General features: G+C 53.5%; 55 protein-coding genes and 1 rRNA gene (1 of these 56 only partly in view). 44 read left to right on the top strand and 12 right to left on the bottom strand.

What is annotated here, in order from left to right; all coding sequences use genetic code 11:
* The 5 genes from HMPREF1141_RS05545 to rrf all read left to right on the top strand — a co-directional run.
* Positions 1 to 99, top strand: the end of a protein-coding gene (locus HMPREF1141_RS05545) for a DUF6442 family protein (RefSeq protein ID WP_009061839.1). The gene continues 213 nt to the left of window position 1, outside the view; only the last 99 of its 312 coding nucleotides appear in the window; its start codon lies beyond the left edge, outside the window; it ends in the stop codon at positions 97 to 99.
* 5 nt (positions 100 to 104) lie between these two features.
* The gene (locus HMPREF1141_RS05540) at positions 105 to 374 is read left to right on the top strand and encodes a helix-turn-helix transcriptional regulator (protein ID WP_009061921.1); all 270 of its coding nucleotides are present in this window, start codon (positions 105 to 107) and stop codon (positions 372 to 374) included.
* A 156-nt stretch (positions 375 to 530) separates the two neighbouring features.
* Complete coding sequence (locus HMPREF1141_RS05535; RefSeq protein ID WP_009061888.1) at positions 531 to 1,247, top strand: ABC transporter ATP-binding protein; 717 nt, start codon at positions 531 to 533, stop codon at positions 1,245 to 1,247.
* Positions 1,244 to 2,845: a putative ABC exporter domain-containing protein gene (locus tag HMPREF1141_RS05530; protein WP_009061926.1), complete on the top strand. Its 1,602-nt coding sequence runs from the start codon at positions 1,244 to 1,246 to the stop codon at positions 2,843 to 2,845. Before HMPREF1141_RS05535 ends, HMPREF1141_RS05530 begins: the two co-directional genes overlap by 4 nt.
* A gap of 423 nt (positions 2,846 to 3,268) precedes the next feature.
* Positions 3,269 to 3,385: ribosomal RNA gene (gene rrf / locus HMPREF1141_RS05525) — 5S ribosomal RNA — on the top strand.
* Between the two features lie 136 nt (positions 3,386 to 3,521).
* Here the strand turns inward: rrf and HMPREF1141_RS05520 are convergent.
* Positions 3,522 to 4,070, bottom strand: a complete 549-nt coding sequence (locus tag HMPREF1141_RS05520) for a biotin transporter BioY (protein ID WP_009061934.1) — start codon at positions 4,068 to 4,070, stop codon at positions 3,522 to 3,524.
* A gap of 180 nt (positions 4,071 to 4,250) precedes the next feature.
* On the opposite strand from HMPREF1141_RS05520, the gene HMPREF1141_RS05515 reads away from it, so the two are divergent.
* The 3 genes from HMPREF1141_RS05515 (at position 4,251) to rpsI (ending at position 6,103) form a co-directional block, all read left to right on the top strand.
* A complete protein-coding gene (locus HMPREF1141_RS05515; RefSeq protein ID WP_009061952.1) occupies positions 4,251 to 4,973 on the top strand; it encodes a lipoprotein in 723 nt (240 codons plus the stop codon).
* 284 nt (positions 4,974 to 5,257) lie between these two features.
* Positions 5,258 to 5,686 (top strand): 50S ribosomal protein L13, encoded by a 429-nt coding sequence (gene rplM / locus HMPREF1141_RS05510; RefSeq protein ID WP_009061844.1) that lies wholly within the window; start codon positions 5,258 to 5,260, stop codon positions 5,684 to 5,686.
* Between the two features lie 15 nt (positions 5,687 to 5,701).
* Positions 5,702 to 6,103, top strand: a complete 402-nt coding sequence (gene rpsI / locus HMPREF1141_RS05505; RefSeq protein ID WP_009061842.1) for a 30S ribosomal protein S9 — start codon at positions 5,702 to 5,704, stop codon at positions 6,101 to 6,103.
* 78 nt (positions 6,104 to 6,181) lie between these two features.
* Here rpsI and HMPREF1141_RS05500 read toward each other — a convergent pair whose 3' ends face one another.
* From HMPREF1141_RS05500 to HMPREF1141_RS05485, 4 genes are all read right to left on the bottom strand, one after another.
* Positions 6,182 to 6,757, bottom strand: a complete 576-nt coding sequence (locus tag HMPREF1141_RS05500) for a DUF1062 domain-containing protein (RefSeq protein WP_009061900.1) — start codon at positions 6,755 to 6,757, stop codon at positions 6,182 to 6,184.
* Between the two features lie 53 nt (positions 6,758 to 6,810).
* Positions 6,811 to 7,359: a DUF6144 family protein gene (locus HMPREF1141_RS05495; protein ID WP_009061890.1), complete on the bottom strand. Its 549-nt coding sequence runs from the start codon at positions 7,357 to 7,359 to the stop codon at positions 6,811 to 6,813.
* 116 nt (positions 7,360 to 7,475) lie between these two features.
* The gene (locus HMPREF1141_RS05490; RefSeq protein WP_009061915.1) at positions 7,476 to 8,306 is read right to left on the bottom strand and encodes an AraC family transcriptional regulator; all 831 of its coding nucleotides are present in this window, start codon (positions 8,304 to 8,306) and stop codon (positions 7,476 to 7,478) included.
* A gap of 129 nt (positions 8,307 to 8,435) precedes the next feature.
* A complete protein-coding gene (locus HMPREF1141_RS05485; RefSeq protein WP_009061938.1) occupies positions 8,436 to 9,290 on the bottom strand; it encodes a LysR family transcriptional regulator in 855 nt (284 codons plus the stop codon).
* 234 nt (positions 9,291 to 9,524) lie between these two features.
* On the opposite strand from HMPREF1141_RS05485, the gene HMPREF1141_RS05480 reads away from it, so the two are divergent.
* The 8 genes from HMPREF1141_RS05480 (at position 9,525) to rpe (ending at position 19,554) form a co-directional block, all read left to right on the top strand.
* On the top strand, positions 9,525 to 10,754 hold the full coding sequence (locus HMPREF1141_RS05480) for an LL-diaminopimelate aminotransferase (RefSeq protein ID WP_009061836.1): 1,230 nt from the start codon (positions 9,525 to 9,527) through the stop codon (positions 10,752 to 10,754).
* 191 nt (positions 10,755 to 10,945) lie between these two features.
* Entirely contained in the window at positions 10,946 to 11,830 is an 885-nt protein-coding gene (locus HMPREF1141_RS05475) for an NYN domain-containing protein (protein WP_009061940.1), read from the top strand.
* A 1,211-nt stretch (positions 11,831 to 13,041) separates the two neighbouring features.
* Positions 13,042 to 14,229, top strand: a complete 1,188-nt coding sequence (locus HMPREF1141_RS05455; RefSeq protein ID WP_009061907.1) for a 3D domain-containing protein — start codon at positions 13,042 to 13,044, stop codon at positions 14,227 to 14,229.
* Between the two features lie 353 nt (positions 14,230 to 14,582).
* On the top strand, positions 14,583 to 16,562 hold the full coding sequence (locus HMPREF1141_RS05450; protein ID WP_009061942.1) for a sodium-translocating pyrophosphatase: 1,980 nt from the start codon (positions 14,583 to 14,585) through the stop codon (positions 16,560 to 16,562).
* A gap of 280 nt (positions 16,563 to 16,842) precedes the next feature.
* Entirely contained in the window at positions 16,843 to 17,175 is a 333-nt protein-coding gene (locus HMPREF1141_RS05445; protein WP_009061853.1) for a hypothetical protein, read from the top strand.
* A gap of 119 nt (positions 17,176 to 17,294) precedes the next feature.
* The gene (locus HMPREF1141_RS05440; protein ID WP_009061902.1) at positions 17,295 to 17,687 is read left to right on the top strand and encodes a hypothetical protein; all 393 of its coding nucleotides are present in this window, start codon (positions 17,295 to 17,297) and stop codon (positions 17,685 to 17,687) included.
* A 2-nt stretch (positions 17,688 to 17,689) separates the two neighbouring features.
* Positions 17,690 to 18,631, top strand: a complete 942-nt coding sequence (locus tag HMPREF1141_RS05435) for an AEC family transporter (protein WP_009061922.1) — start codon at positions 17,690 to 17,692, stop codon at positions 18,629 to 18,631.
* Between the two features lie 284 nt (positions 18,632 to 18,915).
* The gene (rpe, locus tag HMPREF1141_RS05430; RefSeq protein ID WP_009061855.1) at positions 18,916 to 19,554 is read left to right on the top strand and encodes a ribulose-phosphate 3-epimerase; all 639 of its coding nucleotides are present in this window, start codon (positions 18,916 to 18,918) and stop codon (positions 19,552 to 19,554) included.
* Here rpe and HMPREF1141_RS05425 read toward each other — a convergent pair.
* Entirely contained in the window at positions 19,551 to 20,123 is a 573-nt protein-coding gene (locus tag HMPREF1141_RS05425) for a hypothetical protein (RefSeq protein ID WP_009061847.1), read from the bottom strand. The genes rpe and HMPREF1141_RS05425 overlap by 4 nt on opposite strands.
* Positions 20,124 to 20,201: 78 nt before the next feature.
* Between HMPREF1141_RS05425 and HMPREF1141_RS05420 the strand changes: the two genes are divergently transcribed.
* From HMPREF1141_RS05420 to HMPREF1141_RS05405, 4 genes are read left to right on the top strand one after another with little or no spacing between them, the layout of a single operon-like run.
* Positions 20,202 to 21,440 carry a 4Fe-4S dicluster domain-containing protein gene (locus HMPREF1141_RS05420; RefSeq protein ID WP_009061955.1) on the top strand — a complete coding sequence of 413 codons (1,239 nt, stop codon included), beginning with the start codon at positions 20,202 to 20,204 and terminating at the stop codon, positions 21,438 to 21,440.
* A 7-nt stretch (positions 21,441 to 21,447) separates the two neighbouring features.
* Positions 21,448 to 22,380 carry an RnfABCDGE type electron transport complex subunit D gene (locus HMPREF1141_RS05415; protein ID WP_009061837.1) on the top strand — a complete coding sequence of 311 codons (933 nt, stop codon included), beginning with the start codon at positions 21,448 to 21,450 and terminating at the stop codon, positions 22,378 to 22,380.
* Positions 22,367 to 23,062, top strand: coding sequence for an Rnf-Nqr domain containing protein (locus HMPREF1141_RS05410; protein ID WP_009061857.1), 696 nt, complete (start codon positions 22,367 to 22,369; stop codon positions 23,060 to 23,062). The genes HMPREF1141_RS05415 and HMPREF1141_RS05410 overlap by 14 nt, the downstream gene beginning before the upstream one ends.
* A gap of 2 nt (positions 23,063 to 23,064) precedes the next feature.
* The gene (locus HMPREF1141_RS05405; protein ID WP_009061848.1) at positions 23,065 to 23,655 is read left to right on the top strand and encodes an Rnf-Nqr domain containing protein; all 591 of its coding nucleotides are present in this window, start codon (positions 23,065 to 23,067) and stop codon (positions 23,653 to 23,655) included.
* A 643-nt stretch (positions 23,656 to 24,298) separates the two neighbouring features.
* Here the strand turns inward: HMPREF1141_RS05405 and HMPREF1141_RS05400 are convergent.
* Entirely contained in the window at positions 24,299 to 25,216 is a 918-nt protein-coding gene (locus HMPREF1141_RS05400; protein ID WP_009061882.1) for a D-2-hydroxyacid dehydrogenase, read from the bottom strand.
* A gap of 28 nt (positions 25,217 to 25,244) precedes the next feature.
* A complete protein-coding gene (locus HMPREF1141_RS05395) occupies positions 25,245 to 25,694 on the bottom strand; it encodes a hypothetical protein (RefSeq protein ID WP_009061843.1) in 450 nt (149 codons plus the stop codon).
* 278 nt (positions 25,695 to 25,972) lie between these two features.
* Between HMPREF1141_RS05395 and HMPREF1141_RS05390 the strand changes: the two genes are divergently transcribed.
* From HMPREF1141_RS05390 to HMPREF1141_RS05310, 17 genes are all read left to right on the top strand, one after another.
* A complete protein-coding gene (locus HMPREF1141_RS05390; protein WP_009061913.1) occupies positions 25,973 to 26,512 on the top strand; it encodes a stage V sporulation T C-terminal domain-containing protein in 540 nt (179 codons plus the stop codon).
* Between the two features lie 86 nt (positions 26,513 to 26,598).
* Complete coding sequence (rimP, locus tag HMPREF1141_RS05385) at positions 26,599 to 27,114, top strand: ribosome maturation factor RimP (RefSeq protein ID WP_155863518.1); 516 nt, start codon at positions 26,599 to 26,601, stop codon at positions 27,112 to 27,114.
* A 6-nt stretch (positions 27,115 to 27,120) separates the two neighbouring features.
* On the top strand, positions 27,121 to 28,206 hold the full coding sequence (gene nusA, locus HMPREF1141_RS05380) for a transcription termination factor NusA (protein WP_009061846.1): 1,086 nt from the start codon (positions 27,121 to 27,123) through the stop codon (positions 28,204 to 28,206).
* An 88-nt stretch (positions 28,207 to 28,294) separates the two neighbouring features.
* Entirely contained in the window at positions 28,295 to 28,591 is a 297-nt protein-coding gene (locus tag HMPREF1141_RS05375) for a YlxR family protein (protein ID WP_009061946.1), read from the top strand.
* Positions 28,588 to 28,911, top strand: coding sequence for a ribosomal L7Ae/L30e/S12e/Gadd45 family protein (locus tag HMPREF1141_RS05370; protein ID WP_009061950.1), 324 nt, complete (start codon positions 28,588 to 28,590; stop codon positions 28,909 to 28,911). The genes HMPREF1141_RS05375 and HMPREF1141_RS05370 overlap by 4 nt, the downstream gene beginning before the upstream one ends.
* Positions 28,912 to 28,915: 4 nt before the next feature.
* The gene (infB, locus tag HMPREF1141_RS05365; RefSeq protein WP_009061905.1) at positions 28,916 to 31,447 is read left to right on the top strand and encodes a translation initiation factor IF-2; all 2,532 of its coding nucleotides are present in this window, start codon (positions 28,916 to 28,918) and stop codon (positions 31,445 to 31,447) included.
* Positions 31,448 to 31,450: 3 nt separating this feature from the next.
* Positions 31,451 to 31,825, top strand: a complete 375-nt coding sequence (rbfA, locus tag HMPREF1141_RS05360; protein WP_009061868.1) for a 30S ribosome-binding factor RbfA — start codon at positions 31,451 to 31,453, stop codon at positions 31,823 to 31,825.
* Complete coding sequence (locus tag HMPREF1141_RS05355; RefSeq protein ID WP_009061884.1) at positions 31,818 to 32,771, top strand: DHH family phosphoesterase; 954 nt, start codon at positions 31,818 to 31,820, stop codon at positions 32,769 to 32,771. The genes rbfA and HMPREF1141_RS05355 overlap by 8 nt, the downstream gene beginning before the upstream one ends.
* Before the next feature lie 10 nt (positions 32,772 to 32,781).
* The gene (gene truB, locus HMPREF1141_RS05350) at positions 32,782 to 33,705 is read left to right on the top strand and encodes a tRNA pseudouridine(55) synthase TruB (protein ID WP_009061944.1); all 924 of its coding nucleotides are present in this window, start codon (positions 32,782 to 32,784) and stop codon (positions 33,703 to 33,705) included.
* 60 nt (positions 33,706 to 33,765) lie between these two features.
* The gene (gene ribF / locus HMPREF1141_RS05345) at positions 33,766 to 34,707 is read left to right on the top strand and encodes a riboflavin biosynthesis protein RibF (RefSeq protein WP_009061867.1); all 942 of its coding nucleotides are present in this window, start codon (positions 33,766 to 33,768) and stop codon (positions 34,705 to 34,707) included.
* Between the two features lie 124 nt (positions 34,708 to 34,831).
* Complete coding sequence (rpsO, locus tag HMPREF1141_RS05340) at positions 34,832 to 35,095, top strand: 30S ribosomal protein S15 (protein WP_009061953.1); 264 nt, start codon at positions 34,832 to 34,834, stop codon at positions 35,093 to 35,095.
* 199 nt (positions 35,096 to 35,294) lie between these two features.
* Positions 35,295 to 37,514 (top strand): polyribonucleotide nucleotidyltransferase, encoded by a 2,220-nt coding sequence (locus HMPREF1141_RS05335; RefSeq protein ID WP_009061849.1) that lies wholly within the window; start codon positions 35,295 to 35,297, stop codon positions 37,512 to 37,514.
* Positions 37,515 to 38,195: 681 nt separating this feature from the next.
* Complete coding sequence (locus tag HMPREF1141_RS05330) at positions 38,196 to 38,648, top strand: hypothetical protein (protein WP_009061909.1); 453 nt, start codon at positions 38,196 to 38,198, stop codon at positions 38,646 to 38,648.
* A gap of 484 nt (positions 38,649 to 39,132) precedes the next feature.
* Complete coding sequence (locus tag HMPREF1141_RS05325) at positions 39,133 to 39,744, top strand: phosphatase PAP2 family protein (RefSeq protein WP_009061895.1); 612 nt, start codon at positions 39,133 to 39,135, stop codon at positions 39,742 to 39,744.
* A gap of 74 nt (positions 39,745 to 39,818) precedes the next feature.
* Positions 39,819 to 40,613, top strand: coding sequence for a glutamate 5-kinase (proB, locus tag HMPREF1141_RS05320; protein WP_009061845.1), 795 nt, complete (start codon positions 39,819 to 39,821; stop codon positions 40,611 to 40,613).
* A gap of 217 nt (positions 40,614 to 40,830) precedes the next feature.
* The gene (locus HMPREF1141_RS05315) at positions 40,831 to 42,084 is read left to right on the top strand and encodes a glutamate-5-semialdehyde dehydrogenase (protein WP_009061880.1); all 1,254 of its coding nucleotides are present in this window, start codon (positions 40,831 to 40,833) and stop codon (positions 42,082 to 42,084) included.
* A 104-nt stretch (positions 42,085 to 42,188) separates the two neighbouring features.
* Entirely contained in the window at positions 42,189 to 43,325 is a 1,137-nt protein-coding gene (locus tag HMPREF1141_RS05310; protein ID WP_009061850.1) for a hypothetical protein, read from the top strand.
* Positions 43,326 to 43,502: 177 nt separating this feature from the next.
* On the opposite strand, the gene HMPREF1141_RS05305 is transcribed toward HMPREF1141_RS05310, so the two are convergent.
* Genes HMPREF1141_RS05305 through HMPREF1141_RS05295 form a run of 3 tightly spaced genes read right to left on the bottom strand, consistent with a single transcriptional unit; the run spans position 43,503 to position 44,803 of the window.
* Positions 43,503 to 43,853 (bottom strand): hypothetical protein, encoded by a 351-nt coding sequence (locus tag HMPREF1141_RS05305; RefSeq protein ID WP_009061932.1) that lies wholly within the window; start codon positions 43,851 to 43,853, stop codon positions 43,503 to 43,505.
* Positions 43,854 to 43,871: 18 nt separating this feature from the next.
* Complete coding sequence (locus tag HMPREF1141_RS05300; protein ID WP_009061898.1) at positions 43,872 to 44,528, bottom strand: hypothetical protein; 657 nt, start codon at positions 44,526 to 44,528, stop codon at positions 43,872 to 43,874.
* A gap of 17 nt (positions 44,529 to 44,545) precedes the next feature.
* Positions 44,546 to 44,803 carry a hypothetical protein gene (locus HMPREF1141_RS05295; protein ID WP_009061936.1) on the bottom strand — a complete coding sequence of 86 codons (258 nt, stop codon included), beginning with the start codon at positions 44,801 to 44,803 and terminating at the stop codon, positions 44,546 to 44,548.
* A gap of 235 nt (positions 44,804 to 45,038) precedes the next feature.
* Here HMPREF1141_RS05295 and HMPREF1141_RS05290 point away from each other — a divergent pair, with 235 nt between their 5' ends.
* The 4 genes from HMPREF1141_RS05290 (at position 45,039) to HMPREF1141_RS05275 (ending at position 50,177) form a co-directional block, all read left to right on the top strand.
* The gene (locus tag HMPREF1141_RS05290; protein WP_009061872.1) at positions 45,039 to 45,506 is read left to right on the top strand and encodes a metallophosphoesterase; all 468 of its coding nucleotides are present in this window, start codon (positions 45,039 to 45,041) and stop codon (positions 45,504 to 45,506) included.
* Positions 45,507 to 45,773: 267 nt separating this feature from the next.
* Positions 45,774 to 47,468, top strand: a complete 1,695-nt coding sequence (locus tag HMPREF1141_RS05285; protein WP_035316594.1) for a phospho-sugar mutase — start codon at positions 45,774 to 45,776, stop codon at positions 47,466 to 47,468.
* Between the two features lie 935 nt (positions 47,469 to 48,403).
* Positions 48,404 to 48,889 (top strand): hypothetical protein, encoded by a 486-nt coding sequence (locus tag HMPREF1141_RS05280; protein ID WP_155863516.1) that lies wholly within the window; start codon positions 48,404 to 48,406, stop codon positions 48,887 to 48,889.
* Between the two features lie 79 nt (positions 48,890 to 48,968).
* Positions 48,969 to 50,177 (top strand): cofactor-independent phosphoglycerate mutase, encoded by a 1,209-nt coding sequence (locus HMPREF1141_RS05275; RefSeq protein ID WP_009061871.1) that lies wholly within the window; start codon positions 48,969 to 48,971, stop codon positions 50,175 to 50,177.
* An 82-nt stretch (positions 50,178 to 50,259) separates the two neighbouring features.
* Here HMPREF1141_RS05275 and HMPREF1141_RS05270 read toward each other — a convergent pair whose 3' ends face one another.
* Positions 50,260 to 51,009, bottom strand: a complete 750-nt coding sequence (locus tag HMPREF1141_RS05270) for an MBL fold metallo-hydrolase (protein ID WP_009061912.1) — start codon at positions 51,007 to 51,009, stop codon at positions 50,260 to 50,262.
* Positions 51,010 to 51,422: 413 nt separating this feature from the next.
* On the opposite strand from HMPREF1141_RS05270, the gene HMPREF1141_RS05265 reads away from it, so the two are divergent.
* The 3 genes from HMPREF1141_RS05265 to HMPREF1141_RS05255 are packed head-to-tail and all read left to right on the top strand — an operon-like array spanning position 51,423 to position 55,140.
* Entirely contained in the window at positions 51,423 to 53,165 is a 1,743-nt protein-coding gene (locus HMPREF1141_RS05265) for an HlyD family efflux transporter periplasmic adaptor subunit (protein ID WP_009061910.1), read from the top strand.
* Positions 53,162 to 53,896 carry an ABC transporter ATP-binding protein gene (locus HMPREF1141_RS05260; RefSeq protein ID WP_009061892.1) on the top strand — a complete coding sequence of 245 codons (735 nt, stop codon included), beginning with the start codon at positions 53,162 to 53,164 and terminating at the stop codon, positions 53,894 to 53,896. The genes HMPREF1141_RS05265 and HMPREF1141_RS05260 overlap by 4 nt, the downstream gene beginning before the upstream one ends.
* On the top strand, positions 53,893 to 55,140 hold the full coding sequence (locus tag HMPREF1141_RS05255) for an ABC transporter permease (protein ID WP_009061877.1): 1,248 nt from the start codon (positions 53,893 to 53,895) through the stop codon (positions 55,138 to 55,140). The genes HMPREF1141_RS05260 and HMPREF1141_RS05255 overlap by 4 nt, the downstream gene beginning before the upstream one ends.
* Positions 55,141 to 56,754: the final 1,614 nt, after the last annotated feature.

Here is a 56,754-nt window from a genome sequence, read left to right as displayed (position 1 = left end):
TACAAAATATACCGCCAAAAGACTGATCTGGTTGCAACGGTGGCCGCCATGGTGGCAGCGTTTGCGAATTTGCTGTTGTATTTTTTGCATACGTGGTGAGGAATATGGAGCAGGAACTGATTTTTAAAAACCGTATCCGCATGTGGCGGGCAGAAAAACGGATTTCACAGGGCGAGCTTGCGGAGCTGGTGGGCGTATCTCGCCAGACGATCAGCTCGATTGAAAACCTGCAGTTTTGTCCCAGCGCGCGTCTGGCGCTGCTGATTTGTGTAGCTTTGGAAAAGAGCTTTGAGGAAGTTTTTTATTTTGATTTAGAACAATCCCTATCCAACAAACGAAAAACGAAGTTATTGTTGGAAGAGCAGAAAGAATGATAATTTTACTCATTGTAATGATTTAATGATGATTTACAAATAGTTGTCTGTTCACCTGGGAATCCTTGCCGTTCCTTGACATTCCGGGGTGCTTCCTGTATCTTTAAAACGGATGAAAAATGAGAGTTACCTGAAAATAGGGTGAAAGGAAACAATATGCTGACAGTTTCAAATCTGACAAAACGATATGACAGCCTTCTGGCAAACGACGACGTGAGTTTTGAAGTGCAGCCCGGCGAAATTGCCGTGCTGATGGGCCCGAACGGTGCGGGTAAATCGACTGCGATTAAATGTATTGCGGGGCTCCTGCGATTTCACGGATCGATTCTCGTCTGTGGAGTACCGAACAAAAAGGCGGAAGCCCGACGCGTGTTTGGATATGTGCCGGAACTGCCCGCGCTGTTCCCGCTTTTGACCGTGTGGGAGCACGTTGAATTTATTTCCCGGGCGTATCAGCTGCAGGATTGGCGGGAGCGTGCCGAGGCCCTGCTGGACAGAATGGAGCTGACGGATAAAAAGGAAAAGCTGGGCCAGGAGCTTTCGAAGGGAATGCAGCAGAAGCTGAGCCTATGCTGTGCGCTTTTGCCGCAGCCGAAGGTGATTATGCTGGATGAGCCACTGGTCGGTCTGGATCCGCACGCGATCAAGGAGCTGAAAACGATGCTGACCGAGCTGCGCGATCAGGGTTGTGCCGTGCTGGTCAGTACGCACATGCTCGACAGTGTCGCTGAGTTCTGGGACAAGGCTTTGATTATGAAATCCGGTAAGATCATGGCGATCCGTACCCGCGCGGAGATTGAGGAAAGCGGAGAAAATCTGGAACAGCTCTTCTTCTCCATTACGGAAAATGGGGATGGAGGTACCACGGAATGAAATCCATTTGCTACCTGACCTATTGCCAGGCCAAGAACTCCCTGCTGGAGATGCTCCGCCATCCGGGTAAGCTGATTGCTTATCTGTTTGTCATTGCAATGATCGTATTCTCTGTGCTGACAAGACAGAGCAATACGGCTGTAACGGGTGTTCCCGATACGCGGTTGATCGGGGGAATTTATTTCTTTGTGCTTTTGGGGCTGCTGGTGATGATCCTGCTGTCAGGGGTCAAATCCGGCTCTACGTTTTTCAGTATGCCGGATGTGAATCTTCTGTTTGTTTCACCGCTTCGGCCGAATCTGATTCTGGCCTATGGCCTGGTGAAGCAGATGACGTCGATGATCCTGGTGGTTGTGTTCCTGATGCTGTATTCCCCGATGCTGATGCAAATGTTTGATCTGACGTCGGGTCAGGTTTTTATGATGATGGTCGGTCTGGCATTCCTGCTGATTCTGGCGCAGATTCTTTCCATGCTGCTGTATAACCTGAGCAATGGCAGCCCTGCACGGCGCAGGACGATCAGCTCTGTGATTTACGGTGTGGCGGCTTTGCCGGTTTTGTATGTGGCCGCGGGCGCGCTTCGTTCCGAAAATGTATATCAGGGAGCGCTGCAAGGAGCGTCATCGCCGCTGCTCGATGCATTCCCGGTGGCAGGCTGGCTTCGCGGTGCGGTTTTCGGCGCAGTTTCCGGCAATGGCGGCCAGATGTCACTGTATACCGTACTGATCCTCGTGCTGACAGTCGCCAGCGTGATTCTGCTCGTTAAGGGGAATCCTGATTATTATGAGGATGTACTGCAGAGCACAGAGGTCACCTATGAGGCGATGCAGGAGAAGAAGGCGAATGAAAACGGCGCGGGCCTGGCGCGATTCCGCAACCGTCATGCCGTAAAAAAAGGCGGCTTTCACGGCGGATGGGGAGCAAATACGTTCTTTTATAAGCAGCTGTGTGAAATGCGCCGTAAAAATCGCTTTGGATTCCTGACGACCTCGACAATCCTGATTGTGCTGATCGCGGTTGGAATGGCAGTCTTTCTGGAGCGTGTCTCACGCGGCGATAGCGACCCAATGGATGCGGAGGCAATGTACGCCTCTGTATTGTCTACAGAAATTTATTTGCTGTTCTTCTTTCAGGCGGCCGCAGATTGGGTGGCGGAGCTGAAGAAGCCGTATATTTATCTGGTGCCGTCCTCTTCGCTGTCCCGTTTGATCTGGGCCAGTGCCACCACGTTGGCCAAACCCCTTGTCGACGGCGCTGTGGCGTTCACGGTGCTGTGGTTGTACCTGCGGGTCAACCCGATCATCTGGATCTGCTCGATTCTGATGTATGCGAGCTTCGGATGCCTGTTTACTTCAACAAGCATTCTGTTCTTCCGTCTGTTTGGGCAGCCGGCGCCGAAAGGGCTGCTGGCGTTCCTTCAGCTGCTGATTCTGCTTGTTCTGGCGATTCCGGGCGGAGTCCTTGCGCTGATTGCCATTGTAGCTCTGCAGCTGCCCTGGTATTTGGCGGGAATCGCGTTCTCTGCAGGGTGCATTCTTGTCACGCTGGGGATATACGCCGCCTGCCACAATATTTTAGAAGCGCCGGAAATGCGGTGAGTGTATTCTGAACTTTGGTTTTAGGCCTGGCAGGTGAAACCTGCGTATGAATCGCGGGGCAGGGGCCAGAAAAGGTCATTTCTTCCGTCGCGAAGGGCAATTTTCTTCTAAAATCTATTATTTTGCTTTTAGCGAGTTTCCTCGCATAGAAAATCCGCTGACGCAGGCTTTCCTCGGCCTGAGGGGCATGCCTGCGTCAGCATACAGGCTGAATCTTGTACATAGCGGGAAATCCCGCAGAGACATCTCCAGAGTAGAATATATTTGAGTGTAAAACCGTTTTCTGCGACAGTCTCCGTCGCAGAAAAGAGGGAGAAAACGCTGTATTAAGGTTTTTTAAAAATTTTTTAAAAAAATGCTTGCATTTTGTCCGACACTGTGATATTATAATCAAGTCGCCAAGAGCGACAGCAAAAATGAATAGTTGGTGTCGATGACGGTGAGGGTCCACCTGTTCCCATTCCGAACACAGAAGTTAAGCTCATCAGTGCCGAAGATACTTGGCTGGTAACGGCCCGGGACAATAGGATGATGCCAACATCATAAAAGCAGCCACCCAATAGGGTGGTTGTTTTTTTATTCAAAGAGCAATTTTAGAAGAATCTGAATGAATAAAAAAATCGCTCCGAACACCGGAGCGATTTTTTTATGTTGTGTATGTTGTGATAGGTTTTATTCAGGTAAGAGGCAACAGTTTTGCGTGATACAACGCTTTTTTCAAAGCAAGAGTAGCCGCGGCGGCAAATACGATTTTTGCCAAGTCCAGCGGAACAAAGGGAATTACCGTGAGGGAAAGCGCCTTTGCCAGATCTGCATGGGCCACGGCCATAAACATCAGGCAGCCGGCTGTGTAGCAGATCACAAGAGCAACCGAAAAGGCAATCACCACAGAATAAAAGCGGTTCTGCGGCAGCTTTTCCAATAGAAGTGCAATCACAAACGCCATGATCGGGTAGGCCAGCAAAAATCCACCGGTTGGTCCAACCAGAATACCCAGTCCGCCGCGGAACTGACTGAAAACCGGCAGGCCGGCAGCTCCCAGCATCAAATATACAACCAGCGCGCTGAATGCATTTCTTTTCGGCAGCAGCGCTCCGCACAGATAAATCGGAATCATCGCCAGTGAAATCGGGATCGGCGTAAACGGCAGTACGATCACCAGCGGCCCTAAAACCATGGTAAGCGCTGTAAACATAGCGGTCAGCGCTAAATTTTTTGTCTTCATCCTTACGACCTCCTCATAAACTGTATTATACAGAAAGGGATTTGGATTGTCAACATATTTATTTTTACTTGGTTGACAATAGCGGTTACAAAAACGTTTCTTGTACTTCTTAAATTTTTAGTGTAAAATGCTAATACTGCAAATTATATCCATTTAGGATTTTTAGGAGAGGATGAGCACATGCACAGATTATCTGGAATTGCGCTCTGTTTTACGGCTTTCTTCCTGCTGTGGGGATGCGCTCAATCGCTGGAAAAGGAAGAATCCGTAGCGCTGGCCCCAAAGGCCGAGATGCTTGAGGTTCAAAGCTTTGTCCAAAAGCAGCCGCTGTCTTCGGAAGAAGTGAAAGGGATTGTACAAGGCCTTCTCGACCAGGCGAAGGATGTACAGTCGCAGATTATGATAGAGGATTTGTCTGGATCGGCCGGGAAGCGCGTGGCGGCTTACTCCATTCAAAGCGCGCAGGATTCTGTGGGTGACCAGGCCGCGCAGAGTTCTGAAAGTGCGGTAGAAAGCACGCTGGAAGGGCTTGTGCCGATCACCGGCGGGGAATATGATTCCTCTGAGAAAATACGGGAAGGCATGCAGTCGATTTACACGCCTGAAGCGGCAGAGGAGTACTGCTCCGAGCTGTTTGAGGGGACAGACCCCATTTTACAGGAAATTGACGGTGTGCTGTACTTCTCGCAGGATCAGACGGTTCTGTCTCCCGGTGCAATGGAATATTTGGTGGACACTTCGGTGATCATGCGGCAGACGGTCGATGAGATCACGGTAGAGCTGACAATGCAGACCCAGGGCTCCGCACCCATGAAAAGAAACCTGCGCCTGAAAAAGCAGGGGGAAAACTGGCGGCTGGACAGCGTCGTTTTTCCGCAGCGGATTCAGGAAGACGGAAACTAAAAGAAATCCCTCCCGAAAAGGAGGGTTTTTTCTTTGCAGAAGATAGATGGTAAAATGTGAAATGAAGGTGCAGGAACAGAGAGTAAAGCATTAAAAACGGGCGAAAATAAGAGGGAATACAAAATAAATTAAAAAAACGGAGCTTCGCCCTTGACAAGCCCCTGCCGATTGTGGTAGTATCAGAAATGCAGTTCCATCGCTTCCGCAGAGAAGCTGTTCTTTTAGGAAAAAACCCAGTTGGGTTTGCGAGGAATAAACGAAGATTTTTTAGGAGGAAAACGCTCATGTCTACTTATATGCCCAAAGCGGGTCAGGTTGACCGCAAGTGGTATGTGATTGATGCTGCCGGTAAGCCGCTTGGCCGTGTTGCGGTACAGGCTGCTGTTTTACTGCGCGGTAAGCACAAGCCCACCTTCGCCCCCCATGTGGATTGCGGCGATCATGTTGTTATCATCAACTCTGCAAAGGCTGTTCTGACCGGTTCTAAGCTTCAGAAGAAGTATTATTACCACCACACAGGTTACATCGGTAACCTGAAAGAGGTCCGTTACGATACTCTGATGCGTGAGAAGCCCGAAAAGGCAATGGAGCTTGCTGTAAAAGGCATGATTCCGGATACCACCATCGGCCGTGAGGCACTTACCAGACTGCGTGTGTATGCTGGTGCAGAGCATAAGCACAGCGCACAGAAGCCCGCCGAATGGGCGCTTTAAGGGAGGGGGATAAGTATGTACGATAAGGCTCCATATTTTTACGGAACTGGAAGAAGAAAAAGCTCTGTGGCCCGCGTGAGAATCTATCAGGGAACCGGTAAGGTAACCATCAATGATAGAGATATCGACGATTATTTCGGCCTGGAGACCCTGAAGCTGATCGTGCGTCAGCCTCTGGAGCTGACCAATGTGGCCGACAAGTTCGACGTTGTTTGCCGCGTTGCCGGCGGCGGCGTTACCGGCCAGGCCGGTGCGATCCGTCATGGTATTGCCAGAGCACTGCTGCAGTACGACAGCGAGAACCTGCGCTCTACTTTGAAGAAGGCAGGCTTCCTGACCCGCGATCCGAGAATGAAGGAACGCAAGAAGTACGGTTTGAAAGCGGCTCGCCGCGCACCGCAGTTCTCAAAGAGATAAATTACCGATATAAAAGCCCTCGGAAACAAGCTGTTTCCGAGGGCTTTTATTTTGTGAAAAACTGCTTTTGGTCCAGCCTTAAAGATTCGTTTGCCACTGTGGGTAGAGGTGCATAGGTGAGTATGCAAATACTCGTTGAATGTCTGAAAGGCCGATCACTGTTAGTACACCGCTTTCTAACAGCTTCTTTGCCTGAGAACGGGAAATCCCCGAACATTCTGCAATTAACCTGTCATAACGTACCCTGATTTTATGAGGATTAAAAAATTCAATTGTATTCTCTTTGATGCTGTTCCCGATCTCTTTTAACAGATAGGCCGGTTCTTCAAAAATCACCGCATCATTTTTCTGGAAAATCTTTCTGTTAATCCCGTATTTGTTCGCTATTTGATGATCGTTTTTTAGCAGCGCCTGATATTCCGATGGATCCAGTTCATTTCTGTCAACCCGCGAATAGATCGGCAGATTATAGGTATGCTTGCATTTTTGACATTGATAGATTAACCATACATCGATCTGTTTGCCATTGGCATTGATTCTGATTTTTTCGGTACTGTAATAAACATTTTTTCTTCCACAGCCTGAACAATTGCGAAATATTTTATATGTTTCAGTAGGGATAATTTCATATTTTTTTGATTTGAAACAGCTCATTCTGCATTTCCTTTCAGTGAACCGTAGAAGGCAGTGATGAGATTTTGGCTTCCTTATTCCCAAATCAAACCCTTAGGAATAATTTTCATAAGGCAGGTATCGTCGCCTGATTTTATGCTTTTTAATAAATCTACATCAACTTCACACCCAAAAGCTTTTTCAAACAGTACTTTGCTGTATCCTGCGGTACACTGACACCATGTTTTTGTCTCTAATTGATCCACGTCGGCAAGCATAGGGCAAGGACAAAAGAAAAACTGCAAATAAAGATCGCCCTCTTTGCAAAACAGACCTGCCGTTTTTGCCCGATCTGAACTTGCAAAATCCTCAAGATTAGATGAGGCGGCTTTCAGTTCCTTTAAAAGCGCCAGCTTTTGATCCATCCCGTAGCCGCATTGGCAGCCCATGCGAATCTGTTTCACTGTTTTCGGATCAAATTTGTTTTCCAGCCGATACATTGTCGATTTTACCCAGTCGGGATTACTTTCGTTTTTTGCTGATCCGTCATGACCATATATGATTTCTTCGGCGGTTTCGAGATCGCTGCTATTTCTAACGGCCTCGAAAATGACGCGTTCCTGTAGTTCCCTGATATCAAACATGTAGACACCCCTAACTTTTTCAAAAAATAAAACAGACTTTCTTCTGTGAGAACTGCCACATCCGGCTGATTCTCATGATAGAAGAAAGTCTGTTTTCATACTTCTGAATTCTTGCCCTATTTCATGGGGATACAAAGATCCATAATGACGGAGCCTTTTTCTTTGTTGATTTTCCGGTAAATATTCAGTCCGCATCTTCCGTCCATTTTATAACCGCTTTCAGGCAGCCAAACGCTGAACAGGCCCTGTAGGGTACCAAAAATGTCCTGTATGTCCCCTTCAAAACGATAGGTCGCAAATTTGCCGCCTTTTACAGTTGTCACCTGGTCTAATTTGCAAAACTCATCTGTGGTAAAACAAATATCACACAGGCAGCTGTTTAGGCTGGTAATTGACGGATCATTGTAAAAGCGTTCGATTAATAAGGTATCTGATTTGATATCATCTTTGTATCGATCTAAAAAGTCAAACCATTTTTCTTTTAAATCAACATAATTTCCAATCATTCGTTCATAGATCACAAAAAAATCCGGAAGCTCCTGCATTGTAATTTTATGATCATATTCTTCAAATGGATCGAAGCGGGAAAGCCCTTCAGGATAAAACGGATTTGCCATGCCCGTTACATGGGTGGATTTGCGGAATTCTGATGGAGAAATGTGACGGTGCTTTCTAAATGCCGAGCTATAATTGGAAGAGCTATATCCGTAGTCCAGCCCGATATCGGTTATGGATTTGTTTTTTTCCAGCTTCATATCAACGGCGCTCTGGTCCAGTTTCAAGCGCTTGATAAATTCATATACGCTTTCGCCAGTCACCTGTTGAAAGGATCTGCAAAAATAGAACTTTGAGAAATGAAAATGCTCTGCAACGTCTTCAATAGAAAGATTCTCGTCAATGTGCTGGATGATATAATCCATGCTTTGATGAATGAGTTCTTTTTTCATCCAGTCACTCCCCCTTACGATGCATGTTGTTTGTTCGACACAAAGTCACTTAGAATGATTTCGATCACTGGTTATTTCTGAATGCTGATTGTCTTTATGGGAAGCAGGCATTGAGCTCCGGTGTTTTTATCACACCCGCAAAGCAGCAAGTAGAGATTCGCTGTCCGCTGTCCCGCTGGTGAGAAGATAGCAATTGACACGGGGAATCGAAAAATCAAGCAGAGGAACAGTCAGCAGCGCGCCGCGGTCAATCGAATCCCGCACCATGCTGTCAGGGAGAAAAGAATATCCCTTGCCGCTGTATAAGAAGGGGAGCAAATTCGCGCTGCGGTCAATTTCCAGCGAAAAAGCATGCCCTGCCGGGAACAGGTCTTTGATATAGCTGCCTACCTCCTGAAACGGAAAATCACAATATAAATAGGGGATGCCGGCCAGCTCCTGCTGTAAAATCCCCTGCCGGTACTCCTGATTCTGCGGAGCGGTTACCAGCAGCAGCTCATCGGTGGTAAACAGAGAGCACTGAATATTCTTTTTGGCATACGGGACATAAGAAAACGCCATGTCCAGCGTGTGATCCTGAAGCATCTGGATCAGCGCGTGAGAATGGCCGATGACGATGTTCAGCTTGGTTTCCGGGTGGCTCAGGGAGTAATCCACCAGCTTACGGGACAGGTGGCAGTCGTAAATGGTATTGGTCGAGCCGATCCGCAGGGAGGAGCGGTAGTGCGACATGCTGTTCAGTTCCTCGGCCGCACTCTGTGTCAGCTCTACAATACGCCGGGCATACGCCAGAAAGCGCTCCCCCTGCTCCGTCAGCTGCAGCAGCTTTCTGCTGCGCACAAAAAGAGGCTTGCCCAATTCTGCCTCAAGCTCCTGAATTCGGTTGGTTACGGTCGACTGCGCCACAAACAGCTGGTTTGCAGTGTGGGTGTAATTTTTCAGTTCCGCCAGCAAAAGAAAGGTTCGAAGGGTATCGGTGTTCATAAGACTGCCTCCTATGATAAAAACCTGATCTGCTAAGAAAATCAAAGATTTTGTTAGCAGGGTTTCAGAATCCTGAAACTCGAGGCAGAGAAAGCTTTTGGCTTCTGCCATGATGATAGGATTTCAATTATCGAAAAAACAAATCGTAATAATCTATTATATCGGTTTTACATATCATACTACATCCTGTTATACTGATCAATAGGAAAAGCCTACGAGAAAGGATGGAGTGAATTGGAGTACCTTCAGGAGCTGTTTGCAGACCGTATTGGCGGGTCATCGTTTGGAAAACAGGCGGAGCTGTATAAATTTGAAAAAATCAAGAAGACCCGGCGCCAGATGGAACGGGAGCATCCCGAAATACCAATGATCGATTTGGGCGTAGGCGAGCCGGACGCTATGGCGGACGCCGGAGTGATCGATGTTCTGTACAAGCAGGCGAAGGAATGGAAGAACCGGGGTTACGCGGACAACGGCATCCTTTTGTTCCAGCAGGCTGCGGCGGCATATATGGAGAATGTGTTTGGCGTTGGCGGGCTGTGCCCGGAAACGCAAATTCTTCATTCCATGGGTTCCAAATCTGCGCTGGCGATGATCCCGCAGGCTTTCATCAACCCGGGCGATATCACGCTGATGACCGTGCCGGGTTATCCGATTCTCGGCACGAAAACAAAATGGCTCGGCGGCGGGGTGTATCCGCTGCCGCTGCTGCAGGAAAATCATTTTCTTCCGGATTTGAACGCCATCCCGCAGGCGGTGCTGCAAAAGGCCAAGCTGCTTTATTTGAATTATCCCAACAACCCCACCGGAGCGGCTGCAACAAAAGAATTCTACAAAGCAGTGGTCGAGTTTGCAAAGAAGAACGAGATCATTGTGATTCAGGATGCCGCTTACGGCGCGCTGACCTTTGGCGAGCGGCCGCTTAGCTTTTTGTCTGTGGAGGGAGCTATGGAGGTCGGAATCGAGGTCCATTCCCTGAGCAAATCCTATAATATGACCGGCTGGCGGCTGGGCTTTATCGCGGGAAATGAAAAAATCGTGAAAGCGGTCGCCGCCGTAAAGGATAACAACGATTCCGGGCAGTTTATCGCCATACAGCACGCAGGGGCCTACGCGCTCGGCCATCCGGAAATCACAAGGGCAACCTGCGAAAAATACCGCAGAAGGCACGAGCTGCTGTCTGCCGCGCTGCGCCGGATCGGTTTTTTGGCCACGCCGCCCAAGGCGTCCTTTTACGAGTATATGGCGATTCCAAAAGGAACCCGAGACGGCCAGGTTTTCCATACGGCCGACGAGTTTTCAGATTACCTGCTGCGAAATGCGCTGATCTCCACGGTTCCGTGGGACGACGTAGGGCATTATATCCGGGTATCCGTCACGTTTGTTGCCGATGGGGAGCAGGAGGAGGCGCGGATCGTTGAAGAGATCGAACGGCGTCTGGCTCGCTGTGAGCTTGTATTTTAGCCAATTCCTTACCTGATCGATGTTGAAAGCAATCGGTTTGTGTTTTGTGAACAAATCCCTTCCTATTTTAATAGGAAGGGATTTGTTATACAGCAGGTAGAATTCGGAGTTTTTCGCTTTGCTCCCGGGCAAAGAAATGCGGCGATTGTAAATGCGGGGCAATTGTGTTACGCTAAGAAAGAGGTGAGAATATGGATGGAATCAGAAATCAGGAGCCGGTTAACGTAGCCGTATTTGTGGACTATGAAAATGTGTATAAGTGCCTGCTGGAACAAAATCAAAATATGCTGCGCTTGGCCTTTTTCGAAAAGCTGCGCGAGTGGTGCAGAATTCATGGCAAGCGGGTGGTCAAGATCGCGGTGTACTGTAATTTCGACAATACCGATCTTCACGAGTCTTATCATCAGTCTTTGCTGCAGTCTTACGGGGTGGAAACGATTCATACCGCAAATCAGGGCAAAAATTACGCGGATCTGAAAATCACGATCGACGTATTGACCTCGATCTACTCCAACCACAATATCGATGAATTCTTCATCATGTCCAACGACAAGGACATGACCCCGCTGCTCAACGTCATCCGCGCCAACAAACGAAATGTATCGGTGATTACCACCGGTGATCAGTATAACGAAGCGCTGATCGCGTTTGCGGATGAGCACGTCCGTCTGGAGGAGATTGTCAAAACAGAGATTCCTCACCGTGTTTTAGACGATATTATCGATCTGTATTGGAAAAAGTTCAATAAATATATCGAAGAGAAGATTGTGGAATTTGATAAGACGGGCGTGTTCAAGGAATACGCGCTGGAGTATAACCTGAAAAACGAGGTTGCGTTTTCTAAAATCATGATCTACGAGATGGCCAACGTTCTTCTCGATTTGTACCGGCAGGGGAAGGTGCTGTTTTATCACTATCTGTATAATGGCAGGCCGTATGTCGCGATGCTGCCGGCTGATAAAAAGGATTTGCTGATCCATAAGGGAATTCTCACAGAGGACGCCATTCTGCCGGATTTCGATATGGAGTCGGTTGTGCAGACGAAGTACGATTATTATAAAAGGCTGAACGATTGATCGCAAGCGAAAAGAGCTTCGTTTGCTCCAGTCCATTTCTCCCCGTGTTTTCCATTCGGAAAGCGCGGGGATTTTTTATGATTTCCCTTTTCATTATATATAGAAAAAGCAAGCAGTTTTACAGCGAGAATTTTCCCTCTTTAGAAATGCAAAGGTAAAACGATTGGGAGTTCTCTGTCGAGCAAAACTGGCCGGCCTGTGAAACAATGTGAAAAAAGAATATCCAAAACGTATTTTCAGCGAACGTTTATACAAATTTCAAGGAAAAAGAATGTATGACATCCCGGCGCTGCATGTTTTGGGCAAAGATCCGCTTTGAAAAGAGGAAAAAACTCAGCTGCACAGCCACTTTTCGGGAGGTGTCGGCACGCACGAAAAGACGCCGGTTTTCCCTATATATAATGAAAAGAGAAATCGGGTGTTTTTTACATTGTTTCACAGCAAAAAACAGCGTGGTCAAAACGTTGTTTGCGGGCTTTTGAAATGTGAAGATTCTTCCCAAAAGAACAGTGGAAAATGAATTGGAAGAAACAGAAGAACTTGGAAATAAAAACAGGGATCTGAAATAAAGAGGCTTATTTATGCCCATTATTTAACAGGAAATATATTACAAATAAGAAGATGCTTTCGCGGACTTTTTATTCAAAAGCGCGAAAGGACAAGCTGGTGAATCGACCTGCGGCCAAGCCTGAAAAACGAAAAAGTCAGATTCGTCAAGCCTTTTTTTTAGAAATTTTTTTCGCGGTAAAAATACAAATTCTTACAGGATATCAAAATCCAGTAAAAAAGCGAAGAGAAATGAAAAAATCCAGCAATCGCTGAGTTTTTTGACTTTCAAAATCTTTCTTCTCAAAATAATAATGCTTTTTTCTCGCTTATTTTACAAACAAAAACACGCCTGTAACGATTGTAACAAGTTTGTAACCGTTCATTTTCTTGCAGTTTGCACAGAAAACAGGCCTGATTTTACCGACGAAAAAATAGAAAATCGGAGAAAACAGGCAGTTATTATTTCTGATAAGAATTATAATTTTTTTGAATTGTGTAAACTGCACAAAAATACTAAGGAAACTAATTTGACAGCATTCATATTGTGCAGATATAATAACGCCATTGACGCACATCCGAATTCCTTACCTCAACGACGCAAAGATTCTTTGCGGCTTTTTCATATTCAGGGTGTTGAGGAAGAAGAAAGGAGACAATGCAAGTTGGAACTTCATTTCCCGGCGAAAAAATTCGTCGCGTTCGCGCTGACGATGATTATTTTTTTAAGTTCCGTCGTAACAGCGGTTGCAACCACCATTGCCGCCACCATTGTGGATGATAATAACACTTATACAATTCAGGTGCTGTCTTCTAAAACAGAAGACATTTTGGCACAGGCCCAAGTTAAAGTTGGCCCCCACGATGTGGTAACAAGAAATGATGAACATGGAATTGTCATTCATGTTCGCAGAGGGTACGAGGTCAATGTAACCGCCGAGGGGAAAACCACCCCGGTAATTATGTACACGAATGAGACCGCCGCTCAGGCGCTCGAAAAGGCCAAGGTACAGGTGAGCGACAAAGATCAGCTCAATGTTCCTCTGGATCAGGAGCTTTCTGAGGGCGACAAGGTAGAGGTGACAAAGCAGTATGGAATTCACGTTCTGCTCGACGGCGGCTTTGTAAGCCCCGTGGTTTCTGAGGGAACCGTAGAGCAGGCGCTCGAAGAGAGCGGCATCTCTCTGAATGAGGATGACATTGTGACTCCTTCTCCCGACACGCCGGTGGGAGACGGCCTTGTAGTTACCGTAAAGAGAGTCACCTACCGTGACGTGACAAAGACGGAAGAAATTCCGTATACCACTGTCACAAAAGAGAGCGACACCGTTTCGCAGGGCTCTTTCCGCGTTACAGCAGTCGGTGAAACCGGCGAGCGTGAGGTTGTCGTTCGTGAAAAGCTCGTAGACGGTATCGTGAAAGAAACCGAAACCGTCAGCAGCGCAGTTGTAAAGCAGCCTGTTGCAGAAGTAAAGCTGGTGGCTCCTTCCAAGAAAGAGGTAGTGGCAGAGGTATCTGCTGCGCCAACCTTTACGGACAAAAACGGCAAGCAGATGACTTACAAAAAGGTTCTGAAGGGTAAAGCTACGGCCTATACTTCGAATGGCGGACGTACCGCAACCGGCAAGCCGGCCAAGGTTGGCTATGTAGCGGTTGACCCCAAGATTATTCCTTATGGAACAAAGCTGTATATTACTTCGCCCAACGGCAAGGTAGTGTACGGTTATGCCGAGGCGGCGGATACCGGCGGAGCGATGCTCAGCGGCCGGATTCTGGTCGACCTGTACTACGACACGGAAAGCCAGTGTAACAGCTTTGGTGTGCGCAATATGCTGATTTATGTTCTGGACTAACCGCGGGTAGCGTGAGAAATAAAAAAGAGGAACGGCAGGTTTTCTGCCGTTCCTCTTTTTTATTTCTTCGGTTTTGAATGGAAGATCGAGGCGAAAGGGAAGCTCCATATCATTCTGCAAAAGAATTGAAAGTGCGAATTCCATCGTATTTTGTGCATGTTTCTTAAATCTTTTTTACAATTTGTGCGTAATGTGGAACTTTTATTGACTCGCTCTTTTTTCACATGGTATAATTGCACAACATATCTAAATTTTTCTATGCGGTATGGAATATCAAGAACGCACGCGGCACAAATGAATCGAGAAACTCAGCCGGATAGAAAAAGGAAACGAATGCAGAGGAGAGTTTTAGAATGGATTTGTATTATTATCTGGCGGCTGGGGCTGCCCTCACTGCGCTGCTTGCAGCAGTGATACTTGCAAGGCAGGTAACGGCACAGGCGGAGGGCACAGAGCGGATGAAAGAGATTGCCGCGGCAATCCGGGACGGCGCGAATGCTTTTTTGTGGGCGGAATATAAAATTCTGGCGGTTTTCATTGCGGTTGTATTTGCTGTGATTGCCGTGGTGGCTGGTCTTTTGGGCGCCGCCGCGTTTTTGATCGGCGCAGTGTCTTCGATTCTGGCCGGCTTTTTCGGGATGAATATTGCAACCCGCGCCAATGTGCGCACAGCCAACGCCGCCAAGGAGCACGGTATGCGGCGTGCGCTTGCCATCGCCTTTTCCGGAGGAGCGGTAACAGGCCTTACTGTAGCAGGTCTTGGCCTTTTGGGTGTGGGGATGCTGTATTATCTGGTCCGCGACCCGAACATTTTGTTTGATTACAGCCTGGGTGTCTCTTCCATTGCGCTGTTTGCACGCGTTGGCGGGGGCATCTATACCAAGGCGGCGGATGTGGGCGCCGATCTGGTGGGGAAGGTCGAGGCCGGCATTCCCGAGGATGACCCGCGCAATCCGGCAGTTATTGCGGATAACGTGGGGGACAACGTAGGGGATGTGGCCGGCATGGGAGCCGATTTGTTCGAATCCTATTCGGTGTCGATCGTATCCGCCATTTCGCTGGGCCTTGCCGCGTTTGGCGAGGAGGGCGCGCTGTTTCCGCTGCTGCTTGCGGCGGTCGGCATCTTTGCATCGGTGATCGGGACAGTTCTGGTACGCCTGAGCAAGCATCCGAATCCGAAGCGCGCGCTTGACAGCGGCACCTATTTCGCGGGCGGCGTTGTGATGGCGGGCGCTCTGCTGCTCAGCCGGTGGCTGTTTGATGGCCTGAGGCCCGGAATTGCGGTGATGTCAGGGCTTTTGGCCGGCATTTTGATCGGCGTTCTGACAGAGGTGTATACCTCCGCTGAGTTTGGGTTTGTCAAAAAGATTGCCCGGCAGTCTGAGACCGGCTCGGCAACGAATATCATCAGCGGAATCGCGGTGGGAATGACATCGGTGACGGTGCCTTTGCTGACGATCTGCGCGGCAATTTTTGTTTCCTATACTGTGGGAGGACTATATGGGATTGCTCTCGCGGCGCTGGGGATGCTCTCCACCACGGGAATCACCGTGGCGGTGGATGCTTACGGCCCGATTGCGGATAACGCCGGCGGCATCGCGGAGATGAGCGGGCTGGATTCCTCCGTGCGCGAAATCACCGACCAGCTCGACGCGGTGGGTAATACCACGGCAGCGGTAGGCAAGGGCTTTGCCATCGGTTCGGCCGCGCTCACGGCGCTGTCGCTGTTCGTTTCTTACGCGGAGGCTGTAGACCTTACGTCGATCAGCATTCTGGAGCCCCGCGTGATGATCGGCCTGCTGATCGGCGGTATGATGCCGTTTTTGTTCTCCGCGTTTACAATGGAATCGGTGGGCAAGGCAGCCTTTGAGATGATCGAGGAGGTGCGCCGCCAGTTCCACACGATGCCCGGTATTATGAGCGGAAATCAGAGGCCTGATTACAAAAAGTGCGTCGCAATTTCTACGCGTGCGGCGCTGAAGGAAATGCTTGCCCCCGGTCTGATTGCAATTCTGACCCCGGTGGCGGTGGGCCTTGTGCTCGGTGTGCAGGCGCTGGGCGGCACGCTGGCGGGCGCCTTGGTCACGGGCGTAATGATGGCGATCTTTATGGCGAACTCCGGCGGTGCGTGGGATAACGCGAAGAAATATATCGAGCAGGGCCAGCACGGCGGCAAGGGCAGTGCCGCGCATAAGGCGGCGGTTGTGGGTGACACGGTCGGCGACCCGTTCAAGGATACCTCTGGCCCCGCGCTCAATACGCTTATCAAGCTGATGTCGATCATTGCGCTGGTGTGCGCGCCGCTCTTCCTTTCAAAAGGATGCCTGCTGTAAAGAAAAATCTTTTTTATTTTATGGATTTACCGTAGAGCTTCTGCTGATGCAGGGTCTGCCCCTTAGGCTGGGGCAGACCCTGATTTTTTATGTTCTCTTCATGGCAGAGGGGTTGCCTTTGCGACGAAAGGAGCGGTTTTCTTTGCAGGCCTTCCCGCGATGTGCATGCAGGCTCAGTCTGCGCCAGCAAAATTTCTTTTGTCTACCCTCTTGCAAATCGAACAAACATTTGCTATGATGAAGTAAATCGAACGTATGAGCGGTTTGGGAGGGCAAAACGATGAGTACAGCGGTAACTGTGTTGACCCTGGCAATTGCGATATTGGTTTTTCTGCGGGAGCGGCCCCGCCGGAAAGAAACGCGCCAAATCTGGGCGCTGTGTGCGCTTTCGGGTGTTTTCGGTCTTTTGGTTCCGGGCGGCGCATTTGCGCTGCAGGTGGTGCAAAGCCTGATGCAGGGCCTGCTGGCGGGTTGCTGCCTGCTGGCCGTTCGCAAAGAGCGGCTCTCGAAAGAGCGGCGGGCGCGTTTTCTGCATTCCCATCGCCGGGCCGTAAAATATTGTCCGCCATCCTGTGTGCCGGCAGAGCACCCTCACGTGGGCCGGTGCGCGTGAGTCCTTGACAATCCCATTCTCCGGTTTTATACTAAGTACTGAATATTCAGGTCTCATTTGAAGAATGATGAAACGAGACTTGAGAAATTCTCTCTTCAGAGAACAGGAGAAAATGGTATATGGCATATCTTTACCCCGTGATCTGGTTTGCCGCCGGTCTGATCATGATTTTCAGACTGCGCCAGGAAAACAAGATATTTATTTTTGCAGGGATATACTTTTTGTTCCTCGGCGGATGGTGGCTGATGAATCTGCTGTACCCGGATTACCACATGTTCAGCGGAACCATGGGCTGGGTACTGCGCGGAGTGACCGCGGTCGCGCTGGCCGTGGTGGGCGTAGCCTTCTACCGCGAGAAAAAGCGGACCGAGGCCATGCTGGAGCAGGATCCGCAGGACCATGTGCAGGATGAGGAGTTCAGTGAGCCGGAAGAACAGGCTCTGCCGCAGGAAGCTTCGGATGAGGATTCCACACCCGCCGGTGATTCGCCGGACAGCCATAGGGAGGATTAGTCTTGATCGCTTCGACCCTTGCCGTGGCGGAAAAGGTCCTCGTTATGTTTTTGATCATGGGTGTGGGGTATGTCTGCTATAAAAAGCGGATCATTACCTCGCGCGGTGCTGCTCAGCTGACGAATCTGCTGCTGTATATCGTTGGGCCGTGTTTGATTATCGCGGCTCTGCAGGCGGATTCAGAAGGGGTCAGCACGGGCAAGATCCTGCTGACGATCCTTTTATTTCTGGCGGGGATGATCGCCGTCGCCGCGGCCATGCAGCTGGTGTTCCGCAGGCAGACACGCGCCCGCGCGGGCATGCTGCGTTACGGCGCGATATATTCCAACTGCGGGTTCATGGGTCTGCCGCTGGCCCAGGCCATTTTGGGCAGTGCAGGCGTAGTGTACGCCTCTGCGTGCGTGGTGGCCTTTAATCTTTTGACGTGGACGCATGGGTATATCATCCTGGGCGGAGCCGGGGAGGACCGCAGGCAGATGCTGAGAAAGGCGCTGCTGAATCCCGGAACCATCAGCTTTGCGATCGGACTGCCGCTGTACGCGCTGTCGATTTCTCTGCCGGAGCCTCTGGTACAAACGCTGGATTCCATCGGGGCGATGAACACGCCGTTGGCGATGATTGTGGTGGGTACATATCTGGCTAAGCTGAACCTGCGCGATGTTTTTTCAGACCGCGAGGTCTATCTGGTGACGGCGCTGCGTCTTGTTATGGTGCCGGTGGCTTTTTTGCTGCTGCTGTGGCTGCTGCGGCCCGACCCCGTCGTGATGGTGACCACGGCGCTGCTGATGGCCGCGCCGGTTGGGATGAACTCGGTGCTGTTTGCGATCAAGCTCGGCAACGACACGCAGCTGGCCTGTAAGATGATCGCGCTGAGCACGCTGCTCTCTATTCTCACCATGCCGGCAATTGCAGTGCTGGCGCAGAATTTGGCTTTTGTCCCCTGAAAAAGGAGTGGCGTGGATGCCCCGAATCGCATAGTATGGATTGCGGGCGAGATTGAGTACCGCTTCAAATAGATTGCCTGCCTCAGCCGTTCTGGCTGTGGCGGGCATTTTCTATTTGGACGTGTTTTGCGCCGCGCTTGAAAAAGGGTGGAAATTGGGGTAAAATAGAACAGATCAAGCGAGGGGACGGCGCTCCTGGCTGCGGAGCGGAGTGCCGGTGCTTCCCTCAGAAGCGCGTTGTTCCAAAACAGCCGCTGCGTTTTGCGCAGGAAGGAGTTCTCACTATGTTAGTATCCCCCTCGATGCTGGCGTCGGATTTTTCACATCTGGCGGACGAGCTGAAAAAAATTACCGACGGCGGCGCCGATTTCGTTCACCTGGACGTAATGGACGGCGCGTTTGTTCCGAATATTTCTTTTGGCGCGCCGGTGATCGCGGCCATGCGGCCCCATACGACACTTCCGTTTGACGTTCATCTGATGATCCAGCACCCGAAGAAATACATTGTGGATTTTGCAAAGGCCGGGGCGGACATCATCTCGTTCCATGTGGAATGCGCTGATGATCCCGAAGAGGTGATCGAAGAAATCCTTTCTCATGGGGTAAAACCTGCGATGGTAATCAAACCCAATACCCCTGCCGAGTCGATCTTTCCGTATCTGGACAAGCTGTATCTGGTGCTGGTCATGACAGTGGAACCCGGCTTTGGCGGGCAGAGCTTTATGCCCGGGCCGCTTTTGAAGGTACGGCAGATCAAAGAGAAAAATCCCTCCGTCCTGATTGAAGTGGACGGAGGGATCAATGCTCAAACGGTTCTGGAATGCGCACAGGCGGGCGTGGATGTTTGTGTGGCCGGCACCGGGATCTTTAAAGCAGAGGATCCCGCCGCGGTGATTCGGCAGCTGCAGTCGGCCGGGCGTTAAAGACACCCGCCTACCTGGTTCACTGCGTCGCGCGAAAGCAGCTCGCCGTGCTCCAGAGAAAGGGCTGCGGCCGTTTTGCCAATGCCGCGAAGCCGGGCATATTCTTTCAAGAAGGCTTCTGTTTTTTCTTTCATCGCAAAATACGGGGAGAGAATCAGCCGGTAGCTGTTGCCGTACCGCAGCAGCTGGCATCCGCCGAGCGTGTTGAGGCGGTACAGATGCTCCAGAACATCCAGAAGATCTCCGGCATTTTCCAGTTCATACACATAAGGCCCGGAGCATTTGATCCGGTAAATTTTACGCGGTTCTCCTTTTTTGGCTTTTGCCGGGGACACCGCGGTAAACATCAGCACGGTTTCACCGTCTGCGGTTGCCATCGCACGAATCGCGACCTGGTCCCTCTTCAGCGTAAAGTTGGTGCTGGCACAGGCCGCGGCAAAAATGCGGGCAATCGTCAGCCGGCAGTGCAGGCTGCTCCAGCTCAATCCCTGCATCAGCCCCAAGGCCCGGGTTTCCCGTGCGGTCAGGATGATCAGCAGGTGAGAAGCATCCAGGGCTTTAGTCTTCAAGTTGACACCCCCAATCACAATAAGAGCTTCACTACTATAATATTAACGGCCCCGGTATTTTGTAAGAGGTGATTTCCAATGATTTCGTTTTTTTCCTCCGGCATCCGGCTGGAGCAGCAAAAGAGCCGAACGATGAAAGCGAAAATTCTGGCGCTGCCCGCGCCGGAGGTACTGTATGTGCCTTTGCCGGGCGCTCAGGCGCTGATCGACCGCTGCGTGCGCGCAGGGGAGACGGTGCTGCGCTTTTCCCAGCTTTCCATGCCGGGCAGCCATGTCGCAGTCACCTCACCCGTGAGCGGCACGGTCACCGGCTTTCAGGCTTTGCCCCACCCGGTGCGGGGCATGGTGGACTGTGCGGTGATCCGGCAGGACAGCGAGGAGCAGGAGCTGACCCTGCGCGCTCCCGGAATGGAGCATGCGCCGGACGAGCTGATTCGCCTTGCGGCCGCCGCCGGGATTATTGATGAATATGATGGGATACCCTTATTTAAGAAGCTGAAACGGCTTCGTCGAATGAAAATTGATTGGCTTGGTGCGAATGTGCTGGATGACGAGCCATATGTTTGCAGCGGTTTGGCTGTCCTGCGCGAAAATCCGCAGGGGGTACAGCAGGGGCTGGAGCTGGCGGCTTTGGCGGTTGGCGCAAAAAAGACCGGTATCGCGGTCGTCAGCAGCTTTCGCGCCCGTAGCTACTCGCGTGTTTCGGGCCAGATAGCCGATCTGCTGGTTGGCAGCGGCGGGCGTTACCCCGCGCGGCCCGGTCTTTTAAAAAGGCTGCACCGGCAGGGACATCGTCCCGGCCTGGTCGGCGTGCAGGCGCTGGAAGCGTTTGCGCAGGCGGCGGAGCGCGGAATCCCCCAGACCACCACGGTAATCACCGTGGCCGGGCAGGGTGTTTCCCGCTGGCAGAACCTGCGGGTTCCGCTGGGCATGCCGATTGAAGACCTGCTCTCCGCATGCGGGCGCAAAAAACGCACGGTGGTGATTGCGGGCTCGCCGGTCACAGGAAACCGGGTGGAGGAGCTCTCTGCTCCTGTCACTGCGGACCTGCGGTGCCTGATCGTTCTGCCGGAAGCGATGCAGACGGTCAAAGTGTTTCCGTGCATTGGGTGCGGAAAATGCGAGGCCGCCTGTCCCGTAGGGATCATGCCCTGGGACATCTACCGCCGCTTGCAGGGGCAGGAATATCCCGATGCCGGGCAGCTTCTGCGCGCCGATTTGTGCTGTGCCTGCAACGCCTGCTCGGTGGTGTGCCCGTCGGGGCTCGATCTTTCGGGGGCGGTGGCCCGCGCAATGGAAATCAAAGAAAGGGGATAAGCGCCGAATGCAGCAGCTTATGATTCAAAAACCGCCGTTTCTCCGCAGCGGACAAACGGTGTCTACCATGATGAAGGACATGCTGTTGGCGCTGGCTCTTCTTTTGCCCTTGCCCACGGTGCATTATGGCACGCACGTTCTCTGGGTCGCGGCGGCGTCAGTCGCGTCCTGCTTTATTTCTGAAATCGCTGCCTGTATGATCGCAAAGCGGCAGGTGGATATCTCGGAACTTTCCTCCGTGGTGACGGGCCTGATCATCGCGATGCTCATGCCGCAGATGGCTCCTTTATGGCTGCCAGTTCTGGCGGGCGCGTTTGCGGTGCTGGCAGCTCGTGTGCCGTTCGGCTTTACCGGGAACAATCCGTTTAACCCCGCGGCGGCGGGGGTCGCGTTTGTCACCGTGTTCTGGCCGCAGCGGGTGTTTTCGTTTTCGGAACCGTCTGCGGCTTCAGTACTTAAGGAAGGGCTCAAGCCAAATCAGATTCCCTCCGAGATGCTGTGGGGCACTGACGGCGGGGCGATCGGAACCACTGCCGTACTGGTGGTTGCGGCCTGCGCCGTGTATCTGATCGTGAAGAAAACGGTGAGCTGGCGGATTACCGTGTGCTTTCTGGCGGCGGCCGGGCTGATGGCCCTGCTGTTCCCGCGCATTATGGTAACACCGCTCACGTCGTTAAAATATGAGCTGCTGTCGGGCTCGCTGTTGTTCTGCTCTGTGTTTTTGATCACCGACCCGGTGACATCGCCCCGCACACATGTGGGCAAAGCCCTGTATGGCGCGGTAGCCGGTGTGCTGATTATGCTGATGCGCCGGTACGGAGCGTTTGAGCAAGCGGCCTGCTTTGCGGTGCTGCTGATGAACGCGGTTTCTCCCGTGATCGACAGCTTTGTGATTGCCGTGACGGCGAGGAGGGAGGCGAGGCGCAATGAGCAGCAATAAAAAAAAGCCGAAGGCGGAATCCCAACTGATGGAAAAGGGTGGCCGGCGGTCGTCCGCAAGAGGCTCGAAAAAAACGATGCACAAGCGCCTGATCAAGGAAAGCACTGGGATTTTCCTGAACGGCCTGGTCTTCCGCAACCCGGTGGCAATTGGCGCGCTGGGTCTGTTCCCCGTGGTGGGGGCAGGCTATACGATGCAGAACGCCGCGGTGCTTTCGCTGATGATGCTGGTCATGATGCTGCCGGTGTGCGTTCTCAGCGGCTGGATGAAAATACCGGTCTGGATTCGTCCCGCGGCTGCGCTGGTGCTCTCGGGGGTGATGTATCTGCCCGCGACGGCTCTGGCCAAGTGGCTGATGCCGCAGGCTTTTTCTGCTCTGAGTATCTACGCGGTTCTGATGATCGGCAATTCGATCATTCTGTCGCGCGCCAACGATTACGCGCCGTCGCATATCACGCTGGCGGTGCTCATGGATTCGCTGGGCTGCACGGCGGGCTTTTCCGCGGTGATCTTTCTGGTGGCGGCCCTGCGGGAAATTTGGGGCAACATTGTTAAGGACACGGGCGGAGTATACCACGCGGGCGCGTACCCCCTCGTTGGATTTTTGCTGCTGGGTGTGATCGCGGCGCTGATTCAGCACACGAATGCCAAGCGGGCCGTGGCGGAAAGGAAGGCGAAGTAGGAATGGAAATGGCAGTGCAGTTGTTTTTCTATGCGATTCTGGCACTGACGGCACAGAATGTGATCTTCTGCGGCGGCGTCGGGTTCAGCCGGGTGCTTCGCGCGGCGCGCAGGCCAAAAATATTGCTTTCGTACGCCGGGCTTTTAAGCGCCTTTACTCTGATTTCCGCCTGGATGGGGATCGCCCTCAATCAGCTGGTGCCGGGGATCAGTCCCGCGGCGTTTTACCGCCCCGCGATTTTCGCGGTATGCGTTGCGGTGGTGTATCTGCTCGCGGCGCTTTTGTACCGTATGTTTTTTGCCGCGCGCTACAAAAGACTGGAGCCGGTGTTCTCTTCATCGGCGATCAACTGCATTGTGTTGGCCATGCCGTTTATTCAGCGGGTGTTCCGTATGACCGGCTGGCAGATCACCGGCTATGCGATCGGAACGGGCGCGGCATTCTTTACGGCGGCGCTTGTTTTGTCCCACGCGATGGAGCGGCTGAAGAATCCCGATATGCCCAAAGCGTTCCAGGGGCTGCCTTCGGTATTTTTGTATGTGGGTATTCTTTCGATGGCCTTATTCGGCTTCGCCGGCGGCAAGCTTTTTTAATGCAGGGCAGGTTAAACCTGCGCATGCGTCGCGGGTTAACGTAAAGAGAACTTCCGCTCCGCGCTCCAATTGTCACGCGTGTGTTTGCCGGTTCCTCGCACGAAAACGGCTTTGGTGTAGGCTTTCGTGTCTAAAAACTGCAAGTCGACGAGAGCGCTCTGAAAATGACCGCCGACGGACGAGATTGCTAAGCATGTTTTTTGATGAAACCAGGAGAGTGGGCATTTTCAGAGGAGAGCCTTACGGATAGCTTTTGTTTGCACTGTCGGGGATCGTTCCCCAAACGGATTCCAAAGGTGCCCTTTGGCGAGTCTTTGCTTACACTTTCGCCTCGTAGAGAAAGTAAGTGCCTGTCCCCGCATGAGGTGCAAGCCTGCGCAAGCAGACAGACTACGTTTACGCGCACATCGCGGAAAAACCTGCAGAGAAAAACAACTCGCCCTCTCGCGAACGAAATATCTTTGACGGAAGTTCCCCCCAGCATAAGGAATAATTTTTAAAAACAAAAAGTAGAATTCAAATGGTTTTCAACCAAAAGTTAACAAATTGTTGAAAATCTTCTTGAAAAAAGAATGAGCCAAGAAAGCAAAAAATCCCCGCTCCTAAAACGGAGCGGGGATTCATTTCATTCATCAAACTAAAATCAGGGATTTCCTTCCAGGAAACGCTTGATATTCCGAATGCCCAGTTCCAGAACAAACTCAAGCGTTTGGGGCAAATGGAACAGTCCGGCGATATGCGGCGTTAAAACCACGTTCTTTTCCAGCCACAACGGATCGCTTTCCGGCAGTGGTTCGGGGTCGCAGACGTCGGTGACGAAACCGCCGAGATGCCCGCTTTGCAGAGCAGCGAGTACGGCCTGCTGGTCTACCGTCTTGCCGCGCCCGCCGTTGATCAGCAGTGCGCCCGGCTTCATCAACTGAAGGCGATGCTCATTCATAAAATGCTGCGTTTCGGGCGTGTACGGCAGAGCCATCGCCACGGCATCCGCCTTTGGAAGCAGCTGATCCAGTTTATCCAGCGTGTGCAACTCGTCGAATTCCTCTGTGGGCGAGCTTGCCGTTCGCCGCACGCCGATGATGTAGGAGCCAAGTGCCCGGCACAGCCGCGCGTAGTGGCTGCCGATGTCCCCCGCGCCAATGACCAGCACCTTCATGGAAGAGAGCGAAACGACCCCGCCTTCATCCTTCCACAACGATTGCCGCTGGTTGTCGCGGTAGAGGTGCAGCTTTTTGCAGAACGAGAGCGTCAGCGCCAGCATGTGCTCCGAAACGGCGACGCCGTAAGCGCCGCTCGCGCTGTGCATGGTGCAGCCGGACGGTAGAATGCCATCCCCCTCGTAATTGTCGCTGCCCGCGGTGGAGAGCTGCAGCAATCTCAGGCGGGTCAGCCCAGAAAGCTTTTCGGGCTTGGGATTGCCGAAAATCACGTCGGCCTCCTCAAGCTGCGCGTCGGTGACGGAACTGCGTGTCGCATAAGTAAAACCAGCGCCGGGAAAGCTTTGTTCCAGAAGCGCTTTCTGGGAATCGGATAAACGGAACAGAACCAGAATCTTTTTCATATGCACTCTCCCGAAAATCATTCAAAAATCAATAATGGATGGAATCCAGCAGCTTATCCAGCGCGGACTGGCTGGTAACAAGGCATTTGCCGTAGATCACCGTATTGTTTACGCGGCTGACGCGGTAGTACAGCTCGCCGTTCGTTACGGTGTATTTCGCGTAAGGGGTGGAATCCAGATTGGTGGGCTTGTTGCCGCCGGTCTGAATGCTGTCCTTGATGGAATTGTACAGACGCAGCGCGGTGGCTTCGTCGGAAAGGGCGGCGTAATACAGCTCGTTGCCGCTTTTGTCCTCCGCGCTCAGGTAGCTTTTCGCGCCGCTGAGCTGATCTGTGTTGTCCGTCACGGTGTAACCGGCGCCTTCCGCAAGGGTTTTAAAGTCATTTGCGTCCACGGCGGTGCGCGCGGAGCAGCCGGTCAGGGCCAGCACCAGCAGAACCGCCAGCAGGGCCGATGAAAAAAACGTTCTTTGTTTCAACGGGGGTACCTCCTGTGTTTTGCGTTTTCAATCGATTTTTTAGATGATGTAAAATAGCGCGATCAGCATCCGCTGAAAAAACAGGGCGTTGTTTCCCGGTTTTATCGCTGTATGGCGTATATTATACACCAAAGAATCGGAAAAGAACAGCGAGTCCCATCGAAAGATTTGCTAAAATCCTCCATAGGGATTCCTTGGCGGAATTGGAAGAGGCATGAATAAGAGAAAAGAGAGTGCGGATAATAATCGTAAATCAAATCGCAGGAGGGAGTATTAACTTGAAGGCTACAGGAATTGTCAGACGAATTGATGATTTAGGCCGCGTCGTTATCCCGAAGGAAATCCGCCGGACTCTCAGAATTCGTGAGGGCGACCCGCTGGAAATATTTACGGATGCCGAGGGCGGCGTTATCTTTAAAAAATATTCGGCAGTTGGGGAAATGTCCGCTTTTGCAGCGCAGTATGCAGACGTGCTCAGCAAAATCGCGAACCGGCCGGCTCTGGTATGTGACTGTGACCATGTGATCGCAGTGGCAGGAGCTTCCCGCAAGGAATATATGGAGCGCCGCGTGTCGCAGGATCTGGAAGAAACGATGCATGCCCGCCACACGTATGTGCGCGACCAGAACAGCCCGCCGCTGCAGCCGGTGGAAGGAATCAACCGCGCCGCTTCGGTGGTGTACCCCATCATCGCATCGAGCGACGTAATGGGCGCCGTGGTGCTGCTTGCGGGGGATTCCTCCGAACAGCCCGACGCCAGCGACATCAAACTCACACAGGCCGCGGCTTCTTTTCTGGCGCGGCAGATCGAGAACTGAAAATAAAGTTGCATTTTCGAAAAGAATATGCTATACTAAATCGAGTAAATAACGGTGAGGATGAAAGAGTGGGGTGACCCGCTCTTTTGTTTGTCTATGAGGTGAAAGCGTTGGCTGCAAAGAAGAAATCAGGGAATACCGTAGGGGCTGTTTGGGCGCTTGCAGAGCGCGCCGCAAGCAGTGCAGGCGTAACAATTTGGGATGTCCGCTTCGTCAAAGAGGGCGCGGACTGGTTTTTGCGGGTCTTTCTTGACAAGCCCGAGGGAATCGGCCTGGACGACTGCGAAGCTGTCAGCCGTGCGCTAAGCACCCTGTTGGATGAAGAGGACCCGATTGAGCAAAGCTATTGCCTGGAGGTATGCTCTCCGGGTATCAACCGAGAATTGACCCGCCCGGAGCATTTTGAGCGTTTTGCCGGCTCGCCGGTGCGGGTTAAATTGATTCGCCCGCTGCTGGACGGCTGCCGGGAGCTTTACGGGGAGCTGCTCTCTTTGGCGGATGGAGAAATCCGCCTGCGCGACGAGGGGGAGGAAGTCATTACCATTGCCCAGAAAGACAGCGCATCGGTGCGTCTGTTCGATGACGATTTTGAAGAGGAGTAAGTTTAGATGAACAGCGAAGTTTTTGAGGCTTTGAATTTGTTGGAAAAGGAACGGGGCATCCCGGTCGATTTTATGCTGGACAAAATCAAGAAGGCGATTTTGACCGCATGTAAGAACAGCTACGGCAACGAGGATGCACTCATCAACATGGATGCCGCCCGCGGCAACTTTGAAGTGTTCCTGCGCAAGATGGTCGTCGAGCAGGTCGAGGACCCGGGCAAAGAAATTTCGCTGGCACAGGCCAGAGAAATTGACCCCTCCGCCGGTTTGGAGGATAAGGTCAACGTGGCGCTGAACACCAAGGAGTTCGGCAGAATCGCCGCGCAGACGGCCAGAAACATCATCCGCCAGGGCATTCGCGACGGCGAGCGCGGCCAGATGATGCAGGAATTCCAGAGCAAAAATCAGGAACTGGTCACCGCGTTGGTAGAGCGCGTAGACCCCCGTTCGGGAGCGGCCACGCTGAAAATCGGCAAGGCCGAGGCCGTGCTGCCCAAAAGTGAGCAAGTCGGCGACGAGCAGCTGCGCGAAGGCGACCACATCAAGGTGTATGTGGTGGACGTGAAAGAGACGGAAAAGGGCCCCCGCGCCATGATCAGCCGCACCCACCCCGACTTGGTGAAGCGCCTGTTTGAAACCGAGGTTCCCGAAATTTACGACGGCGTTGTCGAAATCAAGGCCGTTTCCCGCGAAGCGGGCTCCCGCACCAAGCTTGCGGTGATCAGCCATAACCCCGATGTAGACGCGGTCGGCGCGTGCATCGGTGCAAGAGGCGCCCGTGTTTCGAATATCGTCACCGAACTCGGCGGCGAGAAAATCGATATTGTGGAGTACAGCGACGACCCGGCCCAATTCATCGCGTCGGCGCTTTCCCCGGCGGATGTCCTTTCCGTTCAGGTGGCGGAGGACGGCTCGCGCGTGTGCCGCGTGACCGTGCCGGACAGCCAGCTTTCGCTCGCGATCGGCAACAAGGGCCAGAACGCCCGCCTTGCCGCGAAGCTCACCGGCTGGAAAATCGACATCAAGCCCGAAAGCGGCTTTTATGGTGAAGAACCTGTTGCCGGCAAAGCGGAGGAGCCGGAGGACGAATAAAATCAGTCGGCAATCGGCCGGGGAAGCTCCCTTCCCATGTGTAAACGGGAGAAATGCCGCGCGAGTGCGCGGGAAGGAGTAAGATCGTATGATGCAAAAGCGCGTGCCCCTGCGTATGTGCGCAGGCTGCGGAGAAATGAAACCGAAAAAAGAGCTGGTTCGGGTGGTCAAGGCGCCGGAGGTGAAAGATGAATCCGGGCAGGTCATCGGGCCAGGCGAAATTTCGCTGGATTTGACCGGCCGTAAACCCGGGCGCGGCGCTTATGTGTGCAAGGATATCAACTGTCTGAGAGCGGCGCGCAAGTCCAAACGGTTTGAGCGGGTGTTTTCCTGCCCCATACCTGCGGAGGTGTACGACCGCCTGGAGGAGGAGATCGGAAAATGAAAAACCAGGTTCTCTCTCTTTTGGGCATCGCCCGGCGCGCGGGCCGGCTCAGTCTGGGTCATGATGCCGTGGACGAAGCCCTGAAGAAGAGAGAAGCAAAACTGATCATATTGGCGCGGGATGTTTCCGCACGCACCGCCACCCATGCACAGAAGGCGGCGCAGCAGGCCGAAATCCCCTGCCTGGCCCTTGCGGACGGGATGGAAGAGATCGGCATGGCTTTAGGGAAAAAAGCCGGAGTGATTGCGGTGAATGATCAGGGATTCGCTAAGAGGCTGACGGAACTGGCCAATGAGGCTGCAGACAAACGGGAGGGATGAGTCAATGATGATGAAATACAGGGTGCATGAAGTAGCGAAGGATCTGAACGTACCGAACAAGGTCGTAATCGAGATCCTGCAAAAATATTGTGACGAAACGAAAAAACATATGACCGCGCTGACGGAGCAGGAGCTCGATATGGTGTTTGAAGCGATTACGCAGAAGAACAACATGGGCTCTTTGGACGCGTACTTTGCCGACAACGCACAGAGCGAGCCGCAGGCCGCCGCGGCCCCCGAGGCAGCGGCACCGCAGCCTGCCGCGCCCGCACAGCGCCCGCAGCAGCAGGCGCCGGCGGCGGCAGCAGGCGAGGCGCCGGTGAGAAAAGCGGTGAAGCCGGGCAAGATCACCCCGGTGGGCCCGAAGCCGAACGCCCCTCAGCAGCAGAACCAGCAGGGCCGTCCGCAGCAGGGTCAGCCGCATCAGAATCAGCAGCGCTCCGCCCATCCGCAGGGCCAGCAGAACCGGCCCCAGCAGCAGAACTACCACGGCCAGAACACCCAGCCGCAGCAGAGCGCCCACGCGCCCGCTTCTTCGGCGGATTCCAATGTGGTGAGAAAGCCCCAGGGCCGCATTGTCGACACCCGCACCTCGAATGTGGAGCTCGACCGCTACAATGAAAAATATGACCGTATGGCTTCTGAAAAGGTCAAGACGGACAACGTGGTGAAAAAGCAGAAGCTGACCCAGCGCAGCTCGCAGTATCGCGGCAAGCCGAGAAATGCCCGCCGCGAAACCGAGAGCGAGCGTCTGCGCCGCATCGCGCAGGAGCGCAAGCAGAAGCAGATGACGGTCACCATCCCCGAAGAACTCACCGTGGGCGAATTTGCGCTGCGCCTGAAGGCCACCGCCGCCGAGGTCATCAAAAAACTGATGGCTCTGGGCGTGTTTGCCACCGTGAACGATACGATTGACTTCGATACAGCCGCTCTTGTCGCGCTGGAATTCCACGCCAAGGTAGAAAAAGAGGTCGTTGTCACGATCGAAGAGCGGATCATCGACGACAGCGAGGATGAGGACGATAACCTTGTAACCCGTGCGCCGGTTGTGGTCGTCATGGGTCACGTTGACCACGGCAAGACCTCTCTGCTCGATGCGATCCGCAACGCGAAGGTAACGGCCTCCGAAGCGGGCGGCATTACCCAGCATATCGGCGCATACCGCGTCAGTATACAGGATCGGCCGATCACATTCCTCGATACCCCCGGCCATGCGGCGTTTACCACCATGCGTGCCCGTGGCGCGCAGGTAACGGATATCGCCGTGCTGGTAGTGGCCGCCGACGACGGCGTGATGCCGCAGACGGTAGAGGCGATCAACCACGCCAAGGCTGCGGGAGTTTCGATCATCGTAGCCGTGAACAAAATGGATAAGCCCGGCGCCAACCCCGACCACGTGAAGCAGCAGCTTACTGAGTACGGTCTGGTGGCTGAGGAGTGGGGCGGCGAAACGCCGTGTATCCCCGTTTCCGCCAAAACGCAGCAGGGCATTGACGATCTGCTCGAGATGATCCTGCTGGTAGCAGATATGAAGGAGCTGCGCGCAAATCCGGAACGCGCGGCGAAGGGCACCGTGATCGAGGCCCGTCTGGATAAAGGCCGCGGTCCCATCGCCACCGTACTGGTGCAGAACGGCACCCTGCATGTGGGCGACATCGTGGTGGCCGGTACCAGCGTTGGCCGTGTGCGCGCCATGATGGACGACCGCGGCAACCGTGTACAGGATGCAGGACCCTCGATGCCGGTAGAGATCACCGGTCTTGGCGAGGTGCCTACCGGCGGCGACACGCTGAACGCCGTTTCCGACGAGCGCTTGGCCCGCGAGTTGGTAGAGCAGCGCTATAACGATCAGAAGGAAGAGCAGTTCCGGGCGCAGACGAAGGTCACGCTCGACAACCTGTTCGACCAGATGCAGCAGGGCGACATGAAAACCCTGCAGATCATTGTCAAAGCAGACGTGCAGGGCTCTGTGGAGGCCGTGCGCCAGTCGCTCGAGAAGCTCTCGAACGAAGAGGTGCGCGTGGCTGTCATTCACGGCGGCGTCGGCGCGATCAGCGAATCCGACGTCATGCTCGCGAACGCTTCGAACGCGATCATTGTCGGCTTTAACGTACGGCCTGATCCCATCGCTGAAGAGAACGCCAAGCGCGACGGTGTGGATATGCGCCTGTACCGCGTGATTTACGACTGCATCGACGAGATCGAATCCGCGATGAAGGGCATGCTTGCCCCGAAATTCCGCGAGGTTGCGCTCGGAAAGGCAGAAGCACGCGAGATTTACAAGATTTCGAATGTGGGCACCATCATCGGCGCTCACGTCATTGGCGGCAAACTCATCAGAAACGCCCAGGTTCGCGTTGTGCGCGACGGAATCGTGATTACCGAAGACAAAATTGCCTCTCTGCGCCGCTTTAAAGACGACGTGAAAGAGGTGGCCGACGGCTATGACTGCGGTATTGGTCTGGATCGCTTCAACGATGTGAAGGAAGGCGACATTCTGGAGGCTTTTGCCATGGAGGAATACCGGGAGGATTAAGGAATGCCAAGCCATAAAATTGAACGGATCACGGAGGATATTCACCGCGAGCTGACTGCGGTGTTCCGTGAGCTGAAAGACCCCCGTGTACAGGGCCTGGTCAGCATTGTGCGTGTGGATGTGACGAACGATCTATCTTACTGCACGGTGTATGTCAGCGCCATGGAAGGGCTGGACAAGGCCAAAACGGCGGTGGAGGGCCTAAAATCGGCGGGCGGATATATCCGCCGCGAGCTGGGCCTTCGCCTGAAACTGCGCCACGTGCCGGTGCTTTTGTTCCACGCTACGGATTCCATTGAGTACGGCGCCAACATTTCAAGGCTGCTGTCGGACTGGAAAGACGGGGAGGAAGAAAACGGGGAGGAACACGATGATTGATCTGGAGCGGGCGGTTTCTCTCCTGCGCGGCGCGCAGGACATCGAGATTTTAAGTCACCATTTTCCCGACGGCGATACGCTGGGCTGCGCTGCGGCGCTCTGCCGCGCGCTGCAGCTGATGGGCAAGCGGGCCCGCTGCACCTGTGCCGACCCCGTTTCGGAGAAATATGACTTTTTGTTTGACGAGATCGAGCGCCAGGAGTTCCCCGCCAAATTCGTCGTCAGCGTCGATGTGGCGGATATCAAGCTGCTCGGGCCGGTGCTAGCGACGAAGCACGCGGGCAAGATCGACCTGTGCATCGACCACCACGGCTCTCATCAGGATTTCGCGGAAAACTCGTATGTGGACAGCACTGCCGCCGCGGCCTGCGAGATCATCTATGAGGTGATCTGCCGCCTGGGTGTTGTGCCGGATCAGGTGATCGCGCAGGCGGTCTACACCGGCATCACGACGGATACCGGGTGCTTCCGCTACTCGAACACCACGGCCCGCACCCACGAGATCGCCGCGCAGGTGATCCGCACGGGCATCGACGCCGGAGACATCAACCGGCGGATGTTCGAGACCAAAACGCGCGCCCGGCTGGAAATGGAGCGCAGTGTTCTGGATTCGATCGCGTTTTACTTTGACGCGCGCTGTGCCGTCATGTGCATCAGCCGCGCGATGATCGAGGCTTCCGGCGCAGATGAGGGCGACCTCGACGGCCTTTCGGCCATTCCCCGCCAAATTGAGGGCGTCCTCGTGGGCGTGACGATGCGCGAGCGCAAAATCGGCGGCTACAAGGTTTCCCTGCGCACACAGCCGCAGGTGAACGCGGCGAAGATCTGCGCGGAGTTCGGCGGCGGCGGCCATGTGGCGGCGGCAGGCTGCACCATTGAGGAAGACTTTGAGCCCGCCCGTGAAAAGCTTTTGGCCGCGATCGGCAAGGTTCTGGAAACAATGTGAGGTGACCCCGATGAACGGAGTCCTGGTAATAGATAAGCCCTGTGACTTTACCTCGTTCGACGTGGTGGCGGTTGTGCGCCGCCTGAGCCGGGAGAGGAAGATCGGGCATACCGGCACGCTGGACCCGATGGCGACGGGGGTGCTCCCGCTGCTGCTGGGCAAGGCGACCCGCGCCGCCTCTCTGCTGGAGGATTCCGACAAGGTGTACCGCGCGGAATTTCAGCTCGGGGTGGACACCGACACGCAGGATAACACCGGCACGGTGCTGCGGAAGAGCGATGCGCCGGTGAGCCGTGAGCAGCTGCTTGCGGCGCTGCCCTCTTTTCAGGGCGATATTCTGCAAACGCCGCCAATGTACTCGGCGGTGAGGAAAGACGGCCGGCATTTGTACGAGCTGGCGCGTCAGGGAATTGAGATTGAACGCGAGCCCCGGCCGGTGACGATTTACCGGCTGGAGCTGCTGGAATATAACGAGCCCGAACGGCGGGGAAGCCTGCTGGTCGAATGCTCAAAGGGAACGTATATCCGCGCGCTGTGCGCCGATTTGGGACAAGCCGTGGGCAGTCTCGGCATGATGACGGCGCTGCGGCGTACCCGGGCCTGCGGCTTTTCGCTGGAGCAGGCGCTTTCGCTCGACGAAGCCCGCTCTCTCGCGGAGCAGAGTCAGCTCGAGAGTCGGGTTCTGCCGGTGGAAAGCCTGTTTCTCCATCTGCCGCAGATTTCGGTAACGGCCGCACAGAGCGTGCGTTTTCAAAATGGCGGTGCGCTGGCGCTGGAGCGTCTGCGGCTGAGGGATCCTCTTGCGCCGGAGGCGCGGGTGAGGGTCTATTCGCCCGAAGGGGAATTTTTGGGTCTTGGCCAGGCGGATGCCGAAACGCAGGAGCTGGCCGTGCTGCGTCTGTTTTATGACAGCGGTACGGAGCAGAAGGCCTGAAATACAGCCGGTTTTCAGGGGTATGGGCAAGGGGAACAGCGCTGATCGGGAGGTTTTGGTTTGAGATTACAGGTGTTCCATGATTTAAAACAGATTGCGCCGTCGGAGAGTGCGGTGGCCATGGGTGTTTTTGACGGAGTCCACCTGGGGCATCAGAGAGTGATTTCTTGCGTGACCTTTACGGCCCGTAAGCTGGTCCCTACGGTGTTTACCTTCGACGCCAGCCCGCAGGAGATGTTCAAGGGCGACGGCGATTTGCGCCTGACCGCCAGCGAGAGCAAGCTGCGGATATTCGAGCGTCTGGGTGTACGCCGAGTGTACATGCCCCGTTTTGAAGAGGTGCGCACATTGTCACCGCGGGAATTTGTGGAAAACATTCTGCATGGTGTCATGCACGCCAAAGAGGTGAGCTGCGGCTTTAATTTTCATTTTGGCCGCGGCGGCAAGGCCGGCAGCGCGGAGCTCAAAGAGCTGTGCGCGGAGTTCGGCATTGAGGTGGCGGTCGTACCGGCGCTTACTCTCGATGGCAGACCGGTGAGCTCCACGCGCATCCGCGAGGCGCTGCAGGCAGGCGATACCACGGAGGCTGCCCGTCTTCTGGGCCGGTTTTACTCGGTGGATTTCCCGGTGGCGCATGGACGTCAGCTGGGGCGCAAGCTGGGCGCGCCCACCATTAATCAGCCGTTCCCGCCGGGTTTTTTGTGTCCCCGGTTCGGCGTGTACGCCTCGGTCGTAACCATAGGCGGCAAACGGTATGCCGGAGTGACAAATATTGGAATACGGCCTACCGTCGGTTCCGACGGGGTGTTGGCCGAAACGATGATCGACGGCTTTTCGGGCGACCTGTATGGCCGCCGCGTGCCGGTGGAGCTGGTTTGCTTCCTGCGGCCCGAGCAGAAATTCGACGATCTCGATCAGCTGCGGCAGGCGATTCTGCGCGACGCTGAGACGGCCCGCAGCCTGGTAAGCCCCTATTTACAAACCCAGGAAGCTATGGTATAATCAATCAGTTAGTTGATAGCCCCTTTCCCGGAATAAGGAATAAGCCCCTATGGGGAATTCACCGGCCTTTTGCTGGGATTGAGGGTACAATGTGCGTAACCCGCACGGAAAGGGTGGAAAAACCATGTTAAAAGAAGAAAAGCAGCAGATTATTGAGCAGTATGCTCTGCACGAGGGAGATACCGGCTCTGCCGAAGTTCAGATCGCGATCCTGACGAAGAGAATCAACGATTTGACCGATCACCTCAAGATCCACAAGAAAGACCATCATTCTCGCCGCGGCCTGTTGAAAATGGTCGGACAGAGAAGAAGTATGCTGAAATACCTGACCAAAACGGATATTGTGCGTTATCGCGCCATTATCGAGAAACTGGGCATCCGTAAGTAATAGCACGCTGTTTCGGGCAGACGGCTTTTTTAGCCGTCTGCCTTTTAGGCATCTGTGCGAAATTATTTTGCTTACGGGAGGAACTGGGTTTTAGCAGTGAAACGAGTTTCTAGGCGGTATGCATAGGAATTGGTTTAATTGCTAAGCCTGTTTCCCTCCCGGGCATTTTGAAAAAAGAAGTTACAAGGAGGATTTTTTGATGTTCGAAAATTTCAAGGTATATGAAACTGACTTCGCCGGCCGCCCGCTGGTGGTCGAAACCGGTAAAATGGCTCAGCTGGCCAATGGCGAATGCCTTGTGCGCTACGGCGAAACCGCCGTTCACGTGGCAGTAACGGCCTCGGCCAAACCCCGCGACGGCATCGACTTTTTCCCGCTTTCCGTTGACTTTGAGGAAAAGCTGTACGCAGTCGGCAAAATCCCCGGGTCGTTCTTAAAGCGTGAAGGCCGCCCCTCCGAAAAAGCGGTTCTGGCTTCCCGCGTAATCGACCGCCCCATTCGCCCGCTGTTCCCGAAGGACATGCGCAACGACGTTTCCGTCGTCTGCACTGTTATGTCCGTAGACCCCGACTGCTCCCCCGAAATCGCCGCCATGGTGGGTACCTCCATTGCGATCAGTATTTCGGACATCCCGTGGAGAGGGCCGATCTCTGCTGTTTCCGTCGGCTATGTGGATGGTGAGATCGTCATCAACCCCACCGCCGAGCAGAAAGAGAAGTCTCAGATGGCCGTTACCGTGGCCTCTACCGATTCCCGCATCGCAATGATCGAGGCCGGTGCGAATGAGGTGAGCGACGATGTGATGTACAACGGCATCATGGCGGGCCATGCCGCCAACCAGCCGATCATCGAGCTGATCAAGAAGATGAAGGAAGAGATCGGCAAAGAGAAGTTCAGCTACCCGAGCAACGAGCCCGACGAGGAGATGCTCGCCGCGATCAAGGAATTCGCGATCGAGGATATCCGCCTGGCGCTCGACACCGACGACAAGACGGTGCGCGACGCCCGTTTGAAGCCGGTTTACGAAAAAGTGCATGAGAAGTTCGACGAGCTTTACCCCGACAGCGCGGCAAAGATCGACGAATGCCTGTATAAGACCCAGAAGTACGTGGTGCGCCGCTGGCTGCTCGACGAGCGCAAGCGCGTAGACGGACGCGGCATGGATGAGATCCGCCCGCTCGCGGCGGAGGTTGGCCTGCTGCCCCGCGTACACGGCTCCGGTATGTTCACCCGCGGCCAGACCCAGGTGCTCACCATCGTCACCCTCGGCCCGGTCACAGACCGCCAGCTGCTCGATGGCATTGACGACGAAGAGTACAAGCGCTATATGCACCACTACAACTTCCCGTCCTACTCCGTCGGCGAGACAAAGCCCAGCCGCGGCCCCGGCCGCCGCGAAATCGGCCACGGCGCTCTGGCTGAGCGCGCTCTGCTGCCGGTGATTCCCCCCGTGGAGGAATTCCCCTATGCGCTGCGTCTGGTTTCTGAGGTTCTGTCTTCCAACGGCTCCACCTCTCAGGGTTCCGTGTGCGGCAGCACCTTGGCTCTGATGGATGCCGGTGTGCCGATCAAGGCGCCGGTAGCCGGTATTTCCTGCGGCCTGATCACCGAGGGCGATCGCTGGATGACCATGGTGGACATTCAGGGCCTGGAAGATTTCTTCGGCGATATGGACTTTAAGGTGGCCGGTACCCATGAGGGCATCACCGCCATTCAGATGGACCTGAAAATCGACGGCCTGACCCCCGAAATGGTTAAAGAGGCTTTGGAAAAGACACACAAGGCCCGCGATTATATCCTCGACGACATCATGCTCCCGCAGATTCCCGCGCCGCGTGCGGAGCTTTCGAAATACGCGCCCAAGATGCTGTCTACCGTGATCCCCACAGAGAAGATCCGCGAGGTCATCGGTTCCGGCGGAAAGGTGATTCAGAAGATCTCCGCTGAGTGCGGCGTGAAGATCGACATTGAGGATGACGGCCACGTATTCGTTTCCGGTATCGACATCGACAATTGCCGCCGCGCAATGACGATCATCGATACGATCGTAAACGATCCGGAGCCCGGCGCCATCTACAACGGTAAGGTAACCCGCCTGATGGACTTCGGCGCGTTTGTCGAGATCGCCCCCGGCAAGGAGGGTTTGGTTCACATTTCCCGCCTTGACGTCAAGCGCACCGAGAAGGTGACCGATGTAGTCAATGTCGGCGACGAAGTGATGGTCAAGGTGCTCGAGATCGACGATAAGGGCCGCCTGAACCTCTCCCGCCGTGACGCGCTGATCGAGGTAGAAGGCCTTGTGCCGGAGAACGAGATTTCCGACGCGCCCCGACGTCCTGCTCCCCGCAGAGACGATCGCCGTGACGACCGCCGCGGCAGCAACGGTTTCCGCCCCAATAACAATAAGCCGCGCCAGTAATTACGCGGCAGAAATGAAAAAGGATGCCGTCCGGTTTCGGGCGGTATCTTTTTTTATTTAAAAAGATCAGGTCTTTAGGTAAGTAAGAATCAAAGCTTTCAGCGGACTTGACCTGCAAAGGGGATTTCAGCGGAACGGGTCTAGTTTGCATTTCCGGAGCATCTCATGGCCTTTATCCCTTGTGAGATAATTTTAAGGTGGGTGTTTACAATTTTTCACTTGAAGAAAAGGGAAAATAGTTACACCTAGATAGAGAGGAAACATCAAGAATTCTTACAAAAATGACTATATTATTTCTTAAACAAAATATATATTAAAAATAAATATGATATAACTAAAACATCATAAAAAGAAATTGTTTTTTAAATAAAAGAGGTGATTATTTTAATTTTTGAAAGATAATAAAATTTTTGACTGAGTAAAGGGAGATATTTCAGTTTTGAAAAAGGTAAGAACAAGATTATTAAGTGGAATAATCGCGTTATCTATTCTTGTATCTTAGGGCATTCCGGTTTATGCAAATGAAGGGATTATATCTGAAAAGAAATCTCAAATTGAGACTACAGCGCTTGAGAAAAAGTTTGAAAATATGTCTGTTGAACAACTCAACCAGTTCATCGATTCAATAGCAAGAAGTTCAATATGATCTAAATCGTGAAAAACTGGGGAGTGAATATCACTGTGAAGAAAAGGAAAATTTGGGTAATTATCGCCATTCTGGCTGTAATTTTGGTTGGCTCAATATGGACGGGAATTCAGCTGAAAAACGGCAGGGATTACTTTTTCGTCTTTCGGCAAAATTGGAATATTTCGATGCCCACAAATGCAAAACTGCTGTATCAAGCCAATAGCGAGGCCAATATTCATGGGGACGGCGAGCGGTACCATGTGTTTCAGTATGATAAGACTCCCGCATTTCCCGAATCAATGAAGCCAATTTCAGCTGTGCCGGAGGAAGAAAGGGAAGATGTATTAAAAATACTGTCCAGTGGAATCACGGTAGAGCAGAAATACCTTCCTGACTTTGACGGCGCAACACTGGGAATGAAAGCAAAGAAGAAAGGTAGCACCAGAATGTACCTTTATTACGTGGAATCCTCAAAAACACTGTATATGATCGAGCATTTTCTATAACCGGTATAGCAAAATAAAGTGAAAATTCCGAAGGCGGCTTTGATGCAATCAGAGCCGCTTTTCAATCTCAACTGTGCTTTTTTAACGGCTTTTTCGCAAAAACTTTTCACTTTTTCGCAGCTTTTATCCCTTGTGAGATATTTTCAGATAGGGTATAATAACTATAAGTAACCTATTATACCGCTGATTTGTAAATATATTACAACAGCGCGGTGCGTTTGTGGTATAATGACTTCATTCCGCATGCTGAAGCAAAGCTCCGGGGTGAAGAGCGTGTTGAACCGTCAGTCGAGGAATTTTACGGTCGGTCATGTATATAAATATCCACTCGTAAATGTATGGTATCATACTACATAAGACCATCGCCGCGCGGTGAATCATTGAATGACCTGAAATTGGGAATGAATGGTGTTTTAATGGATATGAAATCCCCGGGCCGTATTTGAGGCGGCTTTGTTCGAGGGGATCGGAAAGGAATTATTTGATGTTTGATCGGATACAGACAATCGATATAAAGATGCTGCGCATGATTCAGCGGAATTTTCGCTGCAGCCTGTTTGACGCAGTGATGCCGTACATTTCTCTGGTGGGAAATGTAGGTGCAGTGTGGGCAACTGTAATGGTTGTGTTTTTCCTGATGCCGCATTACCGGGAAGCCGGGGTTGTCATGTTCTTTGTTCTGGCCGCCTGCGGTGTGCTGACGAACTTTGTGCTTAAGCCCCTGGTGGCACGGCCAAGACCTTGCCATACATACCCGGACCAAAAGCTGCTGGTGAACCGGCCTACGGATTATTCGTTTCCGTCCGGTCACACGATGTCTTCCTTTGGCGCGGCGCTGATCATTTTCCACGCCAACCATGCACTGGGGATCGTCGCTTTTACGTTTGCTTTTTTGATGGCGTTTTCCCGCCTCTATTTATTTGTTCACTACCCGTCGGATGTGCTCACGGGAGTAGTGCTGGGGCTTTCTGCCGCCAGCGAGCCGCTGGTGCTGGTGTTCGCCGCGCTGTGCGCATGCGTGTACTGCGGCAAAACCCGCTACCGCAGGGGAGAGGAAGAAACCACCGCGGGAGTGGGGGAATCCGGAAACGGATAGGTTTTGTTTGGCATTGTATGAGCAGGCTCGGCCTGCTTTGCATATAGATAGAACCAGGAAAAGGAGTGAAAGGAATGTCTGAAATCACACAGGCCAAGCGGATCGTTGTTAAAGTTGGCACCTCAACCCTGACATACGATAACGGGAAGGCGAATTTCCGCACCATGGAGGAGCTCTGTAAGGTACTCAGCGACCTGCAGAATTCCGGTAAGGAAATGATCTTGGTTACCTCCGGAGCGCTGGCGATTGGCATGAGCAAACTGGGGTTGAAGGAACGACCGCGTGAGATCGAGAAAAAACAGGCAGTCGCGGCGGTGGGCCAGTGTGAGCTGATGTTCCTTTACGATAAATTCTTTGGGGAGTTCAACCACACTGTGGCTCAGGTTTTGCTGTCGAGCGACGTGATGATCGAGCAGATCAGCAAGCGGAATGTGCAGAACACCTTCCGGACCCTGCTCGATATGGGCATTATTCCGGTCGTGAATGAAAACGATACGGTGTCTATTGATGAGCTGATGGGCGCGCATATTGGCGATAACGATACGCTGTCCGCTACGGTGGCGGTACTGGCGGAGGCCGACCTTCTGGTGCTTCTGACCGACATCGACGGACTGTACGACGCCGATCCGAGGAAGGACCCCAATGCAAAAAGAGTCCCGCGAGTCGAAAAAATCACCGATGAGATCAAAGAACTCGGCGGCGGGGAAGGCTCTGCGAGAGGAACCGGGGGAATGCGCACCAAAATTTCTGCGGCTATGGTTTCTACTGCTGCAGGGATTCCGTGCGGCATCATCAACGGCGCTGCCCCGAAGGATCTGTACCGTCTGCTGGCGGGAGAAGACCTGGGGACGATATTCGAAGCGGAATAAAAACACATTGCGCGCGTACGCCCCATGCCTGTCCGGCATTGGTTTGCCCGGGCTCCTTGCGGGAGCCCGGGCAAAGGCAGCACCACAGAGGGTGCTGCCGGCGGCCGCGCGTTTTTTATACCCGTGGTTTTCTCGGGGAAGAATATTTTTAAATACACAAATATAAGATTTTCCGTTTTCCAAAACGGAACTGTTTCTCATAGAAAGGGGAAGCGCTATGACAAAGCTGCAGGAAATGGGCCAAAAGGCCAAGGCGGCCGCCCGTGTGCTGGCCAATGCCGGCGCCAAAAAAGACGCCGCGCTGATGAGCATTGCGGATGGTTTGGTTGCAAATGTGGAAAGAATAATCAGTGCAAATAAAATCGACCTTGAGCAGGCGCGCGCCGGCGGTATGAGTGAATCGATGCTCGACCGCCTGACATTGAACGAAGCCCGCATCAAAGATATGGCAGAGGGTGCGCGGCAGGTAGCCGCGCAGACAGACCCCATCGGCCGCATTCTCTCCGGTGAGGTTCGCCCCAACGGAATGAAAATCGAAAAGGTTGCCGTTCCCCTGGGCGTGATCGGCATGATTTACGAGGCCCGCCCCAATGTAACGGCGGACGCGGCGGTGCTGTGTCTGAAGGCCGGCAACGCGATTATCCTGCGCGGCGGCAAAGAGGCCATTCATTCCAACACTGCGATTACGGAAGTGATGCGCGACGCTGTAGAGAGTACCGGTCTGCCCCGCGACAGCATTCAGCTGATCGAGGATACCAGCCGCCAGAGCTCCGTGGAGCTGATGGGCCTGACCGAGTACCTCGATGTTCTGATTCCCCGCGGCGGAGCGGGCCTGATCCGCTCTGTGAAGGAAAACTCGCATGTGCCCGTTATTGAAACGGGTGTGGGCAACTGCCACGTATATGTGGACGACAGTGCCGATTTGGAAATGGCGGCGAGGATCATCTTCAATTCCAAAACCTCTCGCCCCTCCGTGTGCAATGCGGCGGAAACGCTGCTGGTTCACAGCGCGGTAGCGGAGAAATTTTTGCCTGTCGCGAAGAAAATGCTCGACGAGAAAAAGGTGCAGCTGCGTGCTGATGAGCGCGCCTTGCAAAACCTGGGAGCGTGCGATACAGTGATCCCCGCCGTGGAAGACGACTGGGCCACCGAGTTTTCGGATTATATTCTGGCAGTGCGCGTGGTGGATTCTCTGGATGAGGCGATCGAGCATATCTCGAAATATTCCTCCGGTCACAGCGAGGCGATTGTGACGAATAATTACGGGCACGCCCGGCAATTCACTTCCCGCGTGGATGCGGCTGCAGTGTATGTGAATGTTTCCACGCGCTTTACCGACGGCGGTCAGTTCGGGCTTGGGGCCGAAATCGGCATTTCCACCCAGAAACTGCATGCCAGAGGGCCTATGGGCGTCAATGAGCTGACATCTCAGAAATTCATTATTACCGGTGATGGGCAAATCAGAGAATAGTGACTCAGCATGACTTTATGTAAAAACAGCGATTCCTTCCCCACCTTTGGCGGGGATGGAATTCAGCGGCTTTTTTAAGATCGTTAGGATAAAAAGGAGAGGCCATGAACTCAGAGCAAAATGAAAAGAAGCAGGAACAGGCCGGGGAACACGGCGAGCTTCCGGAGGAACTAATAGAGGAAATCGATTTTGACCGCTTTGCCGAAAGCAAAAAGAGTGATGAGACGCAGGTTTCTTCGGACTACCGGTCGGCATATCAGAAAAAGCCGGAGAAACGGAAGAAATCCTCCAAACGCAGCCCGGAAGAAAAAAAGGTGCGCGCGGCGCTGGAGGCAGCGGAGCAGGCCAGGATCAAGGCACAGAAAATGGCGGCTGATCTGGCGCAGGCGGCGCAGGCTCCCGACCCCGAGCCGGAACCGGAGCTGGATGATTTTCTGCCGGAAGGCGAGACTGCCGGCCGTGAGGATATTCTGCTGATCAAGAAGGACTCGCGTTCGCCCGAGGAGCAGGAACAGGAGCAGCAGGAAATCGTGGAGAGTCCGGAAGCGGCGGCTGTACCCGCTGCCGCGGACCGGGTTCCGTCGCTTCGCAGGCGCGGTAAATACCGCTATGGAATCGGCATGGGAGCTTTGATCATGGTGCTCGCGTTTGTGGGCCTTTCGGTGATCGTGTGGGGTGTGAGCCAGCAGATTTACCGGGCCGTAACCGACGACAGTCAGCTGCGCGCGTACGATACCTTCCTGTCCCCGGTTGTGATGCAGGACCCCGAGCCGTTTGAAAGTCCCAAGGAAGCGGATGCCGAAATGATCATGAAGGCCTCACTGTGGCGCGCCGTGACGCAAAACGGAGCCCAGTACAACAGCTACGATGATCAGGGCCGTACGCTGGTTCCGCTTGGCGATGTAGTAGACGCCTGCCATGCTTTGTTTGGCCCGGACTGCGACCTGCAGCCGTCGAATCCCCAGGAGGAAACCTTCTTTGAATACGATTCGGAGCAAAACGTGTTCCGCGTTACTCCGTACAGCTCGCAGAGCAGCTTCTCCCCGTATACGGTCAACAGTAAAAAATCCGGCGATACCGTTATTCTGCGCGTCGGCTATGTGGTCGGTGACTGGCAGGACGGCACCGAGAGCGAAAGCGCTACTCCCGAGCCGGTGAAATATATGCAGTATGTTCTGAAGAAAACCGCGGACGGCAAAAGCGAATATGTGACGGCTGTCCGTGCTGACAATGCGTCTTAACTAAAATGAGCCCGGGCCTATGGCCCGGGCTCAACCAATCGAAGCGTTTTACCATCTTTGGAGGGAAGAAGAGAAGTGCGTAAGTATGGCTGGCGGCCGACTCTCGTAAAGATTTTTCCTCTCTCAAAGTAGGAGAAAATGGAACTCTATCAGAGGAACTTCTAAAAACCGAAATTTTTAAATAATCAAATACATCAGCGCAAAGATCAGGCCGGTATCGGCCTTTTCCGAAACAAGAATTAAAAGCAGAACCAGAATCAGTGTGCGTTCGCCGTCCTGCAGCAGCCCGTCAAACAGGTTTGAAAGCGTGCTGGGCTGTGGGAGCGGTAAGGCGGGCGGCGCTCCATGTGCAGGGGAAGAATCATGATGGCGCTGTGGCTGTGGCTCAGGCTCGGGCTTTTGGGGCTCCGTGGGTGCGGCCTGCTGTGAGCGAGTCAGGCTTTGCTGGGCGCGGTTCTGCATTTCACGCACCCGGCGGATGGCGTCCTGCTGCATGCGCTGCATATCGTTGGTATCGTTGGTCGCCACTGCGAAATCCCCCTTCCGTTACAGAATTCCCTGCCCGCGGAGTACCGGCAGCAGGCGCAGCATCGAAAGCATTTTTATGGCTTCATCCACCTTCTTCTGGCGCTCCGGCCCTAGAAGAGGACGCAGGGCGTGCAGCAGCCGGGTATTGTTGTCTTCCTGCCGGAAGGTAGAAAGCAAAGGCAAAATTTTCGAGACGACTTGCAGGGTGTCGCCGTCCAGCCCGCCACCCCCGCCCCCGCCCAGCAAGCCGGAGAGCGCACCGAGTCCTCCGCCGCCCCCGTTTCCACCCAGAAGGCCGGCGAGTGCGCCGAGTCCTCCTCCGCCATCGCCCCCGCCGCCCAAAAGGCCCGACAAGGCATTCAGGCCGCCTGCACCGCCAAGGCTTGACAGCAGCGAGCTGAGCTTTGCGGTATCCAGCCCGCCGGGCGCGCCGGGGGACTGGGGTATGTTTCCGCCGCCCGGAGCGGCAGAACCGGCGTTCCCCAAAAGACCGGCCAGACTACTCAGGTCCAGCCCCTGAAGAGGGTTATTGCCGGCAGGTGCGTTCTGCCCCGGAGGCGTGGGGGTGTTAGGTGTGGAATTCCCCAGCCCCAGCGAGGCCGCCAGACTATTCAGTTGCTGCATGGCCTGTGGGTCGCTGAGCAGCTCGTTGATTTTGCTGGTGAGATCATCCATACCCTCACACCCTTTTCTTATTTCTGTCCGTTCAGGCGGCGCATCAAATCCTGCGCCTGCGGTGAGCTGATCAGCTTTTGAATTGCCTGCTGGTCGTTCAGCACCTTTTGCAGTGCAGCTGCGTCATTCGGGTTCATGTTCTGCATCAGAGCGGGCAGGTTTCCGTTTTCCGCGTACTGCATGATTTCGTCCGGACTTTTGCCAAGGCGCTGCGCAAGCAGATTCAGCAGAAGCTGTTTTTCGTTGGCTTGGTTGGATTGGTTCGATTGCATCATTATCACCCCTTTTCCTATGATATGAATGAGAGGTTCGGGATATGAAAGTTAAAGCACAAAACACTTTAAAATCGGCAGTTCTGCCTCCGTCTTCGGCGGGGAAAGAACCCGAAGCGCCGATTTGAAGAAAAGGACAATACTTTTTTTGAATCGGCAGTTCTTTTACCGCCGTTGATCAGAAAAGAACTGTAAAACTGGTTGAGTGAAAAGCGGCATTGTGATAGAAGGAGGTTCCATGAGAATTTTAGTTGTGTCAGATACACATGGAGATCGGCAGACCCTGCACCGCGTGATTTTGTCGCAGCCGAAGGCCGAGGTGGTGATCCATCTGGGGGATGGGTGCGACGACATGGAGGATGAACGCTTTGTCCATCCGGAAAAGATGTTTTTACAGGTGCGCGGCAACTGCGATTGGGGATCCGCACTGCCCCCGCTGGGGGAAATCCAGTTGGAAAACCGCAAGATTTTCTATACCCACGGTAATTTATACAATGTAAAATACACACTGGATGAAATCAAGCTGGCCGCACGTCTGCAAAAAGCAACGATTTTGCTGTTCGGGCATACACATGTACCATACACGGAGTATGATAACGGACTGTACGTGATGAATCCGGGTTCTCTGCGCGGAGCAGATGCCAGCTACGGCATTGTGGATTTGACGCCGCAGGGCGTGGTAACGAATGTGATCCGTGCGAATTAGGGTGGAAGAGAACTCGAAATTCAGAGGCCAAAAGGGTTCTCGTACGGGTGGGTAAGACGTCAGGTTTGCCGCCTTGTTTCGCATTGACAAAATGGTGTGCCGATGCTACTCTAAGGATAGATGATCCGACTTGAAAAAGGGCTTACTGGAATACGGAAATTTCTTCTCTGTCGTAAGCGGGGGAGGAAATCAATGGTTTGTTTTCAAGTAGAAGGATGATACAAATAACGTCTTTTGATCGGGCGAAAGGAAAGGAACGTACCGGATATGACAGAATATGAGAGATGGCGCAATACCCCTTTGGAAGACCCGAAGCTGACTCAGGAGCTGGAAGACATTGCCGATCAGCCGGAGGAGATCAACGACCGGTTTTACCGCGATCTGGAATTTGGAACGGGCGGCTTGCGCGGCGTGTTGGGCGCGGGAACCAACCGGATGAATATTTACACCGTGCGGAAAGCAACCCAGGGCCTCGCGAATTATCTGAATAAAAAGAAACCCGGCGGCGCGGTGGCAATTGCCCACGACAGCCGGATCAATTCCGAGCTTTTTGCAAGGGAGGCCGCAGGTGTTCTGGCGGCCAGTGGCATTACGGCTCATCTGTATCCCGAGCTGATGCCCACTCCCGCTTTGTCCTTTGCGGTGCGTTACCTGCACTGTGACGCGGGCATCAACATAACGGCGAGCCATAATCCCGCCAAATACAACGGCTACAAGGCGTACGGCAGCGACGGCTGCCAGATTGCGCTGGAAATGGCCGACCGCGTACTGGAGGAGATCAACAGTCTCGATATTTTCAGCGACGTCAAACATATCTCTTATGAGGAAGGCGTGGAGAAGGGCCTGATTCGGACGATTCCGCAGGAGGTAACGGATGCGTATATAGAGGCCGTGAAGAGCCAGAGCCTGCTCCGCGATATCGATGGCGGCCTGAAGGTGGTTTATACGCCGCTCAACGGTGCGGGACGCATGTGTGTAACTCGCGTGTTGAAAGAAATCGGCATTAGCGATGTTACGGTCGTTCCCGAGCAGGCAGAGCCGGACGGAAACTTCCCCACCTGCCCTTATCCGAATCCGGAATTCCGCGAGGCGCTGCAAAAGGGACTCGACCTCAGCGAACGCCTGCAGCCCGATTTGCTGCTGGCAACTGACCCCGACAGCGATCGCGCGGGCATTGCCGTGCGGCACAATGGTGAATTCGTGCTGCTCAACGGCAACGAGGTCGGTGTTCTTCTGCTGGATTTTGTGGCGCGCATGCGCCGCCAGAACGGTACCATGCCGGAGCATCCGGCGGTGGTCAGCACGATCGTCAGCACCGACATGAACGAGGCCGTCACGGCGGAATACGGGATCGAGCTGTTCAAGGTGCTTACCGGATTCAAATACATCGGTGAAAAAGTCGGGGAATTGGAGGCCAAAGGGGAGCGGGACCGCTTTATTTTCGGCTACGAGGAGAGCTACGGATATCTGGCGGGCAGCTATGTGCGCGATAAGGATGCCGTAAACGCCAGCATGCTGATCTGCGAAATGGCGCTCTATTACAAGCGTCAGGGCAAAACGCTGGTGGAAGCAATGGGCAATCTGTACCAAAAACACGGCTATTATATCAACGATCTGCTGAACTTCGCGTTTGAAGGGCAGGACGGCATGAATAAGATGTCCGGCATGATGGATGCGCTGCGGAAAGCCGCACCGGAGCAGATCGCGGGCTACCGCGTGATCGGCCACAGCGATTACGAGACCAGGATTCGCTTTGACGGCGAGGAGCAGAGCCCCATTGATCTGCCGAAATCAAACGTTCTGGAGTACCGTATGGAGAACGGCTGCAAGCTGATGGTGCGTCCTTCCGGCACGGAGCCGAAGATCAAGATTTATCTTTCCGCACGCGGCGCGCATCGGGAAGATGCTCTTGAGATCATCGGTAAGCTGAAAGAAGCGTCGCCGAAGCTGCTTGGAATTTAAGGTTTTGTGTAATTTGTGTAAAAAATAGATTAATCCGTTGACAAATCCGATAGGCGGGGTTATACTATAAACAAGTTATACAGGACGGACAAACGGAGCCCGCGCGATATATTGGAATCAGCGCCATGCGAAAGCATACCGGGCCGGCAGCAGCCGGAACGGCCAGGTCTGTATAATGAAAAGATGATTCAGCAGCTAAGAGAAATCTTAGCTGCTTTTTTGCAGGTTAAACCTGCACATACATCGCGGGGCAGCTCAGATAAAAGCTTCCGCTTCGCGCTCCATTCGTCGCGCATGCGCTGGCTGTTTTTGCGCGGAAGTAGCCTTTCGTCCTGTAAGCATTATTTTTATCTTTATGGGTTGCCCGTGTGAATTCTGCTGGCACGAGGGGCAAGCCTGCGCCAGCAGAATTTTTATGTGAGACAAGTCATAGAAAAATTCACCTTTCAAATCAACGCTGAAAAAAGGAACAATTTTTCGCTATGGCACGAAGAGGGGAGCGGGCAGAGTTTGCAAAAACAGGGATGAATATTAATTATTTGTTAAATATAAGTAAATTTGCAAATAGACTATTGACAAATCGGATAAGTGGGGTTATACTATAAACAAGTTATACAGGACAGACAAACGGAGTCTGCGCGAAATATTGGAATCAGCGCCATGCGAGAGCATACCGGGCCGGCGATAGGCCGGAACGGTAAGGTCTGTATAATGAAACGATCATTCAGCGGCAAAGAGAAATCTTGGCTGCTTTTTTTATTTGTCCGCGGCAAACAGAGTTTTGCCTGCGGGCTTTTTGCTGTTTTATGGGAGCAGAATCAAGTATCCCTATTGCCGCAGGAATGCTGCCGGTAGTATAATGAATGCGATATGGTGGAAAGAAGTATCTGCGGGGAGGGCGCAGCCCTGTCCTGCGGCAGAACGGAGGAAATGGAATGGACGGTTTTCGAAACTGGACGGTTACCGTAGACGGTCAGCCGCACGAGGTCGGGATTAAATTTGGATTGTTTCGCGCCACGGTGCATGTGGACGGCGAACGGCGCGCCGCGAAAAGCAAGAATCAGTTTGTTCGGGTGATCGACGAGGATCTGTCTGTGGACGGCAAGGATATCCGGATCACGGCGATGGGCAATTCTGTTGACGTGGCTGTGGATGGCGTTTACCTGAGATCCGGCAAGCCGTACGTGCCGATGTCGCTGATTCCCGTTTGGGCCACGGTAATGATTCCGGTGCTGATGGCGACGGGCCTTTTGCTGTTTGGCGTTTTGGGTTTTGCTTTAGGGCTGCTGGCCGGTGTGCTTGCGCTGCATCAGTCGCTCCCGATTTCGGGCAAAAGCAGGCTGCCCTTGTGCGGCGCCATCTATGCCGTTACGCTTGTGATCCAATTGGTCGGCGGAATTTACAGCCAAGGCTGGTTATGACTGCCGGACGGTTTGAAATCCGGTGCGGATTGTGTTAGAATAGACTAAACTCTAAATCATACGGAAGGGACAACTCTCTATGAAATACGTAGTTTTGTTGTGCGATGGAATGGCGGACTATCCGGTTGAGGAGCTGGGCGGAAAAACCCCCATGCAGGCCGCCCACAAGCCCTATATGGATTCTTTGGCAAAGAAGTCACAGGTTGGCCTGGTCAAGACGGTGGCGGATCACCTGAAGCCCGGCAGCGACGTGGCAAACCTGTCGGTTCTGGGGTACGACCCCGCAGTCTACTACACCGGCCGCTCTCCTCTGGAGGCAGGCAGTATCGGCATCGATATGAAGCCCACGGATGTTTCGTTCCGCTGCAATCTCGTCACGCTTTCGGACGAGCCTGAATACGCCGACAAGACGATTCTGGATTATTGTGCTGACGATATTTCCACCGAGGAAGCGGAAATCCTGATCAAATATCTGGCGGAGCACTTCGACAGCGAGGAGTTCCGACTGTACAGCGGCGTCAGCTACCGTCATTGCCTGATCTGGAATAACGGCACGCTGGAAGTCGGCACTTTGACACCGCCGCACGATATTACCGGCAAGCCGATCCGCGAGTATATTCCCACGCACCCCAACGCGGCCAAACTGTATGATATGATGGTGAAATCATATGATCTGCTGAAAGATCACCCGGTGAACCGGGCGCGTGTGGCGCGCGGCCAGCGCCCGGCCAACAGCATGTGGCTTTGGGGCGAGGGCGTTCGCGCACAGCTTTCTCCGTTCGAGGAGAAATATGGCCTGAAAGGCTCGATGATCTCCGCGGTCGACCTGCTCAAGGGGATCGGCAAGTTCTCCGGCATGCACGTGGTGCATGTGGAGGGCGCTACCGGTTACATCGATACCAACTTTGAGGGCAAGGCGCGGGCCGCGCTGAAAGAGCTGGCAGACGGCCAGGATTTTGTGTACATTCATGTGGAAGCCCCCGACGAGTGCGGGCATCGCCACGAAATCGAGAATAAGGTAAAATCCATAGAATACATTGACGGCCGGATTTTGAAGCTGCTGCTCGAGGATATGGAGCAGTACGACGATTACAGCATTCTGGTGGTGCCGGATCACCCGACGCCGCTGGCGCTGCGCACCCACACGAACGACCCCGTGCCGTTCCTGATTTACCGCAAAAGCAAGGAATGCCCCGGCGTAGACTGCTTCTCGGAGGAATCCGCGGCTGCGACCGGTCTGCGTGTGGACACGGGCCACCTGCTCATGGAAAAATTCATCAAGGGATGATTCCGCCTTCGCGGGATTTCCTGCGTAAAAAAGCGCGGAAGGGGTACTCCCTTTCCGTGCTTTTCATTCTTTTGGGGCAGCGTTATTCCACGTCAAAGAGAAACGGCTGGCCCTGATGGGTGAGCACCTGCACCCGGCTCAAATAGTCCTGTGCTTCGGGCTGGCGGCGCAGCCAGTCAAATACCTCATATTGATCGCGGAAGTGCATCGGAACGACGTGGTGGGTATCCGTTGCACGCATCAAGTAGTCCAGCCCTTTCCAGTAGGTTCCCTCAAGCCGCCCGTCCAGCGGGACGAACGCCAGATCGATCTGTTCCCCCGCAATGCAGTCGATCTGCTCTTTGTAATCCTGTTCCATCTGGCGGCGGTACGCGTCGCTTTCGCCCTCCCAGTCCCAGAAATTCAGGTCGCCGGCATGGTAGATGACAGCGCCCGGTATGCGGATCAAAAACGCTACGCCCTGGTCGGTAGACAGCAGCGTGCGGATTACCAGGCCGTTCCACTCGTATTGCTGACCGGCTTGAACCGTTAACACGAAGTCGGACGAAAGGCCGTGCGGAGCGGGAACGTCATCGGAAAGAACATAGTGAATCCCCGGAAGCTCTTCCTGCCAGGTGAAAATACTTTTATCAAAATGGTCATAGTGCGCGTGAGAAACGAATACCGTTACAGGCAGGCCAAATTCGCGTATCTGCTGAAGATCGAGCCGGCCGGAATCCAGAGAGCCGGTGCGCGGTTCCCCTGCGTACGGGTAATAATCAAAAATAAAGCAATGGGTTTGCGTCTTTAAGACGAACGCGCTGTTATACAAATACCATCCTTGCAGCTTCATGGGGTTCCTCCTTTGTATCTTGGGGCGCAAGCGCCGTTCTGTTTTTTTTATTTTATTTTCTTTCACCTGCACCGCGATGTGTCAGCGGCCTCAAACCCACCGGGGTCCACCTGCTTTGCAGCTATTTTACCACAAAAAGGCTGCGGAGAAAACTACCGTTTTCCCCATATGGTATTTCTTTCAAATACTTTTGCCTTGACATTCAAAATAAATACTCTTATTATATAGTTAATGTCATTAACAATTTTCGCAGGGCGCCTGTTGCAAAATTATGACTATTCTGTAAAATTATGATGAGCCGCGCTCCCATAATTAAAATCGATTGATTTTATCGAAAAATTAGTGTATTATTGTACTAATCGAGTAATACAAATGAGCGTAAGGTTCGCATTTTTCCATTGGAGGATAACGCCGTGAAAAAAAAGAAAGTAATCATTATTGCCGGTGTTGTGGTGATCGGAATCGCAGCAGCGTTTGCGGTTTTTTCCCAGAAGGGACCGACGCCTACACCGGTTCAGACTGAGACGCTGGCCGAACAGACGCTGCGCGGCACCGTGGAAGCCAGCGGCAATGTGGAAAGCACCGATACGGTTTATGTGTATGCCGAGGTGTCTGCCCCGATTGAGAGTGTGCCGGTGAAGGTGGGCGACAAAGTCGCCGCCGGGCAGCTGCTGGCGCAGCTGGACGATACCGACATACATAATACCCTGCAGCAAAAGCAAATTGCTCTGCGTACCGGTTCGGAAAGCTCACAGCAGCGGATTCAGTCCGCAGAGAAAAACTATCAGGACGCCAAGAACAATCTGGATCAGGGACTCAACGCCCAGATCAACACTGCGCAGGATCAGGTGACAAATACCCAGCGCACGCTCAGCAAGGCGATTGACGACCGCGACGTCAACCAGGCCCGGGTGGATCAGGAAATGAAAAACCAGCTGGTGTCGGCAACTGCCAGCGCAACTACCGCCAAGGCGGCCTATGACCGGGCGGAAAAGGAATACAATAAGGCGAAAAAAGAGTTTAAGGATGAGCTGGACGATCTGAAGGATGAGCTGAAAGAGCTCAAGAAGGACGGAGCGAGTCAGACTGAGATTGACGCCAAGCAGAAGGAAATCGACGACTTTGAAGAAAACAATGGATTTATTGATGATACCACAGGGGCCTTTACCTCGGTAAAGGTGTTAAAGCAGGCGTATGAGGACGCGCAGCTCGCCTACAATAACGCGCAGAAGGCGCTCAATGCCGCTACCATCGATGCGCAGAACGCCTCCACAGACAAGATGAAGAACTATGTGAAAGCGGTTGAGGATGCGCAGCTTGCCTATGACAGTGCCGTGCAGTCGCTCAAAGCGGCGCAGACCGCGGCCAGCCAGTCGCTGGACAGCGCCAAGGACGCCGTTACCTCGGAAAAAATAGCGGCGAACACGGAATCTTTGCAGGCAGAGATTCAAACCCTCAACGATAACCTGAAGAAATGCACTGTCACCGCGCCCGCCGCCGGAACGGTTACCGCCGTGTACGCGGAGGAAAACGCGACCGCGACCGGCCTGATGTTCACGATCGAGAACACAGAGGGGCTGCAGGTAAAGGTGAAAGTGAAGGAATACGACCTGCCTTCCATCAAAGAGGGAATGAAGGCCGTCATTACGGCGGACGCCACCGGCGATGTGGAGTACGAGGGCATCGTGCAGAAGATCGCCCCGGCCGCTGTCGGCTCGGGCAGTGCCGCGACAGGCACGGCTGCCGCTGCGGCTGCGACCGGCAGCAATGTGGAATTTGAAGCCGATGTTTTGATTCAGACGCCGGATACGCCCTTGCGCATTGGCATGAGCGCCAAGGCGAAGATCATCACACAGGAAAAGACCGACGTTCTGTCGGTTCCCTATGATGCGCTGACCACGAACGAAAAGGGCGAAACCGTTGTTTACACCCCGAAAAAACAGGCTGATGACACCTATCAGGCGGTGGCGATCCCGGTCAAGACCGGGCTTGAGACCGACTTGTCCATAGAGGTTTCCGGTGAGGGCCTCACGGCGGGAACGCCGGTGATCACCGATGCAAAATCCATGTCGCCCGGGCTGCTCATTACGGTGACAAACGGCGCGTCGGCTTTGGCGGACGCGGTGAGCGGCGCTTCCGGGGAGGCTTCGTCATGAGCGGGAAAACCATCATCGAAATGCACGACATTATCAAAACGTATTATCTCGGCACGCCCAATGAGCTTGAGATTCTGCATGGCATCAATCTGAATGTATACGACGGCGAATTTGTTTCCATCGTGGGCGCGTCCGGTTCGGGCAAATCGACCCTGATGAACCTGATCGGCGCGCTGGACCGCCCGACCTCCGGCGAATACCTGCTGGACGGCGTTTCGACCCGCGACATGCCGAGCAATCAGCTTTCCGACATCCGCAACCGCAAGATCGGCTTTGTGTTCCAGACCTTTAACCTGATCCCGCGTTCCACTTCGCTGGGCAACGTGGAGCTGCCGATGCTGTATGCCGGCGTTCCCCACGCAAAGCGGGTGGAGCGGTCGAAAAAGCTGCTGGAGCTGGTGGAGATGTCGGAACGGGCCCGCCACATGCCGAATGAGCTTTCGGGCGGCCAGAAGCAGCGTGTGGCGATTGCCCGCGCCATGGCAAACGACCCTTCCATTATTCTGGCCGACGAACCTACCGGTGCGCTTGACAGCTCTACCGGCCGCCTGGTAATGGATTTGTTTCACACGCTTCACGAGAAAGAGAAGAAAACGATCGTACTGATTACCCATAACCAGGAGCTGGCCGAGGAAACAGACCGCATCATCACCATCCGCGACGGCTACATTGTCAGCGACGTGGATAATCGCGGAAACGTACACCGCCCGGAACAGGAGGCGGTCGTATGAATCTGATGGAAAACGTTCGCCTTGCGGTAGCCGGGCTGGTCGCGAACAAAATGCGTGCCCTGCTCACCATGCTGGGCATCATCATCGGCATCGGCTCTGTAATCGCGATCTCGTCCGTTGGCTCGGCAATGACAAATTCGGTCAGCAGCGCGCTGGAGACCTTTGGAATTACCAACATTGAGGTGTATGTTTCCCCTCGCGATAACGCAAGGAGCATCTCGATGGATTCGGATGACCTGATGAGCGACGATATGATCGAGAAGTATCAGGAGCGGTTCAAGGACCGGATCAACGGCATCGGCCTTTCGCGCAGCGTTGGCTCCGGTACGATCAAATTCCGCGGTGAAACCTATAAGGTGAATGTGTCGGGGGTCAATCCGGGCTACGCCGTTACGAGCAACATCAAAATCAAAAGCGGACGCTTTCTGACGGATCGCGATGTGCAGCGCGGCAATAATCTTGCCGTAATCTCGGAAAAGCTGGCCGCGATTTTGTTCCCCGGCAACTCCAATCCGCTGGGCGAGCAGATCAAGGTGAGCCTGGATACAGGCCGTGAGACCGTTACCGTGGTAGGGATTTACGAGGATGTGTCGGTTGGCAACGAGGCCATGCAGGCGATGATGGGCGTTACCGATACCACGAATATGTACCTGCCCCTCGGCGCGGCCACGCGGATTCTGAACACCAATGACGGCTATTCCTCCTTTACGGTCAGCGCGCTGATGGGTTCGGATTATTCAAAAACCAGCCTGGACAGCCAGGAGTTTTTCAACCAGTGGTACTCAAATAACGAGACGGTCATGGTGCGCGCCATGAGCTATGATTCTCAGCTGACGGAAATGAACAATATCATGAACACCATGTCGCTGGCAATCGCGGTCATTGCGGGGATTTCGCTTCTGGTAGGCGGCATCGGCGTTATGAACATTATGCTGGTATCCGTGACCGAGCGTACCCGTGAAATCGGTATCCGCAAGGCGCTGGGCGCGAAAGACAGCGCGATCCGGATTCAGTTTATTGTGGAATCGATGATCATTTGTGTGATCGGCGGTGCGCTGGGAATTATAACCGGCGGCGCGCTGGGGTATCTGGGAGGAGTGCTGATCGGTCAGCCGGTGGTGCCGACGATTGCCTCTATTGCGGTGGCGGTCGGCTTCTCTATGGCGATCGGCCTGTTCTTTGGGTATTACCCCGCCAACAAGGCCGCAAAGCTCGACCCGATCGAAGCGCTGCGTTATGAATAAAAGCAAGATTTGATCAGAAAGCCCCTTGGGGCAGAAAAAATCCTCTCCTGTTTTCAGGAGAGGATTTTTGTTGTGGGTGAATCCGCACACGGACGGTGTGCGCGGCAATCGTGTTCCTACAGACAGCGGCGCGGCGGAGCCGGGACCACATAGCTCTGGGGAGAGGCCTGCGGTTTTTAAGAGAGGCAGATCAATCATTGGGAATTCGGATTGACATTTCAATTTTCACAGAAACCCGGCCCGCTTTGCCTTGTCTGTAAGGCAACAAAAAAGCACTGGTTACGAATCATTCCCCTCACAAAGGGGGACTCCCATAACACAGCGCCACTATATAAGTGCAACGCACAACCCGGACGGAAAACCCATTTAAAGGCACCCCCCTGTACAAAAGGGGAAAAATGGGTTATAATTGTGCTTGCAAATCGCAGCGAAAGCTGTTGTTATGGAGGTGTACTCTCCGTAGCAGGGGGCGGGGTGGTGCTAGCACCCCGTTCCCGCTTTGCACTTAATCGTACCTTACAGAATGAGAATACCATTTTATGGGGAAGATTGCAAGATAAATTATAAGAATGAGAAAAATTATCACATCATCAATAAAAACGCCGGGTTTTTTGAACATCCGGCGCTTTTTTTATTTGCAGGCTAAGTCTGTGAGCGCATCGCGGCAGTCCTCTTTCATTATGATGAATGGGCTATTGTTTGAGCGTATCGTCAAATGGAAAGGAAAGAAGGTTTTCAACAAACTGTTAACTGATAGTTGAAAACTTAATTGATTCAACGTTAAGTTGTAAAGTTTTTTTTCTGCGGTTGTTTTTGCGATGTGCGTACAGACGCGGCCTGTCTGCTGGCACGGGCTTGCTCCCTCATGTCGGGGTGGTTTTTTTTATTTGACAGAGGTTTTTCGTTCGTGAGAGAGTGAGTTGTTTTTTTTGCAGGTTTTTTCGCGATGTGCGTGCAGGCGCAGCTTGCCTGCTGGCGCAGGCTTGCCCCTCGTGCCGGGGTGTTTTTTTTATTTGACGGAAGTTTTTTCGTTCGCGAGAGAGCGGGTTATTTTTTTTGCAGGTTTTTTCGCGATGTGCGTGCAGGCGCGGTCTGTCTGCTGGCGCAGGCTTGCCCCTCAGGCCGGGGCAGGCCCTTCCTTTCTTGACGAAAAGAAAGGAAGCAAAGATTCGCCAAGGGGGGAGTTTCGATTCTCTCCCCCTTGGAACCCCCACTCAACGACCAAAGGCGCTGCCTTTGGAAACCGGGAGAAGCTCCCGCTCTGGTTCTTACTCACGCACAGGCACAGCCTGCGCGTGAAGCGGGTTTGTAAGGAAAGCTTTCACGCCTGCAACTGGTACGGAAAGTGTTCTCAAGCCAATAAAAAAATGCGGCGAAGCCGCATTCCCCACAAAACTGGGAGCTAACGAGAGCGCTCTGAAAATGCCCGCCGACAGACGAGAATGCTAAGCTTGTTTCTTGATGAAGTTCGGAGAGTGGGCACTTTCATTGGAGCGCCTTACGGATAGTTATTGTTTGCACTTACAAGGACCGTTCCCCAAACGGATTCCAAATGTGTCCTTTGGAAGGCCTTTGCTTACTTTCGTCCTTTCACGAAAGTAAGTGCCCGCCCCG

The sequence above is a fragment of the Clostridium sp. MSTE9 genome (genome assembly GCF_000277625.1).
Lineage (GTDB): Bacteria > Bacillota > Clostridia > Oscillospirales > Acutalibacteraceae > Faecalispora > Faecalispora jeddahensis.
The sequence above is the reverse complement of the archived record's forward strand: the minus strand, read 5'-3'. Positions and strand labels throughout refer to the sequence as shown.

Coding starts and splice junctions, on each gene's coding strand:
- HMPREF1141_RS05445 (WP_009061853.1), top strand. CDS start 16,843: ATGAGTACAGCGGTAACTGTGTTGACCCTGGCAATTGCGATATTGGTT.
- HMPREF1141_RS05540 (WP_009061921.1), top strand. CDS start 105: ATGGAGCAGGAACTGATTTTTAAAAACCGTATCCGCATGTGGCGGGCA.
- HMPREF1141_RS05530 (WP_009061926.1), top strand. CDS start 1,244: ATGAAATCCATTTGCTACCTGACCTATTGCCAGGCCAAGAACTCCCTG.
- HMPREF1141_RS05440 (WP_009061902.1), top strand. CDS start 17,295: ATGGCATATCTTTACCCCGTGATCTGGTTTGCCGCCGGTCTGATCATG.
- HMPREF1141_RS05270 (WP_009061912.1), bottom strand. CDS start 51,009: ATGAAGCTGCAAGGATGGTATTTGTATAACAGCGCGTTCGTCTTAAAG.
- HMPREF1141_RS05490 (WP_009061915.1), bottom strand. CDS start 8,306: ATGAAAAAAGAACTCATTCATCAAAGCATGGATTATATCATCCAGCAC.
- HMPREF1141_RS05315 (WP_009061880.1), top strand. CDS start 40,831: ATGACAAAGCTGCAGGAAATGGGCCAAAAGGCCAAGGCGGCCGCCCGT.
- HMPREF1141_RS05255 (WP_009061877.1), top strand. CDS start 53,893: ATGAATCTGATGGAAAACGTTCGCCTTGCGGTAGCCGGGCTGGTCGCG.
- HMPREF1141_RS05415 (WP_009061837.1), top strand. CDS start 21,448: ATGCAGCAGCTTATGATTCAAAAACCGCCGTTTCTCCGCAGCGGACAA.
- HMPREF1141_RS05325 (WP_009061895.1), top strand. CDS start 39,133: ATGTTTGATCGGATACAGACAATCGATATAAAGATGCTGCGCATGATT.
- HMPREF1141_RS05295 (WP_009061936.1), bottom strand. CDS start 44,803: ATGATGCAATCGAACCAATCCAACCAAGCCAACGAAAAACAGCTTCTG.
- proB (WP_009061845.1), top strand. CDS start 39,819: ATGTCTGAAATCACACAGGCCAAGCGGATCGTTGTTAAAGTTGGCACC.
- rpsO (WP_009061953.1), top strand. CDS start 34,832: ATGTTAAAAGAAGAAAAGCAGCAGATTATTGAGCAGTATGCTCTGCAC.
- HMPREF1141_RS05520 (WP_009061934.1), bottom strand. CDS start 4,070: ATGAAGACAAAAAATTTAGCGCTGACCGCTATGTTTACAGCGCTTACC.
- HMPREF1141_RS05535 (WP_009061888.1), top strand. CDS start 531: ATGCTGACAGTTTCAAATCTGACAAAACGATATGACAGCCTTCTGGCA.
- rplM (WP_009061844.1), top strand. CDS start 5,258: ATGTCTACTTATATGCCCAAAGCGGGTCAGGTTGACCGCAAGTGGTAT.
- HMPREF1141_RS05410 (WP_009061857.1), top strand. CDS start 22,367: ATGAGCAGCAATAAAAAAAAGCCGAAGGCGGAATCCCAACTGATGGAA.
- HMPREF1141_RS05300 (WP_009061898.1), bottom strand. CDS start 44,528: ATGGATGATCTCACCAGCAAAATCAACGAGCTGCTCAGCGACCCACAG.
- HMPREF1141_RS05275 (WP_009061871.1), top strand. CDS start 48,969: ATGAAATACGTAGTTTTGTTGTGCGATGGAATGGCGGACTATCCGGTT.
- HMPREF1141_RS05335 (WP_009061849.1), top strand. CDS start 35,295: ATGTTCGAAAATTTCAAGGTATATGAAACTGACTTCGCCGGCCGCCCG.
- HMPREF1141_RS05280 (WP_155863516.1), top strand. CDS start 48,404: ATGGACGGTTTTCGAAACTGGACGGTTACCGTAGACGGTCAGCCGCAC.
- HMPREF1141_RS05310 (WP_009061850.1), top strand. CDS start 42,189: ATGAACTCAGAGCAAAATGAAAAGAAGCAGGAACAGGCCGGGGAACAC.
- truB (WP_009061944.1), top strand. CDS start 32,782: ATGAACGGAGTCCTGGTAATAGATAAGCCCTGTGACTTTACCTCGTTC.
- HMPREF1141_RS05370 (WP_009061950.1), top strand. CDS start 28,588: ATGAAAAACCAGGTTCTCTCTCTTTTGGGCATCGCCCGGCGCGCGGGC.
- HMPREF1141_RS05290 (WP_009061872.1), top strand. CDS start 45,039: ATGAGAATTTTAGTTGTGTCAGATACACATGGAGATCGGCAGACCCTG.
- rpe (WP_009061855.1), top strand. CDS start 18,916: ATGTTAGTATCCCCCTCGATGCTGGCGTCGGATTTTTCACATCTGGCG.
- HMPREF1141_RS05450 (WP_009061942.1), top strand. CDS start 14,583: ATGGATTTGTATTATTATCTGGCGGCTGGGGCTGCCCTCACTGCGCTG.
- HMPREF1141_RS05475 (WP_009061940.1), top strand. CDS start 10,946: ATGGATGGAATCAGAAATCAGGAGCCGGTTAACGTAGCCGTATTTGTG.
- HMPREF1141_RS05500 (WP_009061900.1), bottom strand. CDS start 6,757: ATGAGCTGTTTCAAATCAAAAAAATATGAAATTATCCCTACTGAAACA.
- HMPREF1141_RS05420 (WP_009061955.1), top strand. CDS start 20,202: ATGATTTCGTTTTTTTCCTCCGGCATCCGGCTGGAGCAGCAAAAGAGC.
- nusA (WP_009061846.1), top strand. CDS start 27,121: ATGAACAGCGAAGTTTTTGAGGCTTTGAATTTGTTGGAAAAGGAACGG.
- HMPREF1141_RS05260 (WP_009061892.1), top strand. CDS start 53,162: ATGAGCGGGAAAACCATCATCGAAATGCACGACATTATCAAAACGTAT.
- HMPREF1141_RS05405 (WP_009061848.1), top strand. CDS start 23,065: ATGGAAATGGCAGTGCAGTTGTTTTTCTATGCGATTCTGGCACTGACG.
- HMPREF1141_RS05495 (WP_009061890.1), bottom strand. CDS start 7,359: ATGTTTGATATCAGGGAACTACAGGAACGCGTCATTTTCGAGGCCGTT.
- HMPREF1141_RS05515 (WP_009061952.1), top strand. CDS start 4,251: ATGCACAGATTATCTGGAATTGCGCTCTGTTTTACGGCTTTCTTCCTG.
- HMPREF1141_RS05400 (WP_009061882.1), bottom strand. CDS start 25,216: ATGAAAAAGATTCTGGTTCTGTTCCGTTTATCCGATTCCCAGAAAGCG.
- HMPREF1141_RS05375 (WP_009061946.1), top strand. CDS start 28,295: ATGATGCAAAAGCGCGTGCCCCTGCGTATGTGCGCAGGCTGCGGAGAA.
- rbfA (WP_009061868.1), top strand. CDS start 31,451: ATGCCAAGCCATAAAATTGAACGGATCACGGAGGATATTCACCGCGAG.
- HMPREF1141_RS05285 (WP_035316594.1), top strand. CDS start 45,774: ATGACAGAATATGAGAGATGGCGCAATACCCCTTTGGAAGACCCGAAG.
- rpsI (WP_009061842.1), top strand. CDS start 5,702: ATGTACGATAAGGCTCCATATTTTTACGGAACTGGAAGAAGAAAAAGC.
- infB (WP_009061905.1), top strand. CDS start 28,916: ATGATGATGAAATACAGGGTGCATGAAGTAGCGAAGGATCTGAACGTA.
- HMPREF1141_RS05485 (WP_009061938.1), bottom strand. CDS start 9,290: ATGAACACCGATACCCTTCGAACCTTTCTTTTGCTGGCGGAACTGAAA.
- HMPREF1141_RS05355 (WP_009061884.1), top strand. CDS start 31,818: ATGATTGATCTGGAGCGGGCGGTTTCTCTCCTGCGCGGCGCGCAGGAC.